General features: G+C 70.2%; 53 protein-coding genes (1 of these 53 cut by a window edge). 24 read left to right on the forward strand and 29 right to left on the reverse strand.

Annotated features, from left to right (window positions below):
• The 3 genes from VGT80_RS13945 to VGT80_RS13955 form a co-directional block, all read left to right on the forward strand.
• Positions 1-1,671: DNA gyrase subunit A (locus VGT80_RS13945; RefSeq protein WP_327456783.1), on the forward strand; the 1,671-nt coding region annotated here is incomplete at its 5' end.
• Between the two features lie 109 nt (positions 1,672-1,780).
• On the forward strand, positions 1,781-2,260 hold the full coding sequence (gene greA / locus VGT80_RS13950) for a transcription elongation factor GreA (RefSeq protein WP_327456785.1): 480 nt from the start codon (positions 1,781-1,783) through the stop codon (positions 2,258-2,260).
• A 97-nt stretch (positions 2,261-2,357) separates the two neighbouring features.
• Positions 2,358-2,660 carry a hypothetical protein gene (locus VGT80_RS13955; protein ID WP_327456787.1) on the forward strand — a complete coding sequence of 101 codons (303 nt, stop codon included), beginning with the start codon at positions 2,358-2,360 and terminating at the stop codon, positions 2,658-2,660.
• A gap of 152 nt (positions 2,661-2,812) precedes the next feature.
• Here the strand turns inward: VGT80_RS13955 and VGT80_RS13960 are convergent, their stop codons facing one another.
• Positions 2,813-3,772, reverse strand: coding sequence for a hypothetical protein (locus VGT80_RS13960; protein ID WP_327456789.1), 960 nt, complete (start codon positions 3,770-3,772; stop codon positions 2,813-2,815).
• A gap of 891 nt (positions 3,773-4,663) precedes the next feature.
• On the opposite strand from VGT80_RS13960, the gene VGT80_RS13965 reads away from it, so the two are divergent.
• The gene (locus VGT80_RS13965) at positions 4,664-5,596 is read left to right on the forward strand and encodes an SPFH domain-containing protein (protein WP_327456791.1); all 933 of its coding nucleotides are present in this window, start codon (positions 4,664-4,666) and stop codon (positions 5,594-5,596) included.
• Positions 5,593-5,976 carry a lysozyme inhibitor LprI family protein gene (locus tag VGT80_RS13970; RefSeq protein WP_327456793.1) on the forward strand — a complete coding sequence of 128 codons (384 nt, stop codon included), beginning with the start codon at positions 5,593-5,595 and terminating at the stop codon, positions 5,974-5,976. Before VGT80_RS13965 ends, VGT80_RS13970 begins: the two co-directional genes overlap by 4 nt.
• Before the next feature lie 58 nt (positions 5,977-6,034).
• On the opposite strand, the gene VGT80_RS13975 is transcribed toward VGT80_RS13970, so the two are convergent.
• The 4 genes from VGT80_RS13975 to VGT80_RS13990 form a co-directional block, all read right to left on the reverse strand.
• Entirely contained in the window at positions 6,035-6,733 is a 699-nt protein-coding gene (locus tag VGT80_RS13975) for a hypothetical protein (protein WP_327456795.1), read from the reverse strand.
• Positions 6,734-6,931: 198 nt separating this feature from the next.
• Entirely contained in the window at positions 6,932-7,135 is a 204-nt protein-coding gene (locus VGT80_RS13980; protein WP_327456797.1) for a TauD/TfdA family dioxygenase, read from the reverse strand.
• Complete coding sequence (locus VGT80_RS13985) at positions 7,095-7,727, reverse strand: tetratricopeptide repeat protein (RefSeq protein ID WP_327456799.1); 633 nt, start codon at positions 7,725-7,727, stop codon at positions 7,095-7,097. Before VGT80_RS13985 ends, VGT80_RS13980 begins: the two co-directional genes overlap by 41 nt.
• A 50-nt stretch (positions 7,728-7,777) precedes the next feature.
• Positions 7,778-8,659, reverse strand: a complete 882-nt coding sequence (locus VGT80_RS13990; RefSeq protein WP_327456801.1) for a TauD/TfdA family dioxygenase — start codon at positions 8,657-8,659, stop codon at positions 7,778-7,780.
• A 269-nt stretch (positions 8,660-8,928) separates the two neighbouring features.
• On the opposite strand from VGT80_RS13990, the gene VGT80_RS13995 reads away from it, so the two are divergent.
• From VGT80_RS13995 to VGT80_RS14020, 6 genes are all read left to right on the forward strand, one after another.
• Positions 8,929-9,567, forward strand: a complete 639-nt coding sequence (locus VGT80_RS13995) for a hypothetical protein (RefSeq protein ID WP_327456803.1) — start codon at positions 8,929-8,931, stop codon at positions 9,565-9,567.
• Between the two features lie 45 nt (positions 9,568-9,612).
• A complete protein-coding gene (locus VGT80_RS14000) occupies positions 9,613-10,029 on the forward strand; it encodes a hypothetical protein (protein ID WP_327456805.1) in 417 nt (138 codons plus the stop codon).
• A 119-nt stretch (positions 10,030-10,148) separates the two neighbouring features.
• Positions 10,149-10,334: a hypothetical protein gene (locus tag VGT80_RS14005; RefSeq protein ID WP_327456807.1), complete on the forward strand. Its 186-nt coding sequence runs from the start codon at positions 10,149-10,151 to the stop codon at positions 10,332-10,334.
• Positions 10,331-10,468, forward strand: a complete 138-nt coding sequence (locus VGT80_RS14010) for a hypothetical protein (protein WP_327456809.1) — start codon at positions 10,331-10,333, stop codon at positions 10,466-10,468. Before VGT80_RS14005 ends, VGT80_RS14010 begins: the two co-directional genes overlap by 4 nt.
• Before the next feature lie 14 nt (positions 10,469-10,482).
• On the forward strand, positions 10,483-10,674 hold the full coding sequence (locus VGT80_RS14015) for a hypothetical protein (RefSeq protein ID WP_327456811.1): 192 nt from the start codon (positions 10,483-10,485) through the stop codon (positions 10,672-10,674).
• Positions 10,675-10,739: 65 nt separating this feature from the next.
• Positions 10,740-11,603 (forward strand): hypothetical protein, encoded by an 864-nt coding sequence (locus tag VGT80_RS14020; protein ID WP_327456813.1) that lies wholly within the window; start codon positions 10,740-10,742, stop codon positions 11,601-11,603.
• 6 nt (positions 11,604-11,609) lie between these two features.
• On the opposite strand, the gene VGT80_RS14025 is transcribed toward VGT80_RS14020, so the two are convergent.
• Positions 11,610-12,101 carry a flavodoxin family protein gene (locus VGT80_RS14025; protein ID WP_327456815.1) on the reverse strand — a complete coding sequence of 164 codons (492 nt, stop codon included), beginning with the start codon at positions 12,099-12,101 and terminating at the stop codon, positions 11,610-11,612.
• A 111-nt stretch (positions 12,102-12,212) separates the two neighbouring features.
• On the opposite strand from VGT80_RS14025, the gene VGT80_RS14030 reads away from it, so the two are divergent.
• Complete coding sequence (locus tag VGT80_RS14030; RefSeq protein ID WP_327456817.1) at positions 12,213-13,562, forward strand: serine hydrolase domain-containing protein; 1,350 nt, start codon at positions 12,213-12,215, stop codon at positions 13,560-13,562.
• Between the two features lie 121 nt (positions 13,563-13,683).
• Positions 13,684-15,462, forward strand: a complete 1,779-nt coding sequence (gene aspS / locus VGT80_RS14035; RefSeq protein ID WP_327456819.1) for an aspartate--tRNA ligase — start codon at positions 13,684-13,686, stop codon at positions 15,460-15,462.
• On the opposite strand, the gene VGT80_RS14040 is transcribed toward aspS, so the two are convergent.
• Entirely contained in the window at positions 15,452-16,339 is an 888-nt protein-coding gene (locus VGT80_RS14040; RefSeq protein WP_327456821.1) for a pentapeptide repeat-containing protein, read from the reverse strand. The two genes, aspS and VGT80_RS14040, sit on opposite strands and share 11 nt — an antisense overlap.
• Before the next feature lie 86 nt (positions 16,340-16,425).
• On the reverse strand, positions 16,426-18,900 hold the full coding sequence (locus VGT80_RS14045) for a ribonucleotide reductase (protein WP_327456823.1): 2,475 nt from the start codon (positions 18,898-18,900) through the stop codon (positions 16,426-16,428).
• 177 nt (positions 18,901-19,077) lie between these two features.
• On the opposite strand from VGT80_RS14045, the gene VGT80_RS14050 reads away from it, so the two are divergent.
• Together VGT80_RS14050 and VGT80_RS14055 are read left to right on the forward strand one after the other, a co-directional pair.
• Positions 19,078-19,479, forward strand: a complete 402-nt coding sequence (locus VGT80_RS14050) for an NADH:ubiquinone oxidoreductase subunit NDUFA12 (RefSeq protein ID WP_327456998.1) — start codon at positions 19,078-19,080, stop codon at positions 19,477-19,479.
• An 11-nt stretch (positions 19,480-19,490) separates the two neighbouring features.
• The gene (locus tag VGT80_RS14055; RefSeq protein ID WP_327456825.1) at positions 19,491-20,138 is read left to right on the forward strand and encodes a DUF2155 domain-containing protein; all 648 of its coding nucleotides are present in this window, start codon (positions 19,491-19,493) and stop codon (positions 20,136-20,138) included.
• On the opposite strand, the gene aat is transcribed toward VGT80_RS14055, so the two are convergent.
• From aat to aroQ, 4 genes are read right to left on the reverse strand one after another with little or no spacing between them, the layout of a single operon-like run.
• Positions 20,072-20,725 carry a leucyl/phenylalanyl-tRNA--protein transferase gene (gene aat, locus VGT80_RS14060; RefSeq protein WP_327456827.1) on the reverse strand — a complete coding sequence of 218 codons (654 nt, stop codon included), beginning with the start codon at positions 20,723-20,725 and terminating at the stop codon, positions 20,072-20,074. The two genes, VGT80_RS14055 and aat, sit on opposite strands and share 67 nt — an antisense overlap.
• 10 nt (positions 20,726-20,735) lie before the next feature.
• On the reverse strand, positions 20,736-22,091 hold the full coding sequence (accC, locus tag VGT80_RS14065) for an acetyl-CoA carboxylase biotin carboxylase subunit (RefSeq protein ID WP_327456829.1): 1,356 nt from the start codon (positions 22,089-22,091) through the stop codon (positions 20,736-20,738).
• 5 nt (positions 22,092-22,096) lie between these two features.
• On the reverse strand, positions 22,097-22,582 hold the full coding sequence (gene accB, locus VGT80_RS14070; protein ID WP_327456831.1) for an acetyl-CoA carboxylase biotin carboxyl carrier protein: 486 nt from the start codon (positions 22,580-22,582) through the stop codon (positions 22,097-22,099).
• Between the two features lie 28 nt (positions 22,583-22,610).
• Positions 22,611-23,048 carry a type II 3-dehydroquinate dehydratase gene (gene aroQ, locus VGT80_RS14075; RefSeq protein ID WP_327456833.1) on the reverse strand — a complete coding sequence of 146 codons (438 nt, stop codon included), beginning with the start codon at positions 23,046-23,048 and terminating at the stop codon, positions 22,611-22,613.
• Between the two features lie 65 nt (positions 23,049-23,113).
• Between aroQ and thiS the strand changes: the two genes are divergently transcribed.
• Entirely contained in the window at positions 23,114-23,314 is a 201-nt protein-coding gene (thiS, locus tag VGT80_RS14080; protein ID WP_327456835.1) for a sulfur carrier protein ThiS, read from the forward strand.
• A gap of 1 nt (position 23,315) precedes the next feature.
• Positions 23,316-24,104, forward strand: coding sequence for a thiazole synthase (locus VGT80_RS14085; protein WP_327456837.1), 789 nt, complete (start codon positions 23,316-23,318; stop codon positions 24,102-24,104).
• On the opposite strand, the gene VGT80_RS14090 is transcribed toward VGT80_RS14085, so the two are convergent.
• From VGT80_RS14090 to VGT80_RS14100, 3 genes are read right to left on the reverse strand one after another with little or no spacing between them, the layout of a single operon-like run.
• Positions 24,101-24,829, reverse strand: coding sequence for a DsbA family protein (locus tag VGT80_RS14090; RefSeq protein ID WP_327456839.1), 729 nt, complete (start codon positions 24,827-24,829; stop codon positions 24,101-24,103). The genes VGT80_RS14085 and VGT80_RS14090 overlap by 4 nt on opposite strands.
• Before the next feature lie 37 nt (positions 24,830-24,866).
• A complete protein-coding gene (locus VGT80_RS14095) occupies positions 24,867-26,282 on the reverse strand; it encodes a M48 family metalloprotease (protein WP_327456841.1) in 1,416 nt (471 codons plus the stop codon).
• A gap of 47 nt (positions 26,283-26,329) precedes the next feature.
• Positions 26,330-29,002 (reverse strand): ribonuclease E/G, encoded by a 2,673-nt coding sequence (locus VGT80_RS14100; RefSeq protein WP_327456843.1) that lies wholly within the window; start codon positions 29,000-29,002, stop codon positions 26,330-26,332.
• Between the two features lie 441 nt (positions 29,003-29,443).
• On the opposite strand from VGT80_RS14100, the gene VGT80_RS14105 reads away from it, so the two are divergent.
• The 3 genes from VGT80_RS14105 (at position 29,444) to prfB (ending at position 34,319) form a co-directional block, all read left to right on the forward strand.
• Positions 29,444-30,667: an N-acetylmuramoyl-L-alanine amidase gene (locus VGT80_RS14105; protein ID WP_327456845.1), complete on the forward strand. Its 1,224-nt coding sequence runs from the start codon at positions 29,444-29,446 to the stop codon at positions 30,665-30,667.
• A 92-nt stretch (positions 30,668-30,759) separates the two neighbouring features.
• A complete protein-coding gene (locus VGT80_RS14110) occupies positions 30,760-33,144 on the forward strand; it encodes a penicillin-binding protein 1A (protein WP_327456847.1) in 2,385 nt (794 codons plus the stop codon).
• A gap of 49 nt (positions 33,145-33,193) precedes the next feature.
• A protein-coding gene (prfB, locus tag VGT80_RS14115; protein WP_327456849.1) for a peptide chain release factor 2 occupies positions 33,194-34,319 on the forward strand; the annotation gives its coding sequence in 2 pieces (ribosomal slippage) (positions 33,194-33,262 and positions 33,264-34,319; 1,125 coding nt in all).
• On the opposite strand, the gene VGT80_RS14120 is transcribed toward prfB, so the two are convergent.
• The 4 genes from VGT80_RS14120 to tyrS all read right to left on the reverse strand — a co-directional run bounded on the left by VGT80_RS14120 (position 34,320) and on the right by tyrS (position 37,811).
• Positions 34,320-34,682: a polymer-forming cytoskeletal protein gene (locus VGT80_RS14120; RefSeq protein ID WP_327456851.1), complete on the reverse strand. Its 363-nt coding sequence runs from the start codon at positions 34,680-34,682 to the stop codon at positions 34,320-34,322. It abuts the gene before it with no gap.
• Positions 34,683-34,710: 28 nt separating this feature from the next.
• Positions 34,711-35,868, reverse strand: coding sequence for a peptidoglycan DD-metalloendopeptidase family protein (locus VGT80_RS14125; RefSeq protein WP_327456853.1), 1,158 nt, complete (start codon positions 35,866-35,868; stop codon positions 34,711-34,713).
• 119 nt (positions 35,869-35,987) lie between these two features.
• Positions 35,988-36,449 (reverse strand): peroxiredoxin, encoded by a 462-nt coding sequence (locus VGT80_RS14130; RefSeq protein ID WP_327456855.1) that lies wholly within the window; start codon positions 36,447-36,449, stop codon positions 35,988-35,990.
• A 39-nt stretch (positions 36,450-36,488) separates the two neighbouring features.
• Positions 36,489-37,811 carry a tyrosine--tRNA ligase gene (tyrS, locus tag VGT80_RS14135; RefSeq protein ID WP_327456857.1) on the reverse strand — a complete coding sequence of 441 codons (1,323 nt, stop codon included), beginning with the start codon at positions 37,809-37,811 and terminating at the stop codon, positions 36,489-36,491.
• 293 nt (positions 37,812-38,104) lie between these two features.
• Between tyrS and VGT80_RS14140 the strand changes: the two genes are divergently transcribed.
• Complete coding sequence (locus VGT80_RS14140) at positions 38,105-38,914, forward strand: hypothetical protein (protein ID WP_327456858.1); 810 nt, start codon at positions 38,105-38,107, stop codon at positions 38,912-38,914.
• On the opposite strand, the gene VGT80_RS14145 is transcribed toward VGT80_RS14140, so the two are convergent.
• Positions 38,911-40,047 (reverse strand): serine hydrolase domain-containing protein, encoded by a 1,137-nt coding sequence (locus VGT80_RS14145; RefSeq protein ID WP_327456860.1) that lies wholly within the window; start codon positions 40,045-40,047, stop codon positions 38,911-38,913. The two genes, VGT80_RS14140 and VGT80_RS14145, sit on opposite strands and share 4 nt — an antisense overlap.
• Before the next feature lie 50 nt (positions 40,048-40,097).
• Positions 40,098-40,664 (reverse strand): elongation factor P, encoded by a 567-nt coding sequence (gene efp, locus VGT80_RS14150; protein WP_327456862.1) that lies wholly within the window; start codon positions 40,662-40,664, stop codon positions 40,098-40,100.
• A gap of 126 nt (positions 40,665-40,790) precedes the next feature.
• Here efp and epmA point away from each other — a divergent pair, with 126 nt between their 5' ends.
• Entirely contained in the window at positions 40,791-41,828 is a 1,038-nt protein-coding gene (gene epmA, locus VGT80_RS14155; RefSeq protein WP_327456864.1) for an EF-P lysine aminoacylase EpmA, read from the forward strand.
• Between the two features lie 13 nt (positions 41,829-41,841).
• Here epmA and VGT80_RS14160 read toward each other — a convergent pair whose 3' ends face one another.
• Positions 41,842-42,363, reverse strand: a complete 522-nt coding sequence (locus VGT80_RS14160; RefSeq protein ID WP_327456866.1) for a hypothetical protein — start codon at positions 42,361-42,363, stop codon at positions 41,842-41,844.
• A 123-nt stretch (positions 42,364-42,486) separates the two neighbouring features.
• Here VGT80_RS14160 and VGT80_RS14165 point away from each other — a divergent pair, with 123 nt between their 5' ends.
• Both VGT80_RS14165 and VGT80_RS14170 read left to right on the forward strand, forming a co-directional pair.
• On the forward strand, positions 42,487-43,524 hold the full coding sequence (locus VGT80_RS14165) for a lysine-2,3-aminomutase-like protein (RefSeq protein ID WP_327456868.1): 1,038 nt from the start codon (positions 42,487-42,489) through the stop codon (positions 43,522-43,524).
• A 67-nt stretch (positions 43,525-43,591) separates the two neighbouring features.
• Positions 43,592-45,430, forward strand: coding sequence for an NAD(P)/FAD-dependent oxidoreductase (locus tag VGT80_RS14170; RefSeq protein ID WP_327456870.1), 1,839 nt, complete (start codon positions 43,592-43,594; stop codon positions 45,428-45,430).
• Positions 45,431-45,454: 24 nt separating this feature from the next.
• Here VGT80_RS14170 and VGT80_RS14175 read toward each other — a convergent pair whose 3' ends face one another.
• From VGT80_RS14175 to VGT80_RS14205, 7 genes are all read right to left on the reverse strand, one after another.
• Complete coding sequence (locus tag VGT80_RS14175) at positions 45,455-46,144, reverse strand: response regulator (protein ID WP_327456872.1); 690 nt, start codon at positions 46,142-46,144, stop codon at positions 45,455-45,457.
• 91 nt (positions 46,145-46,235) lie between these two features.
• Complete coding sequence (locus VGT80_RS14180) at positions 46,236-48,902, reverse strand: sensor histidine kinase KdpD (protein WP_327456874.1); 2,667 nt, start codon at positions 48,900-48,902, stop codon at positions 46,236-46,238.
• Positions 48,899-49,486, reverse strand: a complete 588-nt coding sequence (kdpC, locus tag VGT80_RS14185) for a potassium-transporting ATPase subunit KdpC (protein ID WP_327456876.1) — start codon at positions 49,484-49,486, stop codon at positions 48,899-48,901. The genes VGT80_RS14180 and kdpC overlap by 4 nt, the downstream gene beginning before the upstream one ends.
• A gap of 8 nt (positions 49,487-49,494) precedes the next feature.
• Positions 49,495-51,564 carry a potassium-transporting ATPase subunit KdpB gene (gene kdpB, locus VGT80_RS14190; RefSeq protein WP_327456878.1) on the reverse strand — a complete coding sequence of 690 codons (2,070 nt, stop codon included), beginning with the start codon at positions 51,562-51,564 and terminating at the stop codon, positions 49,495-49,497.
• A 16-nt stretch (positions 51,565-51,580) separates the two neighbouring features.
• A complete protein-coding gene (gene kdpA / locus VGT80_RS14195; RefSeq protein ID WP_327456880.1) occupies positions 51,581-53,290 on the reverse strand; it encodes a potassium-transporting ATPase subunit KdpA in 1,710 nt (569 codons plus the stop codon).
• 275 nt (positions 53,291-53,565) lie between these two features.
• On the reverse strand, positions 53,566-54,405 hold the full coding sequence (locus VGT80_RS14200) for a DUF4118 domain-containing protein (protein ID WP_327456882.1): 840 nt from the start codon (positions 54,403-54,405) through the stop codon (positions 53,566-53,568).
• A gap of 69 nt (positions 54,406-54,474) precedes the next feature.
• Positions 54,475-55,627, reverse strand: partial view of a sensor histidine kinase gene (locus VGT80_RS14205; RefSeq protein WP_327456884.1) — the 3' portion only. It continues 167 nt past the right edge of the window; 1,153 of the gene's 1,320 nt are visible here — the last part of the coding sequence; its start codon lies beyond the right edge, outside the window — the gene reads right to left on this strand; it ends in the stop codon at positions 54,475-54,477.

Genomic DNA, 55,627 nt, shown 5'->3' on the forward strand with positions numbered 1-55,627 from the left:
ATCCCGCCGCACAACGCCGGCGAGCTGATCGAGGCCTGCCTCACCCTGCTCGACAACCGCGACGCCACCACCGCCGAGCTGATGGCGCACGTGAGGGGCCCGGACTTCCCGACCGGCGGCGTCATCGTCGAGCCGCACGCCTCTCTGCTGGAAACCTACGAGACCGGCCGCGGCGGGGTGCGGCTGCGGGCGCTCTGGGACAAGGAGGACCTCGGCAAGGGGACCTATCAGATCGTCGTCACCCAGATCCCCTATCAGGTGAAGAAGGCCGACCTGGTCGAGCAGCTGGCCGAACTGATCGAGGCCAAGCGCGCGCCCCTGCTGGGCGATGTGCGCGACGAGAGCGCCGAGGACGTGCGCCTGGTCCTCGAGCCCAAGAGCCGCAACGTCGAGCCCGAGGTGCTCATGGAGAGCCTGTTCAAGCTCTCCGACCTGGAAACCCGCTTCAGCGTCAACCTCAACGTCCTCGACGCGCGCGGCACGCCGGGCGTGGTGGGCCTGCGCCAGGCGCTGACCGCCTTCCTCGACCACCGCCGCGAGGTGCTGGTCCGCCGGGCCCGCCACCGGCTGGCCAAGATCGAGGCCCGGCTGCACATCCTCGACGGGCTGATGATCGCCTACCTCAACCTCGACGAGGTGATCCGCATCGTCCGCTACGAGGAGGAGCCCAAGCAGAAGCTGATCGAGGCCTTCACGCTCTCCGAGCTGCAGGCCGACGCCATCCTCAACACCCGCCTGCGCCAGCTGGCCAGGCTGGAGGAGATGGAGATCCGCCGCGAGCACGCCGAGCTCAGCGAAGAGCGCGACGGCATCCAGGCCATGCTGGCCTCCGACCGCGCCCAGTGGAAGCTGGTGGCCGCCGGCCTGCGCCAGGTGAAGGCCGCGCTCGGCAAGCTCAACGACCGCCGCTCGATCTTCGCGGAGGCGCCGCAGGTCGACGCCGAGGCGGCCATCGAGGCCATGATCGTGCGCGAGCCGATCACCGTCATCCTCTCCGAGCGCGGCTGGATCCGCGCCGCCAGGGGCCGGGTCGAGGACCCCTCGGAGCTGAAGTTCAAGGAAGGCGACGGCTTAAGCTTCCTGGTGGCGGCCGAGACCACCGACAAGCTGCTGATCTTCGCCTCCGACGGCCGCTTCTTCACGCTCGCCGCCGACAAGCTGCCCGGCGCGCGGGGCCACGGCGAGCCGCTGCGCCTGATGATCGACCTCGACGACCGCGTCGACATCGTCGACCTGTTCGTCCATCGCCCCGGCGCGAAGCGAGTGCTGGCGTCTCGTGAGGGGTATGGCTTCATCCTGCCGGAGGAGGAGGCCATCGCCTTCCGCCGCGCCGGCAAGCAGGTGCTGAACGGCAAGCAGGCCCTGGTCTCCCTGCCGCTGGGCGAGGCCGACCACCTGGCGGTGATCGGCGACAACGGCAAGCTGCTGGTCTTCCCGACCGCCGAACTCCCCGAGATGCCGCGCGGCAAGGGCGTCAAGCTGCAGTCCTACCGCGAGGGGGCCTTGCGCGACGCCACGACCCTGAAGGCCGACGAGGGCCTGGCCACCGTCGACGCGTCGGGCCGCACCCGCGTCTGGCCCGAATGGCGCGACTGGCTGGGCCGCCGGGCCAGCGCCGGCAAGCTCGCGCCGAAGGGCTTCCCCGCGACCAAGCGGTTTCGGCCCAGGTAACCGCCACCCACAGGGCTGTCATCCCGGTCTTCGCGTGCCGCGAAACCGGGATGACAGCCCTGCGCACCCCCCACTTCCCCTGCGCCCCGCCAATCCCTACCTCTCTCCCATGGCCGTCGCCTTCACCCGCGAGGAAGACTACGAGTCCCAGGCCGCCAACCTGCCGGACCGTCCCGTCTCGCCGCATCCGAACCTGGTGACCGCCACCGGCCTGGCCGCCATCGAGGCCGAGCTCGCCGCCGCCCGCGCCGCCTATTCCGCGGCCCAGGAGCACGGCGGCATCGCCCAGGACCGCACCGCCATGGCGCGCGCCACCCGCGACCTGCGCTACTGGGCCGCGCGCCGCGCCAACGCCCAGCTCACCGAGCCCACCGGGGATCCCGACAAGGTCCTCTTCGGCCGCACCGTGGAGTTCGAGCGCCAGGACGGCCGCCGCCAGGCCTTCCGCATCACCGGCGAGGACGAGGCCGATCCGGCCCACGGCAGCGTCTCCTACGTCTCCCCGCTCGCCGCGGCCCTCTTGGGCAAACAGGTGGGCGACGAGGCCCGCGTCAACGGCGCCGCGGTCGAGATCACCGCCGTCCGCTGAGCGGCCCCCGCATTTCAGCTCTGCAATTGAATGGACAGGACGTGCGCGAACGGCGAGGTTCGGCGTCCCTTAACCTATGATGAGAACCGGAAACCCCATGCGCATCGTGACCCTCACGGCCATCGCCGCCGCCGCCCTGGCGCTCGGCGCCTGCTCGCAGAAGACCCAGGACAGCGCCGCGGCCACCGGCAATGCGGCCGCCACCACCACCGCCTCGGCCGCCAGCGACACCGCCCACAACACCGCCGCCGCCGCCGACAAGACCGGCGCGGCCGTCAGCACGGCCGCCGACAAGACGGGCGCCGCCATGAGCACCGCCGCCGACAAGACCGGCGCCGCCGTCGCCAAGGCCGACCGCAAGGCCGACGCCGCCGCCGCCGCCGCCGCCAAGCAGAAGTAGGCGGGCGACCCGACCCTCCCCCTCTTTGGGGGAGGTGGTCCAAAGGACCGGAGGGGGCTTCCGCTCAAACCGCGCCGCTGCGCGTTCTGAGTGGAAGCCCCCTCAGTCGCTTCGCGACAGCTCCCCCAAGAGGGGAGCATCCCGGCCCGCGCCTACTTCCCCGCCGCCTCCCGTTCCCCGCGCCGCGCCCCGGCCAATATGCCGGGCAGGGAATAATTCCCCTCGTGGCAGGCGTATTCGAACAATCGCTGGTCGCTGCGCTTCAGGGCCATCTCGCCGCGCCACCGCGCGGTGTAGATCACCGGGTCCTCCACCGCGAACTCATAGAACAGCTCGTCGGGGCCGCTGCGCGTGAACCGCTCCACCACCTTGGTCGCCTCCGAGACGGCGAAGTGCAGGCCGCGCACGGTGACGCCGGCGTGCATCCCCTCGGTCTCCACCACCAGCGCATCGCCCTCCCAGCGCCCGATGCAATCGCCCAGCCACGAGCGGGGCAGGGGGCTGGGCCGCCAGGTGTCGCTCAGGCGCACGATGCGCGCGTCGTGGTACTTCTCGGTCAGGATCACCACGTCATCGCGGGTCTGCAGGATCTGCAGCAGGTTGGAATCCGGCGCCACGGCCAAGGGCGCACCGGTCGCCATGTTGGCCAGGCACCGCTCCGGCCCGTTCAGGTCCTCGGGGTCCTCCAGCTTCTCCTCGGCCCAGACGATGCCCGCGCGCCAGCGCGCCAGGCCGGCCTTGTCATAGGGGATCCGCCCGTCCGGCGGGTCGATGATCCAGGACGAGCGGATCTGCCCCTTCACCCGCGCCAGCCCGTCGCCGCGGTCCACCCACTCGTTCTCCGCCTGGCCCACCTCGCCGGGCTTCGAGGGCAGCAGCCCATGCATCGCCCGCCGCGGCGCCTCATAGGCCGCCGCCTGCGCCTCCGTCAGCACCAGCCCCTTCAGCTCCGCCGGCCGCTCCAGGTCGGTATAGCTGGCGGTGGTCCAAACCCCCTCCAGGTCCCGCCTGGGGTAGGCCGGGCGCCGAGCTCCCGCCCGGGACGCGCCCCGCGCCGCCCCGGCCGCCACCGCCGCCAGCCCAAAGCCCAACACCCCCCGCCTGCCAATCATCCGCCCCACTCCCCCGTGCGATGGCAGCGTTACGTGGAAGCGTCGGAGCGTCAACGCCCCGCCCCCCAAGTTCCTCCCCCTCCGGGGGAGGTGGCCCAAAGGGCCGGAGGGGGCTTCCACTCAAACCGCGCCGCCGCCGCACCGAGGGCCGCCCGCTACCTCCCCCGCGCCCCGCGCGGCGGGAGGGGGGACCGCCCGCCGACGCCCGCCGGGCCGAAGAGCGGGTGGTGGAGGGGGAAAGCCGGTGGGGGGGCGTCAGCGCAGCTTCATTCGGGCGGCGATGTTTTCTCGGAACGGATCTGCAGATATCTACCGAGCCCGCCGCCTAGGCCGGCGCCAATTCCCAACCCGATATCCTCGTGCCCTATGCCTCCTCCAAGGAAGAAGCCGGTCACCGCGCCGATGGCGATCAGTACGAAGGTTATCGGGTCTAGTTTCACCTCAGGAACATGGACTGCCCCCCGCACGCGCTCAAGCTCTAGCCGCGCTCGGCCGTCGACCGCCGCCTTCGACCGCGCAGGGGACCTTCCTCGCCCGCGCCTCGGACGACCACACCCGCCCCATCTTCGACCTCAAGGGCCAGACCGACCAGTACGCCCTGAAGTTTATCAAACCGCGCTAACCTCCCACGCGCCCCGCGCGGCGGGAGGGGGACCGCGAAGCGGTGGAAGGGGGCGCTGTCGCCGCACCGAGTCTGCCGCTGCGACCTCGTCTCAGGACAACCCACGGCTGAGACAATTCCCAGTCTCGCGGCCGAAGTTCCCCTTTTCTGAAGAAATGGTAAAAGCTTGGCCGTAACCTGTTGGGGACGGGATCATGAAGGACTGGTTGCTCGGAAGTCCGGGCTTGGGAAAGGGCGTCGTCGTTTGCAGCGTCGCCGCTGGGGTCGTGATGGTTCTGGCCCTACTCTTCGCGCACAGTCTGATCGGCTTTGGCGTCGGCGCGGTGATCGCCGCCTTCCTTTGGGCGGGCCTGTGGAACGCCGGCGTCACGCGGGTGCCGGTCAAGCACCGCGCCACCGTGGTCTGGCTGGGCGCACGCCAGAAGGGCGCCGAACTCGGCGAAGGCCTGCACTGGATATTTCCCGGCCTGATGACCGTCGGGGACGTCTACGACATGCGCGAGCAGACGCTGGTCGTGGCCGAGGTGCCTATCCACACCCGCGACAAGATCATCTCCAAGGTCTCGGTGAGCATCCAGTGGTCGCCGAAGCCCGGCCAGCTCTACTACCTGGGCGACATCGCCGATCCAGGCGCCGCGTTCGAGGCCGAGGTCCGGGAGATCATCCGCGCCTATAGCGTGGGCCAACAGGGCATTGACCGGCTGATCGACATGGACGTGGCCGAGACCCTGAAGGTGACGATCCGCGAATATCTCCAGCGCCGCTGCGCGGGCAAGGCCAGCAAGGTTAAGTTCAACACCAACGGCGAGGTGGAATACCCGCTGGATAACGACACCCAGCCCTGGGGCATGGATATCCGCAGTGTCGCGGTCACCAGCTTCGGCCTCGACCAGACCGTCACCACCTCCGCCGCGCGGACGGAGGTCGCCCGCGCCGAGCGCGCGGCGGCCGACATTCTTCGCCTGGGCGTCCTGGAGACCGTCGCGGCGCTTCGCCAGCAAGGGCTCGACCCGGTCATCGCCCTGGAGGAGGGCAACCTCCTGCTGTTGCCGGACCGCGCCTCGCCGCCGGTTCGGCGGTGGTCGGTCACCGGCCTAGACGGAACCATCGGTAGTCTGGTCAACGGCGTCCTCACTGCCATGGGCAAGGGGCCGTTGCCGCTCAATGTGACCCCGGGCCCGGCGAAGGCCGACGCGTCATGACGGGAGAGGTTTCCGGCCGCATCAGTATGTGGATTCCGACCGGATTCGCCGTGTTGGTGGGCGCGGGGCTGATCGCCTTGCAGGCGCCGAAGTTGCTGCATCCGTCCACGGCGTTGGCCATGACGGCGCGGGCGCCTCAACCGTCATTCTCGTGCGGCAAGGCCACGGTGCCGGCGGCTGTCGCCATCTGCGGCAACCCCGATCTCGCCGCCCTCGACGCCAAGATGGGCGATCTCTACGCGCCGCTGGTGAAAGCCCGCCCCGGCCTCCGCGCCGAGCAACGCGCCTGGATTCGCCGCCGCAACGCCCAATGCGGCGGCGATGTCGACTGCCTGCGCAAATCCCTGTCCGTGCGCGTCGATCAGCTCAAGGCCGATTAGGCATCCAGCTGAACCGCATTGTCGCGCCCCGCCCTAGCGATACTTTGGGAGGGGCAGACTACTGCGCTGTAGTTGGAAAGGTCGAAAGCACCCGATAGGAAAGGTGCGTGTTGGTCGCGTCCAGCACTTCCACTCGCACACCCTTAAACCCGATAATCTTGCTATCCTTCAGGTCGTATTGGACATCCTGGGAAAAGGGCGGCCTCGCGAGATCGCCGGCGAATTCGCGGTAGAGGAACTTGATCGTGTCGCCGGAGCGGCCGTTGTAGATCAACTCCTGCCTGAAGCCGGGGGTGTCGACGTCGGTCACTCGCGTATGTTCGACGATGGGTTTGGGCGTCATGTTCATTGTGCAGACACCGGGCCGAATGAAGCCTTTCACAATCGTCGTATCGCCTTCCTTCGCGCACAGACCGCCGGGATAGGGAAAAGTCCCAAGCAGCGCGTCATGAGAAGTCATTCTGCTTGAATAATAGTAGATGAAGTTTGCGTCTCGCTCTTGAGCCCTTAGTTTTCCGGGCGGGATCACGAACTTTTTCAGGATCACGCCATCGCCCCATTCAAGCTGGTTCTTGAGAAGCAGCGCGTCGTAAGTGGTCAGCTTGCCCTTCTCCACAATGGTGTCGCCCAGTTCCGCCTCAGCCACGGAGTTCAGGGTGGGCCGATCAATAATGTCGGAGCGTGGAGAGATCGCCTGGGTGCTGGCACAGGCGGCTACGCTGGCTGCCAACAGAGTTATTCCTATGATCTTCGACATAAGTCCCCCGTCGATTTTCTGTAGGTAAACAGAGCACTCCCATAACTGGCAATCGAAATTCGAATCGACCGGAGGATCAACGATCGCACCGGCTCCAGTGCCTTGAGCCGACAGCGGGCGCGGTTGATGAGTTCGGGGAAGTTCTAGTCACGTGGTCGGACCATCACGGCGATGTGCATGTAGTTTGTAGCCGCCCCCTCACACCCCCTCCGTCGCCACATCCCCCGCCACCCGCGAGTGCCACATCACCCGCGGGTCGCTCATGTCCCACGGCATGGCCCGGTGCAGCAGGCAGCGGTTGTCCCAGAGCACCGCGTCGCCGGCCGTCCAGCGGTGCTTCCAGATGCGCAGCGCCAGCCAACTAGGGTTCGATCCCACGCCGGCTGTAGTTGCCCGCGACATCTGGTTGTCGCTTCAGCGCTGCCGCTAGGTCGGCCTTGCCCTCGTCGATCCTGCCGAGGCGGATCTTTGCGATGCCGCGCCCGTAGAGGGGGCTCGCCACGCGGGAATAGGAGAGCGCAGCGTCGTAATCCGCCAGGGCAGCGGCGTAGTCCGCGCGGCGCAGATTCAGGAAGCCACGCGAATCCAGGGTAGCAAGGTCAGCGCGCCTGCCTACCGCCGCATCGCAATAGGTCTTCGCCCGATCGAGCTCGATATTGGCGACGGCACGGGAGAAGCACGCGTTGCCCAGCGCCCCGGGATTATCTGGAGCGACCAGCAGGACGGCATCGTGATCCTCGACGGCGTGCTTGTAGTCGCCCAGCTCAAGGTATGCGAAGCCGCGGTTTGTGAGCGCCAGCGGGTCGCCGGGATGTTCCTTCAGCGCCTGGTTGGCTTCGCGGATTGCGCCCTCGTAGTCCTTATTCATAAGGCGTCGCCTCGCCTCGTAGTCGGACACGCTCTGGTGAAATCGCCCTCGTTGTTCCGCAGCGGCATCGCCAACCGTCAGCGTGACCGCAACGAGAACGGCGAAAACCCGCAGCCGCCAATACATGCCGTTTCCCCCTCGCATCCGGTCATTCTGCGACAGCTGTGGGCTTTGATCTACCCCTGCGCGAGCACCCCCTCCGTCCCCACATCCCCCGCCACCCGCGAGTGCCACATCACCCGCGGCTCGCACATGTCCCACGGCATGGCCCGGTGCAGCAGGCAGCGGTTGTCCCACAGCACCGCGTCGCCGGCCGTCCAGCGGTGATGCCAGACGCGCGGCGGCTGGCAGGCGGCCTCGACCAGCTCGGCCAGCAGCCGCTCGCTCTCCGCCGCGTCCATCCCCGGAATGCCGTAGGCGTGGCGCCCGATGGCCAGCGTCTTGCGCCCGGTCTCCGGGTGGGTCTTCACGAGCGGCCTGAGCGGCGCCTCGCCGACGTCGAAGCCATAGCCGGAATAGGCGCTGCCCGCCTGGTGCGCGTGGCCGAGCTTGGCCTGGCTGTAGGCCAGGCTGTGGTGGGCGGAGAGGCCCGCCACCCGCGCCCGCACGCCCTCGTCCAGGGCGTCATAGGCTGCGCGCATGTCGGCGAAGCCGGTCTCGCCGCCCCCAAACTTGCTTGGCCGCGCCGCCACCTGGCAGGTGAACACCGCCCCCTTGGCCTGCACCGGCATGTAGGTGGAATCCTGGTGCCAGCCCATGTTGCCCTTGAGGATCTTGACCACGTCGTCGGACGCATCGTCGGGGCGCAGCGTGCCGTCGGAGCGGACGTTGGAGATCGGCGCCAGCTCGAACTCCAGCGGCCCGATGCGCCGGGCGAAGGCGATCTGGTCCTCCCGGCTCAGGTGCTGGCCCGGGAAGATCAAGAGCGCGTGGTCCAGCCAGGCGGCGTGGAGCGCGGCGAACCCGGCGTCGTCCAGCTCGGCCAGCCGCAGCCCGGTGACCACCGCGCCAAAGCTCGCGGGTAATTCCTCGATCTCGAAGGGCAGGGCGCTCGCCATGGCGCCAAGCTCGCGCCGCACGGCCCGCTTGGCAACCGGGGGGCGCCGACCTCTCCAGGTCCGTCATCCCCGGCCTTGTGCCGGGGACCCATAAACGCAGGCGGTTCCGAGAGGACGGCGTCGGCGCCGCGCCTTCCCGGCCGCCTCGGTGTCTATGGGTGGCCGGGACAAGCCGGCCATGACGGTCGGATGAGATAGGGCGGCGGCCAAAAAATTTGACTCCACGCCGCCCATATGTTCTACTTTTGTTCATGGTCGACCCCGCCCCCATGGCTGAGCGGCACGCGCTCGCCCTGGCTGAGCTCGCCGAGCTTGGCCTTGTACTGACGCGCAAGGTGCATGCGCGGGCCATGGCCGCCGAGACAGCGGAGGAGGAGCGGGCGGCCGTCCTGTGTTTCCACCGCATCACCCGCTCGCTGCGCCAGACCCTGGCGCTGGAGGCGCAGCTCGAGCGGCTGCGCAGCCGGCTGCTGCGCGAGGAGCTGGCGGCTGCCGAGGCGCGCATCGAAAAGGCGGTCGGGCGACGCAAGGCCCAGGTCAAGTCGGTGGTCGAGCGGCTGGTCTGGCGCGAGCATGAGGGCGACGAGGCCGACGCCTTGGTCGAGCACCTGGACGAACTGCTGAACGAGGACGCCCTGGCCGAGGACTTCCTGGCCACGGCGCTCGACGACCAGATCGAGCGACTGCGCGGCGACCTGGGGCTGAAGCCGGATGGCGAGGCCGGGCCGGACGAGCCCGCCGCCGTCATCCCCCGGTCGGGCGATGCGCCCGATCCGGGGGACCCAAGCGGCGCTTCCAGTCCTGAGTCTCGGCCTGGCTCCCCCGCATCCCCCTGCGGGCGCGCGGCGGATGAGGCGGGTGGAATCGCCGCCTCGCCCTGGGCCGGAACCTGGCCCGACTCCTCCTGACCGGCGGCACGTTCGGCGCCTCCGCGCGTTATCCGCGCCATGGTCATGCGTACGAAGACGTCTCTTGCCAACCACGCGGCCGCCCTGCTGGGCGCGCCGTTGATCCTGCTCGCCGTCCACCCGGCGGCGGCCTCGGTGTCGCTGTCCGACGCCTTTGGCGGGACCATCATCTCCACCTATCCCGACGGCCGCACCGCGCGGCTGTGGCTGCAGGCCTCGGGCGACTACACCGCCGAGGGCCGGCGCGGCGACCGCTCCAGCGGCCACTGGCGCCAGCAGGGCGAGCGGATGTGCCTGCGCCAGTCGCGGCCGTTCCCCTCGCCGTTCAGCTTCTGCACCCCCATGCCGTCGGGCGACAGCTGGACCGCCAAGGCCGTCACCGGCGAGCCGATCCGCGTGCAGCTGGTGCGCGGCCGCGACGGCGGCGCGCTGGCGTCGGCGGGCCGCCAAGGCTCGCGCTAGGCCGCGGTAATCGCCGACGGCGCGGTGACGCGCCTCGCTATTGCCCCTCGGAAGGCCTATATCTCCAGCCGTGCGCCGTCGGGCGAGTGCCGCCAGCGAAGCGGTCGATCGGACCCGGCATGGCGTCGCGACCCCACGGACGCGTCAGCGTGCCGATCCTCATGCAATATGTCGGCGTCGCCTCGGTCATCGTGCCGGTGCTGCTGGTCGCCGGCCTGCTCGCCCTGTCCTCGCGCCGTCGCGCGCGGGAGCCCTTCGTCCCCGATCCGCCCCTCGTCCTCGATCCGAAAGAGCCCGTCCCATGACCAGCTACAACCCGCGCGAACAGCAGCCGGTGCGCCGCGACCTGACCGATCCGCGCTCCTGCGCCGGGCCGTCGCCGCAGCTGCGCCGCACCATCCTCAACGACATCCGCAGCACCCGCGGCCGTCCGGCCTAGGGGGCGCCGCCGCCATGGGCCTCTTCGACTGGTTCTCATCGCTCGCTCCCAGCGCCGCGGAGGTCCGCGCCGAGGTCTGGAAGCTGGGCGTCCGCCACCGTGGCGAGCCCCTCGAGGGCGCGCTCGCCGAGCTCAGGGACAGCGCCAACCCGCCGGCCCGCGTCGCCCTGCTGCGCGCCTGCGTGCACCAGCTTCGCCAGGCCTGATCGCCTCAGAACTTTTCCCGCCACGCCAGAGTTAGGCAGTGGGGAAAACTGAGGGAGACGATCCTATGACGAAGACTATCGCGCTCGCCGCTGCGCTCGCGATCTCCGCGACCGCGGCGGCGGCCCAGACGCCGAGCGCGCCCAGCACCTCGCGACTGCCGAGCATCCCGAGCCTGGTGACGGTGGACCTGCGCAACGTGCTCAACAACCTGGCGGTCAACCTCAACATCGACCGCGCCAACGTGCCCATCACCGCCCAGATCCCGATCAACCTGGCGGCCAATGTCTGCGGCGTGTCGGTCAACGTGCTGTCGGTCTCCACCGGCGGCCAGGCCAACTGCACGGCCAAGTCCGCGCCGCAGGAACTGACCCAGGCGGTGCAGCAGCAGATGGCGGCTGGCGGCTCGGTGGGCGGCGGCGCCCAGTCCTCGCAGACCGCCTCGCGCGGCACGGCCTCGGCCGGCACCGCGGCGGGCGGCGCTTCGGGGACCAGCGCCAACTCTTCCGGCGCCAACACCGCCCCGGCGCGTGTCGCCTCCGCCGCCCCGCCCGCGGCCCCGGCCGGGACCGGCGCTGCGCCGGCTCCCGCCGCGGCCCCGGCTCCTGCGGCGCCCGCCCAGGCTCCGGCCCAGGCCCAGGCCCAGGCTCCGGCTCCGGCTCCGGCTCCGGCTCAAGCCCAGGCCCAGGCCCAGGCCCCGGCCCCGGCTCAGGCTCCCGCCACCTCGAGGGGCGTCGCCACGGCTCCGGCCGCGCGCGCGCCGACCGGCGCGGCGGCCAACACGGCCGCGGTGGCCCAGCCCAACCCGAACGCCGCCGCGCCCTACGCGCCCGGCCACACCAAGCGCCACAAGGTCAAGCATCGCGCGCACCAGCGCACCGAGCGGCGTGACGACGACGATCGGCGCGGAGACTCCGACGACCGCCGCTAGGGCGTCCTAGAACACGCCCAGCGCCAATCCCGAGGCCAGCGCCGCGCCCAGCTCCGTGCAGGGCGCGAGCTGCGCCTCGGTGAGGGTCTTGGCCGCCAGGATCGCCTCGGGCGTCTGGGCCTGGGTGCCGACGATCAGCGGCTCGGCGATGGCCTTCAGCCGCCAGCCCGCAGCGATGCGCGCCAGCTGCCGGGCGGCCCCCGTCCCGTCGCTGCCGGCCGCGATCATGGCCGCGTAGGGCCGCCCGTTCAGCCGCTCCAGGCAGGGGTAGTAGGTGCGGTCGAAGAAGGCCTTCATCTCCCCGGACATGGAGGCCAGGTTCTCGGGACAGGCGAACAGGTAGCCGTCGGCGGCCAGCAGGTCGGCCGCGTCGGCCTCCTGCGCCGGCCGCAGCCGCACCGCCACCTCGCGCTCGCTCGCGGCGCCGGCGACCGCGGCCTGCGCCATCCGCCGCGCCGCCCCGGTCCGCGAATGCCAGACGATCAGCAGGGTCTTCATGGCCCCAACCTCTAGCATTGCGCCCCCCATTGCACCGCTGAAACGCACCCGGGCTTGCTTGCCCTAGGGGCGGCGAGGCAAGCTTCGCCCAACGACTTGGGGGGATATCGAATGACCCATCGCGCCAGCTTCCTGGCGGCCATCGCGGCCGTCTCGCTCGTCACCGCGCCCGCGGCCCAGGCTGCGCCCGCCGCCCACGCCGCGGCCGCCTCCGCCCGCGACCTGTCGCAGACCGCCACGCCCGAGGCCGTGGGCTTCGACAGCGCCCGCCTGAAGCGCCTCGACGACTACATGGCCGGCGTGGTCGCCAGCGGCCGCGTCGCCGGCATGACCACGCTTCTCGCCCGCCACGGCAAGGTGGTGGAGTTCAAGACCTACGGGAAGACGAGCCTCGCCACCGGCCAGGCCATGCCGAAGGACGAGATCTTCCGCATCTACTCCATGTCCAAGCCGCTCACCGGCGTGGCCATGATGATCCTCTTCGAGGAGGGCAAGTGGCGCCTCGACGACCCGGTCACCCGCTACGTGCCGGAGTTCAAGAACCTCAAGGTGATGGTCAGCGCCGACAAGGACGGCAAGATCACCGCCGTCGAGGACATGAAGCGCCCGCCGACCATGCGCGAGATCATGAGCCATACCGCGGGCTTCGGGTACGGCCTGGGCGACAAGCACCCGGTCGACAAGCTCTATCGTGAGAAGAAGGTGCTCTCGGCGACCAGCATGCACGACATGATCGAGCGCACGGCGGGCATTCCCCTGATGTACCAGCCGGGGACCGACTGGTCCTATTCCTCCGCCGTCGATATCCAGGGCTACATCGTCGAGAAGCTCTCGGGCGAGCCGTTCGGCAAGTTCCTGCACGACCGGGTGTTCGCGCCGCTGAAGATGAACGACACCGGCTTCTACACCGGGGCCGCCAAGGCGAACCGGCTGGCCGCCCTCTATGCGACCGATCAGAAGACCCACCAGATGGTCGTGGCCGACGACCTCTTCGGCAACACGCCGCCCGACTACACCAGGCCGCCGGTGTGGGAATCCGGCGGCGGCGGCATGGTCTCCACCACCAGCGACTACGCCCGCTTCTGCCAGATGATGCTGAACGGCGGCATTCTCGACGGCGTGCGCATCCTCTCGCCGGCCTCGATCGAGCTGATGGACACCAACGTGATCCCGCACAACGTGCTGGTGAACTCCAACGGCACCAGCGTCGTGCGCTTCAACGAGGCGGTGGGCTTCGGCCTCGACTTCCAGGTGGACAAGGACCCGCGCGCCGCCGGCTCGCTGGAGGGCAAGAACACCATGAGCTGGGGCGGCGCGGCCGGCACCTGGTTCTGGATCGATCCCACCAACGACATGTTCATGGTGGGCATGATCCAGCGGCTGGGCGGCAGCGGCGGCGACGACCTCGGGACCATGGCCCGCACGCTCACCTACCAGGCCCTGCTGCACCCGGAGAAATAACCAGGCCGTCATCCCCCAGATCAGCTTGCCGCTGACCGGGGGATGACGCCGCATTGCTTGACTTTCCGCTCCCTGCGTGCGCCCTTCCGCGCCTCGTAAATCACCTGTTTTCCCGGAAGAAATGCACGCCTACCGCACCCATACCTGCGGCGCGCTTCGCGCCGCCGACACCGGCAAGACGGTCCGGCTTTCCGGCTGGATCCATCGCAAGCGGGATCACGGCGGACTGATCTTCGTCGACCTGCGCGACCACTATGGCCTGACCCAGCTGGTGCTGCACCCCGGCTCGCCGGGCTTCGCGACGGTCGAGCACCTGCGCGCCGAAAGCGTCATCCGCGTGGACGGCGAGGTGGTGGCCCGCTCGCCCGAGACCGTGAACCCCAACCTGCCGACCGGCGAGGTCGAGGTGCGGGTGGCTGACCTGGCCGTGCTGTCGGCCGCCGCCGAGCTGCCGCTGCCGGTGTTCGGCGAGCCGGACTATCCGGAAGACATCCGGCTGAAGAACCGCCACCTCGACCTGCGGCGCGAGACCCTGCACCGCAACATCGTGCTGCGCAGCCAGGTGATCCAGTCGATCCGCCGCCGGATGATCGAGCAGGGGTTCCTGGAGTTCCAGACCCCGATCCTGACCGCCTCGTCGCCGGAAGGCGCGCGCGACTTCCTGGTCCCCTCGCGCCTCCACCCGACCAAGTTCTACGCCCTGCCGCAGGCGCCGCAGCAGTTCAAGCAGCTGCTGATGGTCTCGGGCTTCGATCGCTACTTCCAGATCGCGCCGTGCTTCCGCGACGAGGACATGCGCGCCGACCGCTCCCTCGAGTTCTACCAGCTCGACGTGGAGATGAGCTTCGTCACCCAGGAGGACGTGTTCGCGGCCATCGAGCCGGTCATGCACGGCGTCTTCGAGGAGTTCGCGGGCGGCAAGCCGGTGACCGCCTATCCCTTCCCGCGCGTCCCCTACCGCGAGGCGATCGCCAAGTACGGCACCGACAAGCCGGACCTGCGCAACCCGATCGTCATGCAGGATGTCTCCGAGCGCTTCCGCGGCGGCGGCTTCGGCCTCTTCGCCCGCATCCTGGAGGACGCGAAGAACGCGGTCTGGGCCATTCCCGCGCCGAAGGGGGGCTCGAGGGCCTTCTGCGACCGCATGAACAGCTGGGCGCAGGGCGAGGGCCAGCCGGGCCTCGGCTACATCTTCTGGAGCGAGGACCAGGGCGGCTGGGGCGGGCCGATCGCCAAGAACCTGGGGCCCGAGGCCACCGAAGCCCTGATGGGCCAGATCGGCATGGGGCAGGGCGACGCCGCCTTCTTCGTGGCCGGGGACCCCAAGGTGTTCCACAAGTTCGCAGGCGCCGCGCGCACCAAGGTCGGGACCGACCTGAAGCTCGTGGACGAGGATCGCTTCGAATTCGTCTGGATCGTCGACTTCCCGATGTTCGAGATGAACGAGGAGACCCACCGCGTGGACTTCTCGCACAACCCCTTCTCCATGCCGCAGGGCGAGCTGGAGGCGCTGACCGCCAAGGACCCCTTGGACATCCTCGCCTACCAGTACGACATCGTCTGCAACGGCTACGAGCTGTGCTCCGGGGCGATCCGGAACCACCTGCCGGACATCATGCTCAAGGCGTTCGAGATCGCCGGCTATGGCCCCAACGTGGTCGAGGCGCAGTTCGGCGGCATGCTCAACGCCTTCCGCCACGGCGCGCCGCCGCACGGCGGGCTCGCGCCCGGTATCGACCGCATCGTCATGCTGCTGGCCGGCGAGACCGCCATCCGCGAGGTGATTGCCTTCCCGCTGAACCAGCAGGGCGAAGACCTGATGATGAACGCGCCCTCAGAAGTTTCGGACAAGCAGCTGAAAGAGCTGCATATCCGGCTCAACCCGCCGATCAAGGGTTAGAGCGGATCTCGATCAGGTAGCGCGGCGGCGCGGGAACCGCCGGCACGGCGGGCGGGATGGGCGGCGTCGGGATCACGATCGTCCGCCCGTGGATCGAGATGTGCACGCCGGCGCAGCCCTTGACGCTCAGGCCCGATGGCAGGCGCGTGCGGCTGTCGCCGCAGGCCTCGTCCAGCTGATCCTGCGTCAGGCCGCGGGCGTGCGACAGGTCGGCGCCGCCGATCTGGCTGCGGCGCATGCTGGCGTCATGGAAGTCGGCGCCCTCGAAATTGCCGCCCATCAGCACCGCGGCGTCGAGCACCGCGTCGCGGAACGAGGCCTTCTCGAAGCGGCCCCAGGCCAGCACGGCGCCGCGCAGGGTGGCGTCGCGGAAATCGGCGCCGCGGGCGATCACCCGCGTCATGTTGGCCGCGGTCAGGTCCGCCGAGCGGAAGACGGCGTTGGTCAGGGTGGCCTCGTTGAAGTTCGATCCCTGGGCGGCTGAATCGCTGAGGTCGGCGCCGGCGAGGTTGGCCTCGGAGAAGATGCTGCCGCTGGCCTGGGTGTCGCGCAGCTTGGCGTTCGACAGGTTCGCGCCGGTGAAGTTGGCGCCCAGGATCTGCGAGTCCGTCAGGTCGGCGCGGGTGAGATTGGCGTCATTGAAGCGCGACGCCAGGAAGTGCGCCTCGCGCAGGTCCGAGCCCACGAACGAAGCGCCGGTAAAGTCGGCGGCCATGAAGTGGGCGCCGCGCAGCCGGCGGCCGGACAGCTCGCACCGGGGGCAGGAGCCGCCGAAGGTGGTCACCTTGGGGACTTCCTTGTCGCCCGCATGGGCCACGGCCGGCGCGGCCGCGGCGAGGGCGATCAGGGCCAGCAGGGTGTGGGTCGCTCGGCGCATGGGACGGGAGTTGATCTCCGGATTTCATTGTCCCTTTGCCCCGCGGGGCGCGAACACGCCACTTAATTCGCGGTAATCGTTGGGGATTAGCCGCCCTGATCTTCGCCCAGGCGGCCCGCACGCGCGCCGCAGGTCTCGCAGATCAGCGCCGCGCCCTTGCGCACCACCGCCACGTCGCCGCAGGCCGCGCAGACGTCCGCTGCGTCGAGGGCGCCGGCCCCCGCCGGGCGACTGGCGACGGGCAGGAACACCAGGTTGTCCGGCGCGGCTCCGCGCGAGAATCCGCGGGAGATGAACCGCGACGCCGGCTGCGGCTCCACCGTCGATGGCGGGCCGCTCTTTCCGTGACCCAGGCCATCGGCGTTCAGCTCGCCCGGATCGGCGCTCGCGAGGTCGTGGCGGCCCAGGTAGGAGATGCCGAGTTCGCGGAAGATGTAGTCGAGGATCGAGGTCGCCGATTTCACCGTGTCGTTGCCGGTGACCGGACCGGCCGGTTCGAAGCGGGTGAACACGAAGGCGTCCACGAACTCGTCCAGCGGCACGCCGTACTGCAGGCCGATCGAGACCGCGATGGCGAAATTGTTCATCAGCGAGCGGAAGGCGGCGCCTTCCTTGTGCATGTCGAGGAACACCTCGCCGAGTTCGCCGTCGTCGTATTCGCCGGTGTGCAGATAGACCTTGTGGCCGCCCACCGTGGCCTTCTGGATATAGCCCTTGCGGCGATCCGGCAGCTTGCGGCGGCTGCGCTCGCGCTCGACCACCCGCTCGACGATCCGCTCTTCGGGCTCCGGCGCCGCCTCGCGAACCGAACGGGGCTCGGTCATGGCGGGCAGGTCGAGGACGACCTCGGCTCCGGCGGCTTCGCGCGTCACGAGCACCGATACCGGGGCGATGGCCAGCAGCATCTCGATCTCCGCGTGGGAGGCGCGCCAGGGCAGCCGGATCTCCGCCATCGGCGGGATCGCCAGGGCTGGGGCGATCGCCTCCAGCATGGCCAGCTGCGCCGTCGCGCCGACCTCGGCTTCGGTCCGGAACACCTGCTGCTGCTCCGGCGTCAGGAACGGCGCGTCGGCCAGGCTGGCGTGGCCGAGCGCATACGCCTCGGCGACGGCGACGTCGGCCCGGGCGAACCCGGCGAGCGCCAGGACGTCGAGGTCGGGGTCCGCGAGCTGGGCGGCCGAGGCCCCCAGCACGTCGCGCACGAAGCCGTCGCCGATCACCTGCGGCCGGAACGCCTCGGAAAGGCGGCTCACGAAGGGCAGGGCGGCCTCAATGGCGGCCACCTCGTGGTCGGTGAAGCCGCGGCCGATCAGGGCGGCGCGGCCGACGCCCGGGGCGTCAGCGAGGTCGCCGTGGCCCAGCAGCCGGCGGTGCGCCGCCTGGCGGTCGGCGCCGACCGCGTCGAGGCCGCGCTGGGCGGCCGGCGAGACGACGCGCAGCAGTTCCCCGTCCGCCGCCTCCGCTCGGGCCGTGGGTCCCGGCCAGGCTCGCGCGCCGAAATCGGCGGCGCCTAGCCGCAGCGCCAGCTCCGGATCGGCGAAGATGGCCATGCCGCCGAGCAGGTCGCCCGCCCGCGCGGCGGCCTCGGCGGCGGTGCGATAGAGTTCGTGCGCCGTCTCGCGCGCCGCGTCGCCGGCGTAATCGAGCCCGTGGCTCACCAGCCAGTCGCCGAGCCCGGCCAGGCCAATCAGGACCGCGCCGTCGTCCAGCGCCAGCAGCGCGCGCGCCGCCAGCTCGACGGCGGCCTCGAAGGCCGCCACGTCGAAGGCGTCGCCCGACCAGAAGGCCATCAGGTTCACGCCGGCCCGCAGCGCCGGTTCGGGCGCCGCGATCGCCTCGGCGACCTCGAGGCTGGGCGCGAGCGCCACCGCCCCCGTCGCCCAGGCGGCTTTCGCAAGCCCGGCCAGGTCGGCGGGCGCGCCGCCGACCACCAGCTCCAGCATCGGCGCGGCCGGCGGCTCGGCGGCGGTCCAGGCGTCGTCGCCGGCGCGGGCCAGCGCGATGGCCTCCAGGATCAGGGGGTCGGTCGCCCCGACGGTGCGCGCCGCCTCTGCCGCGCGCGCCAGGCTGACATTCTGCCGCGGGTCGGCGCAGGCCTCCGCGTCGCCCTCGCAGCGCAGCACAGCGTCCATCACCGCCTGCATCCGCCGCGCCAGTTCCGCCGACGCCAGGCGCGCGGCCTGACGGCCCCGCGAGGCCGCGCAAGCCGTCTCGAGCGCGGCGGGCAGCGCCGGATCCTCGGCGCCCAGCACCCTGGCCGCCGGCGTCCGTGGGCCCTGGGCGAAGGCGATCGCGCCGCTCAGCAGCGCCTCGATCAGGCTGTCGCGGAATCGGGTGCGGGCGCGGACGTCCTTGAGGAGGCCTTTGGCCTGGGCCCGGGCGGTGAGCTCTTCCACATGGTCGGCGATCGCGGCTGCGAGATCGCTCGCCCCGCCCGACCAGTCGATCCAGGCTTCCACCTGGGCGCACGTCCAGTGCGCCGGAGCCTCGACCTCGATCAGCCGATCGGCGAGCTCCAGGATGCGTCCCTCGATCGCGGTCTTGCGCGCTTCACCGCCCATGAACCGACTCCCTTGTCCGAGGTTAGGCGGCGCTGAGCTCACCGAGCAATAGATGTTGCGGTCGCAGCTTGGTTCATCCCCAACATCTTGCTGTCGGGCGGCGCTGGACGCTCCCCGGGGCCCCGCCTATAGTCCGCCCGCGAACCGGCCTCATCCGAACCTCAGCGAGCCTCAGTGATCAGCCTCCTGAAGACCCTCTTCACCTGGTGGAACGGCGCCACCACCGGCATACGTTTCACGATCGCGCGGCGCGGCGTGTTCATCGGCCAGGACGAAACCGGCAACCGCTACTACGAGGCCAAGGACACCCGCGACAGCTATGACGGCCGCAAGCGCCGCTGGGTGATCTTCAACGGCTACGCCGAGGCCTCCAAGGTCTCGCCGGACTGGCACGGCTGGCTGCACCACACCTTCGTCGAACCGCCGACCGTGGAGCCGCTGCTGCGCCGGTCGTGGGAGAAGGACCACCTGCCGAACCTCTCGGGCACCATCTACGCCTACAAGCCGAGGGGCTCGATCGCCCGCGGGGGCGAGCGCCAGCCCGCCACCGGCGACTACGAGGCCTGGACGCCGAAGTAAGGCTTGAGCCCATGTCCCGCCGCTTTTCTCGCACCCTGGCCCTGAAGCGCGGCCTCTGGCTGGCTGCGGTGAGCGGCCTGGCCCTGGCCGGCGCGGTCGCCGCCCAGCCCGCGCCGCCGCAAGCGCCGCCCGCCCCCACGGCAGCCCCCGCGCCCGCGCCCGCCGCCGAGGAGGCGCCGCCAGTCAATGTGGCGACCCCGCAGCCGGTGGTCGTGCCGTCGATCACCGACAAGGACGTCGCCCCGGCGCCGCCCGAGCACGCCGAGACCGCCCAGACCAAGGCGCCCGATGTCCCGCAACGCCGACCCCGCTACGACATCGCGGTCATCCAGGCGCTCGACAAGGTCACCGCCGAGACCCTGCGGTTCGAGGCCGCGGTCGGCCGGCCGGTGCGCTACAAGACGCTGATCTTCACGGTGCGGGCCTGTGAGCACTCCGCCCCTGACGAGCCCACGGAGGACGCCGCGGCCTATGTCGAGGTGCTGTCCCAGCCGCGCGCCGAGCCCGGCCGCCCGGTGCTGCCGCCGAAACAGGCGTTCAAGGGCTGGATGTACGCCTCCTCGCCCAGCCTCAACCCGCTGGAGCACCCGGTCTACGACGCCTGGCTGATCACCTGCAGGGCCTCGGCGCCGCTGCCGGGCGCGGCCCCCGCGCACTGAAAATCGGCGTCGACGGCCAGCGCCCGTCCGAGTCGGTCTTGGTATTCGCGCCGGCCGATCTCGACCGCGCCGAACTGGGCCAGGTGATCGGTCATGAACTGGGCGTCGAGCAGGCGGTAGCCGCCGGCGATCAGGCGCGCCACGAGCTGGGTCAGGGCGACCTTCGAGGCGTCCCGGGCGCGCGAGAACATGCTCTCCCCGAAGAAGGCGCCCTTCAGCGCCACGCCGTAGAGCCCGCCCGCCAGCGCGCCGTCGCGCCAGCACTCCACGCTGTGCGCGAAACCCATCTCGTGGAGCTGCAGGTAGAGCCCCTCGATGGGCCGGTTGATCCAGGTCTCGGCCCGCCCTGGCGAGGGCTCCGCGCAGGCCAGCACCACCTGGTGAAAGGCGGTGTCCACGCGCACCTCGAAGGGATCGCCGCGCACCGTGCGCGCCAGCCGCGCCGAGACGTGGAAATGCTCCAGCGGGATCACGCCCCGCCGCTCCGGATCGATCAGGAAGACGCGGGCGTCCTCCCGCGCGTCGGCCATGGGGAAGACGCCCCGCGCATAGCAGGCCAGGAGATCGCGGGCGGAGAAGGTCTCCATGCGCCGGAGCCTACACCGCGGGCGGGGCCTGGGATTTGATCCAGTTCTCGAGCCAGTGGATGTTGTAGTCGCCGCGGATGATGTCCGGGTTGGCCATCAGCTCCTGGAACAGCGGAATGTTGGTGTCGATGCCGGCCACCACGATCTCCGACAGACAGCGGCAGAGGCGGGCGATGCATTCCTGGCGGTCGCGGCCATGGACGATCAGCTTGCCCACCAGGCTGTCGTAGTAGGGCGGTATCGTGTAGCCGGCGTAGAGCGCCGAATCGAGGCGCACGCCCAGCCCGCCCGGCGCGTGGAAATCGGTGACCAGCCCGGGCGAGGGCGCGAAGGTCCGCGGGTTCTCCGCATTGATCCGGCACTCGATGGCGTGGCCCTCGAAGACGATGTCCTCCTGGCGGAAGGACAGCGGCTCGCCCGCGGCGATGCGGATCTGTTCGCGCACCAGGTCGATGTCGGTGATCGCCTCGGTGACCGGATGCTCCACCTGCAGGCGGGTGTTCATCTCGATGAAGAAGAACTCACCGTTCTCGTAGAGGAACTCGATGGTGCCGACGCCGAGGTAGCCGATGGCCTTGATGGCGTCGACCACCACCTTGCCGATCTTGGCCCGCGTCGCCGCGTCGATGACCGGAGAGGGCGCTTCTTCGAGCACCTTCTGGTGGCGGCGCTGCAATGAGCAGTCGCGTTCGCCCAGGTGGACCACATTGCCGTAGCTGTCGGCGATCACCTGCAGCTCGATGTGGCGCGGCGTCTGCAGGTAGCGCTCCATATAGACCGCGTCGTCGCCGAACGCCGCCTTGGCTTCCGCCCGCGCGGTGGCGACCGCCTCGGCCAGGTCGTCTTCGGTCTGGGCGACCTTCATGCCACGCCCGCCGCCCCCGGCCGCGGCCTTGATCAGGACCGGGAAGCCGATCGTCTTCGCCGCCGCGAACGCCTCCGCCTCGGTGGTCACCGCCCCGGCCGAACCCGGCACCACGGGGATGCCGGCCTCCATCACCGCCTGCTTGGCTGTGATCTTGTCGCCCATCATCTTGATGTGCTCGGGCTTGGGCCCGATGAAGGTGAAGCCGTGGGCGCCGACGATCTCGGCGAAACGCGCGTTTTCCGAAAGGAATCCGTAGCCTGGGTGGATCGCCTGAGCCCCGGTGATCTCCGCAGCGGCGATGATCGAGGGGATGTTCAGGTAGCTCTTGGCGGCCGGTGGCGGGCCGATGCAGACGCTTTCGTCGGCCAGCCTCACCCACATGGAGCCGGTGTCGGCCTCGGAGTGCACGGCGACGGTGGCGATGCCCATTTCCTTGCAGGCGCGGTGGATTCGCAGCGCGATCTCGCCCCGGTTGGCGATCAGGATCTTCTCGAACATGGCGGCTACTCGATCACGACGAGCGGCTCGCCGAACTCCACGGGCTGGGCGTCCTCCACCACGATCTCCACGATCTTGCCGCCCTTGGGCGCCGGGATCGGGTTCATGGTCTTCATGGCCTCGATGATCATCAGGGTCTGGCCGGCGGTCACTGTGTCGCCCACCTTGATGAAGGCCGGCGCCTCGGGGGAGGGCTGCATATAGACCGTGCCGACCATCGGCGACTTCACGACGTCGCCCGAGCGGGTGATGGCCGGCTCCGCGGCGGCAGGCGCCGAGGCGGCCGCAGCCGCCGGAGGCGCGGCGGCAGGCGCCGGCGCAGGCGCGGCATAGTGCACGGCCGCGGCGGTCAGCTGCTTGGCCACGCGGATCTTCAGCCCGCCGTGCTCCACCTCGATCTCCGACAGGCCGGTGTCGGTGAGAATGTCGGCCAGTTTGCGCACCAGGCGCGCGTCGATCGGATCGGCGGGAGCCTTGGGACTGCTAGCCATGGAAATCAAATCCTCGTTTCTGGTGAGGCTAACGGGCGAGGCCCGCAGCGGCCTCGACAGCCAGTTCATAGCTCGCGGCGCCGAAGCCGGACACGACTCCCGTCGCCGCCAGGGACACAAAGGTGTTGCGGCGGAACGCCTCGCGCGCCGCCGGGTTCGTCAGGTGGCACTCCACCACGGGCACGCCCACCGCCCTGAGGGCGTCCAGGATCGCGACGGAGCTATGGCCGTAGCCGGCCGGATTGATCACGAGCGCTGAGGCCTTGTCGCGCGCCTCCTGGATCCAGTCGATCAGCTCGCCCTCATGGTTGGATTGCCGAAACACGACCTCGAACCCCAGCGACGCGGCGCGAGCTTCGCAGAGCTTGCGCACGTCCTCGAGGGTCTGATGGCCATAAATCTCCGGCTCGCGGGTTCCCAGCAGGTTGAGGTTGGGACCGCTAAGCACATAGATCGGTTTCGGCATTCGGCTCCGCCGTCGATTCCGGGCGTCTTGTAACGGTCGAGGCTAAGGGTCACAAGCAAGCGTTCATGAACCTGACCGTCAATGGAGAGCCCCGCCGCCTCGACGGCGTCGCCGACGTGGCCGCGCTGGTCGCCGCGTTAGGCCTCGATGGGCGCAAGGTGGCCGTCGAGCGCAATCTGGAGATCGTGCCGCGCTCGGCCTATGGTCGCACCGCGCTCGCCGAGGGGGACCGGATCGAGATCGTGCACTTCATCGGAGGCGGCTGAGATGGATGGATCGCAACCGGGCGCCGATAGCTGGTCGGTCGCCGGCCGCACATTCACCTCGCGGCTGATCGTCGGCACCGGCAAGTACAAGGACTATGCCCAGAACGCCGCCGCCGCCGAGGCCGCGGGCGCCGAGATCGTCACGGTGGCGCTCAGGCGCGTGAACCTCTCCGATCCCAGCCAGCCCATGCTGGTCGATCACGTGAAGCCCGACCGCTTCACTTTCCTGCCCAACACGGCCGGTTGCTACACGGGCGAGGAGGCGGTGCGGCTCCTGCGCCTGGCCCGCGAGGCCGGCGGCTGGGACCTCGTCAAGCTGGAGGTGCTCTCCAACACCAAGCACCTGCTGCCGGACATGGAAGAGACGCTCAGGGCGCTCAAGATGCTGGTCGCCGAGAACTTCCAGGTGATGGTCTACTGCTCGGACGACCCGGTCTATGCGAAGAAGCTGGAGGAGGCTGGCGCCGCGGCCGTGATGCCGGCCGCGGCCCCCATCGGCTCGGGCCGCGGCATCCAGAACCAGCTCAACCTCGCCCTGATCCTCGAACAGGCGACGGTTCCCGTGCTGGTCGATGCCGGCGTGGGCACCGCGTCCGACGCGGTGGTCGCCATGGAGCTCGGCTGCGACGCCGTCCTGATGAACACCGCCATCGCCGAGGCCAAGGACCCGATCCGCATGGCGAGCGCCATGAAGCACGCCGTCATCGCCGGCCGTGAAGCCTATCTCGCCGGCCGCATGGCCAAGCGGATGTACGCCGACCCGTCCTCGCCGCTGAGCGGACTGATCTAGCCGAGCTTCTTCAGCCCGCCGTCCTTGGCGACGCTGATCGCGGCCTTCAGCGCCGGGATGTCGGCGCCCGGGATCAGGGTGTCGCCGACCACGAAGGCCGGCGTGCCCTCGATCCTCAGCGAGGTGGCCAGCGCCCGGGTGTCGAGGATCTGGCGGGCGATGGCCGGATCGTTCGACGCCTTGCGGACCTGGACCGGGTCCAGGCCGGCGGCCGTCAGGTCGTGGTCGAGGAGGGTGTCGTCCAAGGCCTTCTCGGCCATCCAGCTCTTGTAGAGCTCGAGCCCCTTGGGCTTGGCGGCGGCGGTCAGGGCGGCCTTGGCGGCGGTGTCGGACACCTCGCCGAAGATCGGGAACTGCTTGAAGACGAAGCGGATGTCGCGATTCTGCTCGATCAGCTTCACCACCTCCGGCGCCGCCAGCTTGCAGTAGCCGCAGCGGTAGTCGAAGAACTCCACCACCGTCAGCTTGCCGTTCGGATTGACCACGATGTCGCGCGGGTCGCGCTCGAGTTGGTCGCGGAACTTGGCGATGGCCTGGGTGGAGGCCTTGGCGGCGGCCGCCTGCTCGTTTTCCTGCAGCTTCTGGGCAGCCTCCCGGATCACCTCGGGGTGGGCCATCAGATAGGCGTGCACGCGCTGTCCGAAGACGGCGTCGTCGGCCTTCTGGCATCCGGCGAGGGAGAGGGCGGCGAGGGCGGCCGCGGCGACGCTGAGAACGGGTTTCATGGCTTGCAGATAGTGGACCCTGTGGGGATGTCGAGGTTCAGCGGTTCTGGCCGCGACCAATCGACCCTTCGCTCGCCAGGTCCTTCAGGTCGTCCTTGCTCGGCTTGGAGACCAGCACGATGTCGGTGGCGCGGCGCCACTCGGGGGTGTTGCGGTCCAGCTTCTCCCGCGCCCGCATGGCGAAGACCCGGGCGTCCTTCAGATTCCCGATATTGTAGTTGAACTCGGCGGTGGCGAGGCGGGCGAGACCGTCCTTGCCTTCCTTGTCATAGGCCTCGGCCAGCATCCGCCAGGCCTCGGCGTTGTCGTCTTCCTTGAGCAGCGCCTTCTGCAGCTCGCCGACGCCTTCCTCGATCTTGGCCTTGTCGTCGAGGGCGATCAGCGTCTGGCCGAGATTGATGCGCAGCAAGGGCGCATCGGGCTTCAGCTGCACGGACTTGCGCTGCGGCGCCTCGGCTTCCTTGCCGCGGCCGTACTCGAAGAGGATCTGGCCCTTCAGCTCCCAGAGGTAGGGGTTGTCCGGCTGGTCGATCAGGAGGGCGTCGATCAGCTTGAGCGCCCTGTCCGGCTCCTTCATCTGGTAGTAGGCGATCGCCCGGGCGTAGCGCGCCGGATAGGACTTGTCGGTCTCGCCGAACTTCACCAGCGCCGTCTGCGGCTCCATGAAACCGATCAGCTTGGCCTTCATGATCTCATGCTCGGCGATCGCCTCGGGACTGTCCTTCTGGCCGTAGTGCGGCATGGCCGCGACGCGGGCCGCCAGGCTGTCGATGCGGTCCGAGGAGAGCGGGTGATCGATGAAATACTTGTAGCGGCGCGCCTCGGAGAACACCTCCTGGTAGCGGAAGTTGTCGAAGAACTCCGCCAGGCCGCGGCCCGAGAGGCCCGCCTTCTCCAGGATGGTGGCGCCCGCCTGGTCGGCGCGGCCCTCCTGCTCGCGGCTGTAGCCGATGGCGCCCAGCGCCCCGAAATAGCTGGCGCTGCCCACCAGCCCCGCCGCGGCGTCGCCGGAGCCGGCCAGCGCCGCCAGCAGGCCCAGACCCATGGTCAGCAGGAACGGCCGCATGCCGGCGTGCATCATCTCGTCCGAGCGGGCCGAGTGGCCGCCGGCCAGGTGGCCGACCTCGTGGGCCATGACGCCCTGCAGCTCGTTGGGGACCTTGGTCTGCAGGATCAGCGCGGTGTTGACCCCCATCACGCCGGGGCCTGCGAAGGCGTTGATGTCGTCGCGGCGCGATCCGATGATCAGGATGTGGATGTTGGTGGCGTTGAGTCCGGCCGCCTGGAACAGCGGCGTGGCGTCCTTGCGCAGGATCTCCTCGATCTCGGTGTCGCGGATCAGGGTCTCGCCGCTGGGCTCCTGGGCGGCGGCCGCCATCGGGCGCAGCAACAGGCTGGCCGAGAGCGTGATCGCGAAGGCGATGCGGGTGACCGAGCGGGCAGGGGCGACCATCGTGAACTCTTGTTTGCCGCCCCCGCGTCTCATCGGACTGTAACGCCTCAGCCGCGCCGCCACCAGCCTCTGCGGGGTGCGGCGGGCGGCGCCGAGATCTCCGCGGGATCCGGCTCCCTGGGCTCAGGCGCCGCCTTGGGTTCCGGCGCGGGCGCGGCGGCGACCGGCTGCGGGACGGCCTCCGCCATGGGTTCGGCGACCGCTTCGGGCGCCGGCGCCTTCTTGCGGCTCCGCGTCTTCTTCGGCGCGGGCTCGGCCTCGGCGGCGACGGGCTCGGGCCGAGACTCGGGCTCGGGCGCCGGCGGCGCCTGGGCCTCGATCTCGGCAGGCGCAGCGGCGACCTCGGCGGCCGCGGCTGGGCCGGCGTCGGCCTCGGATCCGCGGCGGCCTCTGCCGCGCGGGCGTCGGCCGCGCTTGGGCCGGTCCTCTTCGGCCGGCAGTTCGACCCACATGTCGTCGCCGTGCTCGGGCGGCCGGCGCGAGACGGCCGGGGCCGGCTGCGCGGCTTCCGCCGCGGCGGGACGCTGGGCGTCGCGCTCGTCGTTGGCCGGCTGCGGCGCGGTGGCGGTCTTCACGTCGTCGGCGGGATCGTACCAGACGAAGGGATCGTCGCCGTAGGGCACCCACGGACGGGTCCAGGCGAAGGCTTCGGTCGGACGGTTGTCGTCGCGCATGCGACGTCCGCCGCGGCGGCCGCGGCGGCGGCGGCGGCCGTGACCGCCGTCCTCGTCGTCGCGCGGCGCATCGGCCGGGCGCGGAGCCTGCGGTTCACGGGCCTCGCGCGGAGCGTGGGCTTCGCCCGCAGCTTCACGCGGCTCGTCGCCGCGGCGTCCACGCCGCCGGCGACGGCGACCGCGACGGCCTTCGCCGCCGTCCTCGTCGCGGCCCTCGTCGTCGCGATGGCGCTCGCGCTCGGGCCGGCCGCCCTCGGAGACCTCGGCCTCGGCCTCGGCCTCGATCTCTTCCTCGTCCTCGTCTTCTTCCTCGTCGTCGTAGTCGTCGAACTCCGGCTCCGGCAGGGCCTCGTAGCCCACGGCCGGGGCCAGGGGCGCCGGGGTGTGGTCGGGCCGGGTCTCGCTGGAGGTCCGCTCGATCTGGTGCTCGGCGTGGGCCATGGCGTCGTCGACGACCACCGTCACGAACAGGCCGAGCGACTGGTGCAGCCGGGCCAGGTGCGCGCGCTTCTCGTTCAGTACGTAGAGGGCCACCGCGCGGGGCAGGGTGAGGGTGGCTTCGCCGCCGCCCTTCAGCGCCTCGATCTCCAGCGCCCGCAGGGCTGCGAGCGAGCTCGACTCCACAGACCGGACCCGGCCGGTGCCGCCGCAGTGTTCGCAGACGTGGGTGGTGCCCTCCAGCACGCCGGTGCGGCGGCGCTGGCGGGAAATCTCCATCAGGCCGAAGGCCGAGATCTTGCCCATCTGCACGCGGGCGCGGTCGTCCTTCAGGCAGTCCTTCAGCTTCTTCTCGACGGCCCGGTTGTTCTTCGATTCATCCATGTCGATGAAGTCGATGACGATCAGGCCCGCCAGGTCGCGCAGCCGCAGCTGCCGGGCGGTCTCCTCGGCCGCTTCCATATTGGTCTTCAGCGCCGTGGCCTCGATGTTCCGCTCGCGCGTCGAGCGGCCGGAGTTCACGTCGACGGCGACCAGGGCCTCGGTCTGGTTGATCACCAGATACCCCCCCGAACGCAGGGGCACGACCGGGGTGTAGATCTGGCTGAGGTGGTCCTCGATCTTGTATTTCACGTAGAGCGGCGTCGGCTCGCGGTAGAGCTGCACCTTCTTGGCCTGGCTGGGCATCAGCATGCGCATGAAGTCGCGCGCTTCCTTGAAGCCGCCTTCGCCTTCGACCTGAACGCTGTCGATGTCCTTGTCGTAGAGGTCGCGGATCGCCCGCTTGACCAGGTCCTCCTCCTCGTAGATCAGCGCCGGGGCGATCGAGTGCAGGGTGGTCTCGCGGATGTTCTCCCACAGCCGCAGCAGGTAGTCGTAGTCGCGCTTCAGCTCAGCCTTGGTGCGCTTGGCGCCGGCGGTGCGCACGATGAGGCCCATGCCCTGCGGCACGTCCAGGCTCTGGACGACGGTCTTCAGCCGCTTGCGGTCGGTGGCGGTGGTGATCTTGCGGCTAATGCCGCCGCCGCGGGCCGTATTGGGCATCAAGACGCCGTAGCGGCCGGCCAGCGAGAGATAGGTGGTGAGCGCCGCGCCCTTGTTGCCGCGCTCTTCCTTGACGACCTGCACCAGCATGATCTGCCGCCGGCGGATCACCTCCTGGATCTTGTACTTGCGCATCAGCCGCCGGCGACGCCGGGCGACCTCTTCCTCCATGACGTCGTCGTCGTCCTCGGCCGCCGTGGCTGCGTCGTCGTCGTCGTCATCCTCCGAGGACGCATGGCCGGCGCCGCGGCCGCGCTGGTCGTGGTGGTCGTCCTCTTCCTCGGCCTCTTCGCGCAGCAGGGCTTCGCGGTCGGCGACCGGAATCTGGTAATAGTCGGGGTGAATTTCGTTGAAGGCCAGGAAGCCGTGGCGGTTGCCGCCGTACTCGACGAAGGCCGCCTGCAGCGACGGCTCTACGCGAGTGATCTTGGCGAGATAGATATTGCCGCGAAGCTGCTTGCGGTTCTGGCTCTCGAAATCGAATTCTTCAACGCGGTTTCCGTCGAGCACCACCACACGCGTCTCTTCGGCGTGGGCAGCGTCGATCAACATGGTCTTTGTCATTAAGTGAATCTCCGCGGCGCGCGGCGGGTCTTTGGCCCGGGCGCTGCCAGCTCATGGGAAGGGCGCGCGCGGGACCCCCGACGCCGAATACGGCGCCTGGATCGGCCTTGGGCCGGTAAGGGGCGTGAGCTGCGCAGCCCATCGGGTGTTTCCTAGGCGCGCCGCCAGGAACCATTCCTGGAGGTGCGGATCGGACGGTGCGCCGTCGCCGAAGGATTCGGGCGAAGCCGACGCGGGCTTGTGGTTTGCGCGTGCCGTAGAGCCTGCGGCGCAGGAGCGGCTATGACGCGCGGGCGGACTTTGCAACACTGCACCGGAAAAGGAAAGCCGGACGGCGGCGCAAGCCGGTGGAAAGACCTGGTTAACCCTTTGTCCATCGGCCTGCCGACTAAATGGGCCTTCCGGGTTAGGATTGCGAGTTGTCGAGGACGGGCTGACGACGTGACGCCAGGGGCAGGGGGCATTTTCCGGACGATCCGCGGACGCGCCGCCCTGGCGTGCGCCATCGCCGCGGCCGGCCTGGCCGCCGTCGCCGCCTCCCACGCCGCCACCGCCAGCGGCGGCATTCTGAAGGTCCGGATCGGCGGCGACACGGCCCAGACCCGCATCGTCATCGACCTCGATCACGCCACCACCGGCAAGCTGGTGGCCGACGGCGCCGCGGACGGCCGGGCGGTGCTGCTGCTGGGCGACGTCTCGGCCGCCGAGGGCCAGCAGGGCGTGGCCCAGGGCCTGGTCAAGCGCTGGGCGGTGGACCAGTCCGGCGGCGCGGCGCGCCTGCAGATGGACCTGGCTCGGGACTCGAAGATCAAGCGACGCTTCCTGCTGCCGCCGGCGGACGGCGTCGATCACTACCGCTATGTGGTCGACGTGGCTCCGGTCGCGCCCGGAGACCCGCGGGGCGCGGTCAAGCTCGCCAGGGCCGCCGCGGCGGCCCCGATCGCGCTGCGCACCAATTTCCTGCCGGCCAAGGCGCCGATGCTGTCCATGAAGCGCACGGTGGTCATCGACGCCGGCCATGGCGGCCACGATCCCGGCGCCCACGGCGCCGAGCTGTTCGAGAAGGACATCAACCTCGCCGCCGCCCTGGCGCTGAAGGCGCGGCTGGAGCGCACCGGGCGCTACCGCGTGGTGCTGACCCGCGAGGCCGACGTCTATATCCCGCTCGCCGACCGGGTGCGGATCGCCCAGCGCTCGGGGGCGGACCTGTTCATCTCGCTGCACTCGGATTCGGGGCCGACGCCGGACCTCCATGGCGCCAGCGTCTACACCCTCTCCGACAAGGCCGCGATGCGCGCCACCAAGTTCGTCAGCCGCGAGGACTGGTTCATGAAGGCCAGCCTCACCGGCGACCGCGGGGTGCGCGACATCCTCTTCGACCTGACCCAGCGCGCCACCAAGAACCGCTCCGCCGCCTTCGCCGAGGCCCTGGTCGGCCATATCGACGGCCGCGCCGCCCTGCTGCGCCGCAGCCACCGCGACGCGGGCTTCGAGGTGCTGCTGGCCCCGGAGGTCCCCGCCGTGCTGCTGGAGATGGGCTTCGTCTCCAATCCCGCCGACGAGGCCATGCTGCGCGATCCCACGCGGCGCGGCCGGCTGATGAACGCGGTGGGCGATTCCATCGACGACTACTTCGCCGAGACCACCCGGCTTGCGGCGCGCTGACGCGGGCTGAGGCCCCGGCCGTTGGCGCCCGGCTCGACGCAGGCTAGACGAGACGCCAGGGAGGCGGGCGTCTCCCCGGAGGTCTGCGTAAGTTGAAACCCCCCGCCAGATGGGTCGTGGTCACCGGCGTCGCCGTGCTCAGCCTGATTGCCGTGGCGGGCTTCGCGACGGCGATCTGGGCGGCCTGGCTGTTCCACGACATGCCCGACGCCTCGGACCTGGCGGACTATCACCCGCCCACCGCCACCCGCGCCTACGCCTGGGACGGCACCCTGATCGGCGAATTCTCCCGCGAGCGGCGCATCTTCGTGCCCTACGACAACATCCCGCCCAGGCTGGCCCAGGCCTTCCTGGCGGCCGAGGACCACAACTTCTTCCAGCACGGGGGCGTGGACTACGGCGGCATCGTGCGCGCCGGCGCCAAGGACATCGTCAACCTGGCCCAGGGCCGCCGGCTGGAGAGCGGCTCGACCATCACCCAGCAAGTGGCCAAGAACATCCTGCTCACCAACGACGCCACCCTCGGCCGCAAGCTGAAGGAGGCGCTGATCGCTCGCCAGCTGGAGAAGACCCTCTCCAAGGAGCGGATCCTCGAGCTCTACCTGAACGAGATCTGGCTGGGCTACCGGTCCTATGGCGTCGGCGCGGCGGCCTACAACTACTTCGGCAAGTCGATCTCCGACCTGGACATCGCCGAATGCGCCTATCTGGCCTCGCTCCCCAAGGGGCCGGACAACTACCACCCGATCCGCCACAAGGCCGCCGCCATCGGCCGGCGCAACTTCGTCATCGACCAGATGGCCGACCTGGGCTGGATCAGCCGCCAGCAGGCCGAGCAGGCCAAGGCCGAGGACCTCAAGGTCCAGCCGGAGCCCTCGCGGGCCAAGTACCGCGACGCCGACTATTTCGTGGAGGAGGTCCGCCGCCGCGGCCTGGCCACCCTCGGCGACCGCATCAACGAGGGCGGCTACTACATGCGCACCACCCTCGATGCGCGCCTGCAGAGCGCGGCGCGCACGGCCCTGATGGACGGCCTCGAGCGGTACGACCGCCGCCACGGCTGGCGCGGCGCCTGGGGCCATGTGACCACGCTCACCGGCTGGGAGGACGTCGCCAAGCACAGCGCCCGGCCCGCCGAGCGCCGCACCTGGCGCGCGGCGGTGGTCACCGACGTCGGCGGCGGCGCGGCCCGCATTCGCACCGTCGAGGGCCTGACCGGCACGCTCGCCGCCGAGGACGTCGCCTGGGCCCGCGCCGGCAAGGGCATCGGCTCCGGCGACCTGATCTGGGTGGACCCGGCCGCCAGCGGCCCCGGCTTTCGCCTCAAGCAGATTCCCATCGTCAATGGCGCGCTGGTCGCCATGGAGCCCGATAGCGGCCGGGTGCTGGCCATGGTCGGCGGCTATTCCTTCTCACTGTCCAGCTTCAACCGCGCCACCCAGGCGCTGCGCCAGCCGGGCTCGGCCTTCAAGCCGGTGGTCTATGCCTCGGCGCTGGAGGGCGGCTACACCCCGGCCAGCGTGATCATGGACGCGCCGATCACCCTGCCGGGCGCCAACGGCCAGGCGTGGACGCCGGAGAACTACGAGGGCAAGTACTATGGCGCCCTGCAGTTGCGCCGCGGCCTGGAGCTGTCGCGCAACACCATGACCGTGCGCCTGGCCCAGGGCGTCGGCATGAACCGCATCTCCGACATGGCCATCCGGCTGGGCGTCACCGACCACATGGACAAGGTGCTCTCCATGGCGCTGGGCGCGGGCGAGACCACGGTGTTCAAGCTGGCCGGCGCCTACGCCTCCTTCGTCAACGGCGGGCGCAAGATCGAGCCGCACCTGATCGAGATGGTCCAGGACCGCGAGGGCAAGACCATCTTCCGGGCCGACGGCCGCGACTGCCCGCGCTGCAGCGGCGGCTTCAACGGCGACGAGAGCCCGCGCATCCCCGAGGCCGGCGCCCAGCTGATGGACCCGATCACCGCCTACCAGATCACCTCCATGCTGCAGGGCGTGGTGCAGCGCGGCACCGCGACGGCGGCGCTGGCGATCGGCCGCCCGGTGGGGGGCAAGACGGGCACCACCAACGACTACCGTTCGGCCTGGTTCATGGGCTTCTCGCCGAAGCTGGTGGTGGGCATCTTCGTGGGCTTCGACGACAACCGCAGCCTTGGCGAGGGCGAGACCGGCGCCGTCGCCGCCGTGCCGATCTTCGTCTCCTTCATGCAGGAGGCCCTGAAGGGCTATCCGCCGGACGACTTCCCCGCGCCGAAGAACGCCAAGTACGCCATGGTGCGCGGCATCCGCGAGGCGTTCCGGCCGGGCACCGAGCCCAAGGTCGCCGTTGCCCCGGAAGGCGCCAATCCGATCGGCCCGATCCCCTACAACCAGCTGCCCTTGCAGGGCGTCCCGGGCCAGCCGCCGGCCGTGGTCGCCCCGCCCAAGGCCAAGAAGCCGACCGACGACGTCAACGGATTGTATTGACGCCTGCTAAGGCCTATCTCGGCCCCCCGAATTTGGTGTGGAGCTTTCCATGAGATTGGATGTCGAGGCCGCCAAGGCCGACATCGAGCAGTCGATCGAACTGCTCAGGAGGCGTCTTTGACTGGGACCCTGCGCTCCGCAAGCTCGATGAGCTGAACGCCCGGGTCGAGGACCCGACGCTCTGGGACGACGCCGCGGCCGCCCAGGCCCTCATGCGCGAACGCACCCGGCTGGCCAGCCAGGTGGGCGCGGTGCAATCGCTCGAACGCGAGCTCGCCGACGCGGTGGGCTATGCCGAACTGGCCGACGAGGAGGGTGACGAGGCCTCCCTCGACGAGGCCCGCACCCAGCTGAAGGGCCTCAAGGACCGCGCCGCCCGCGCCGAGCTGGAGGCGCTGCTCTCCGGCGAGGCCGACGGCAACGACGCCTATATGGAGATCAACTCCGGGGCCGGCGGCACCGAGTCCAACGACTGGGCCAACATCCTCTTGCGCATGTACACGCGCTGGGCCCAGGCGCACGGCATGACCGTGGAGTTCGTGGAGGAGACGCCGGGCGAACAGGCGGGCGTCAAGTCGGTCACCCTGATCATCAAGGGCGATAACGCCTATGGCTGGCTGAAGACCGAGGCGGGCGTCCACCGCCTGGTGCGCATCTCGCCGTTCGACTCCTCGGCCCGCCGCCACACCTCCTTTGCGTCGGTCTGGGTCTATCCGGTGGTCGACGACACCATCGAGATCGACATCAACCCCGCCGACGTGCGCACCGACACCTACCGCGCTTCAGGCGCCGGCGGGCAACACGTCAACAAGACCGACTCGGCCGTGCGCCTGACGCACATCCCGACCAATATCGTCGTCGCCTGCCAGAACCAGCGCTCGCAGCACCAGAACCGCGACCAGGCCTGGAAGATGCTGAAGGCGCGCCTCTACGAACTGGAGCTGGAGAAGCGCGAGGCGGCCCAGGCCGCGATCGAGGAGCAGAAGACCGACATCGGCTGGGGCCACCAGATCCGCAGCTACGTCCTGCAGCCCTACCAGATGGTCAAGGACCTGAGGACCGACGTGGAAACCTCTGACACGCAAGGGGTTCTCGACGGCGACCTCGACGCCTTCATGGGCGCCTCTCTGGCGCAGAGGGTCGGGGCCACCCGGGACTCGACGATGGAGGGCTAGTTACTCGGCGGCGGTCACGACGCTCAGCGCCTGCGGGGCGGCCTCCAGCCGCAGGCTGCGGCCCACGAAGCGGGCGCCCGCCTCGACGATCAGCTCTGTATGCGTGACGTCGCCCTCGACGTCCGCCGTGCCCAGCAGCCGCACCGAGCGCGCCGTGATCTGGCCCCGCACCCGGCCGCGGATCTCCACGCTGTCGCCGGTGATGGAGCCCTCGACCGAGCCGGTCTCGCCCAGCGTCAGCCGGTCGACGCGCGCCTCCCCCTGCAGGGCGCCGTCCAGCTGCACGTCCCCGTCGCTGATGAGCTCGCCGACCAGCCGGACGTTGCCGGCGATGAAGGACGCCGGCAGCGGCTTGCGCGCCATCTCGCCGGGCGCCGGGCGCTCTGAGGAATTAGCCGGCTTGGCGAACATAGGCCCCGGCCTTCAGGTAGCGTTCCGGGTTCATCGGCCGGCCGTTCAACCACACCTCATAGTGCAGGTGGGTGCCTGTGGAGCGGCCCGTCGAGCCCATGCCGCCCAGCCGCTGGCCGACGGCGACCCGCTCGCCCACATGCACCGCGATGATCGCCAGGTGCCCATAGCGGGTCTTCAGGCCCCCGCCATGATCCACTTCGACGGTGTTGCCATAGCCCGAGCGCTGGCCCGTGAACGCGACGACGCCGGGGCCGCTGGCCGTCACCGGGGTCATCCGCGCCGCCGGGAAATCCAGGCCCGAGTGGAACGCCGGCCGGTGGGTGAACGGATCGATCCGCACGCCGTAGCTGGAACTCTCCTCAGCCACATTGGCCGGCCGGGCGAAGGGCAGCCGGTCGGCCGCCTGGCTGAGGCTGTCGGCCTCGGAGAGGTCGGTGGCCGCCCGCTGCACGCGCTCGGCGAAGGCCGGCTCGACGTCCAGCACCGCGGCCAGGGCGCGGGGATCCTTGCTCTCGATCAGCGGCCCGCCCAGCGCGCCGTTCTTCGGCAAATAGGCCGAGGGCGTCAGCCCGGCCAGCCGGAAGGCCAGCCGCAGCCGGTCGGCGCGGCTCTTGGCGTAGGTGTCGGCGGCGTCGAGAAGTTGGTCCTGGCTGAGCTGCACCATCTCGATGCGGCCGACGGGATTGGCATTGCCCGGGCTCAGGGCCTTGGCGATGGCCGGGCTCAGCGCCTGGGCCACGCCGGGCGCGCCCTTCATCTGGGTCAGCAGCATGGCCAGCGCCGCGTGCCGCTTCTCGACCGCGGCGGCCAGTTGCTGGGTGTTGCCGCCGGCGGCATTGAGCTGGGCCACCGCCGAGTTCAGCCGCGCCTGGCGATCGGCGATCCAGCGCTCGTACTTGGCCTGGGTGCGGGCGATCTCGCGGTCGGCCTTGGTGGCCGAGAGCGCGTTGACCAGCATGGCCGCGGTGCAGACGCCCATCCACAGGGCCGCCGCGGCGATCCCGCCGGCCGCCAGCATCTGCTTGTTGGAGGTGAGCACATAGCCCCGCATCGCGCCGCCGGAGCGGACATAGAGATGGCGTTCCGGAAACAGCTCGCGCAGCGAGCGGCGCAAACGCGCCAGATGGCCCTGCATGATGTCGTTGTCCCCCGACCCCCTCGGACGACAGCGATATGCGATGAGATTTCCGGTGCGCGCAAGACGGTTAACGTCGCACCCAACCAAGCACTGTCGGTTGAGTCGGGAAATCCCGCCTAGAGGGCCTGGACGGCGGCCAGCACGGTCTCCGCGTGGCCGGGCGTCTTGACCTTGCGCCAGAGCTTACGGATGACGCCGTCCTCGATCACGAAGGTCGAGCGGTCGATGCCCATGTAGCGGCGGCCGTAGAGGCTCTTCTCGACCCAGGATCCATAGCGCTCCACGACCGCGCCGGTCGGATCGGAGCCCAGCTTCACTCCGAGATCGTGCTTGGCCGCGAACTTCCTGTGCGAGGCGATGCTGTCCTTGGAGACGCCCAGCACGGTCGCGCCGGCCTTGGCGAACTGAGGCCCAAGCGCCGTGAACGCCTTGGCCTCGTTGGTGCAGCCGGTGGTGTCGTCCTTCGGATAGAAATAGAGCACCAGCGTCTGGCCCGCGAAGTCGGCGAGCTTCACAGGCCCGTCGGGGGTTTCGAGTTCGAAATCGGGCGCCTTGGCCCCTTCCTCGATATTCGTCATCAGCACTCCTTTTCCCTCCCGTGAAGGTCAGGGAAAACGCTACACAGGCCTCACCAGGACGATCTTCTTCTTCCCGGCCGCCAGCTTGATCACGCCCCCCACCAGATCGGCGGACGTCACGTTGCGATTGGCGTCCATCTCGGCCTTGTCGTTGACGCGCAAGCCGCCGCCCTGCGCCAGCCGTCGGGCCTCGCCGCGCGAGCCCGCCAGGCCGGCATCCTGGGCCAGCGCCGCCAGCATGATCCCGGCCTCCAGGTCGGCGGTCTTGATCTCGATGGTCGGCAGGTCATCGGAGAGGCCGCCCTGCTCGAACGCGGCCTCGGCGGCCTTGGCGGCGCTCTGCGCGGCCGCCTCGCCGTGCAGCATCCGCGTCGTCTCGTTGGCCAGCACCTTCTTGGCCTCGTTGATCTCCGCGCCGGGCAGGGCCTCCAGCCGCTCGATCTCGGCCAGCGGCAGGTCGGTGAACAGCCGCAGGAACCGTCCCACGTCGGCGTCCTCGGTGTTGCGCCAGAACTGCCAGTAGTCGTACGGGCTCCTGAGGTCGGCGTTCAGCCACACCGCGCCGGCCACCGTCTTACCCATCTTGGCGCCGGAGGCGGTCGCCAGCAGCGGCGTGGTCAGGCCGAACGCGGGCTTCTGATCCACGCGCCGGATCAGCTCCACGCCGTTCAGGATATTGCCCCACTGGTCCGAGCCGCCCATCTGCAGGTTGCAGCCGAGCCGCCGTTCCAGCTCCAGGAAATCCACCGCCTGCATCAGCATGTAGTTGAACTCGAGGAAGGTCATCGGCTGCTCGCGCTCCAGGCGCAGCTTGACGCTCTCGAAGCTCAGCATCCGGTTGACCGTGAAATGCACCCCGAACTCGCGCAGGAACTCCACATAGCCCAGCGCATCCAGCCACTCGGCGTTGTCGACCATCACCGCGTCGGCCGGCCCGTCGCCGAAGCTCAGGAACTTGGCGAACACCGTCTTGATGGAGGCGATATTGGCCTGGATCTGCTCGGTGGTGAGCAGCGGGCGCGAGGAATCGCGGTCGGTGGGATCGCCGACCTTGGTCGTGCCGCCGCCCATCAGCACGATCGGCTTGTGGCCGGCCTGCTGCAGCCGGCGCAGCATCATGATCTGCAACAGGCTGCCCACGTGGAGGGAGGCCGCCGTGGCGTCGAAGCCGATGTAGGCGATCACCCGTCCGTTCGCGGCGGCCTCGTCCAGCTCCACCGGATGGGTGATGGAGTGGATGTAGCCGCGGTCGCGCATGGTGCGCAGGAACTCGGACTTGAATTTGGGCTCGGCGGTCATCGTGGGCTCGGGACTTCGGTGGCCGGGCTCTAGCACGGCGGGGCCGGCGATTTCGAGGGACATGGCGAAGGCTCCTTCAGAGGGGGAGGCCGGCGCGATGTGGTTTCGGATGATCTGCGCCGGCCGGGAGGGGCAGGCGCGAGGGATCGGGCGCCTGCGTCAGGGCAGGCGGTAATAGCGGCCGGAAAGGCGGGCGCGTCCGATCATGGACGGCTGGGTACGGCGAGCCACCCTGGCGGTCAAGTCGCATGAGGCCGAGGCCATCGCGGACCTCGCGGGCCGAGCCCGATGACTGGCGACGAGACCGTCGAGCCCCTCGGGTTGTGAGCCTAGGCGCGCGCGCCTAGGCTCCGAAGATGCGTCTCTTGATGGCCTTGGCCGCGTTGTTGACCACTGTCCTCGCAGCGCCAGTGCTGGCGCAGCCCGCCGCCCCGACACAGGCCCCGGCGATTCGCGAGTTCGACATCGCCACCATCGAGCGGCTCGGCCGGACGATCTACCGTCAGGACAGCGCCGCTTGGCGGGCGACGGACGCCTTGCAGGCGCAGCTCAAAGATATCCATGGCGCCGGCGTGAAGGGCTGGATCGTCGAGGGCGAGGGCGATGTGCAGCGCGTGCGCTTCCTGCGCGATGTCGGCCATGGTCTCGAGGCCGGCTATGACGTCGAAGTCGGGCCGAAGGGCGAGACGCGCGTGTCCGAGCCTGCGGAGCGCAGCCTTGCCCCTGAGGAACGCGCCGCATTCGCCGCCCGTCAGACAGCTGTCGCCCATCTGACGCAGGTCTGTCGCGCTGGATACAACTCCGTTGTCCTGAAAGATCCGGGTGGGGATGGCTGGCTGGTCTGGCTGCTCGCCCCGATGGTCAAGGCGGGCGAGGTGCCGATCGGTGGGCACTACCGCTTCACGATCTCTGCCGACGGCGCGACCGTCGTCAGGATGGACGCCCTATCGCGAAGCTGCCTCGTAATGACGGCGCCAGCCCCAGCCAGCGGCATCAAGCCTGTCGCCATCTTCGTGACCCACGTCGTCTCTCCGACGCCGGTCGAGACCCATGTCTTTCTGCAGATGCAGGCTGGCCAGCCGATGTACGTGATGGCCGGCGGCCAGGTCTGGAAGATCGACGGAGGCCATATCGCCCCGCCGCGACCTCTAGACGGGAAGCCCTAGCCCAGCGCCTGCCACATGGCCATGACCAGGCTGAGCGCGCGCAGGTCGCCCGTGGTGGTCGGCGCCATCCGGTTCATGGCGTAGCCGAAGGTCGTGCGGGCATCCATGTCGATGATCGCCAGCGATCCGCCATAGCCGCCCCAGAACAGGCTGTTGGGGTGGGGCAGGGGCACGATGCCGCCCGCCAGGCCAAACCCCAGGCCGAACCGCGCGGGTGCGTTCAGGATCAGGTCCTGCCCCTCGATCTGCAGTTCGAGCGCCTTGCGGCAGCCGGCCTCCGACATGAAGCGCTTGCCCTGGGCGACGCCGCCGTTGGCGAGGATCGCATGCACCTGGGCGATCGAGCGCGCGTTGCCGGTTCCGCCGGCCGCCGGGATCTCCGCGCCGCGCCAGGCGCGCGTGCGGGTCTCGGCGACGTCGATGCCGGGATTGTGGCTCATGTTGGCCTGCAGCTCGGTCTGCTGGCCGTCGCCGACCGCCGAGCCCGGCGGCGGCGGGATCAGCTCGGCCACCCGGTCGTCCTCGGAGGCGGGCAGGCCGATGTGGAAATCCGCGCCCAGCGGCTCGGCGATCTCCTCGCGGAACACGGTGCCGATCGACTTGCCGGTGATCCGCCGCACCACCTCGCCCACCAGGTAGCCTTGGGTCAGGGCGTGATAGCCGCACGCGGCGCCCGGCTCCCAGTAGGGCGCCTGCGCCGCCAGGAGGCTGGTCGCCTTGTCCCAGTCGTAGAGGTCCTGCTTGGTGATCGGCTCCTTCCAGCCCGAGAGCCCGGCGGAATGGCTCATCAGGTGGCTGACCTTGACGCCCGCCTTCCCGTTGGCGGCGAACTCGGGCCAGTAGCGGGCGACCGGGGCGTCGAAATCGAGCTCGCCGCGGTCGGCCAGCAGCAGCGCCGTCAGCGCCGTCATGGTCTTGGTCGTGGAATAGACGTTGACGATGGTGTCGCGGGTCCAGGGCCGGGTCCGCGCCGGATCGGCGAAGCCGCCCCAGAGGTCGACGACGATCTCGCCCTCCAGGGTCGCGCAGAACGAGGCGCCGACATCGGCGCCGCTCGCCAGATTGGCCTCGAACCCTTCGCGCACGGCCGCAAAGCGGTCCTGCACGAAGCCGTCCGCTATGTCCCGCGCCATGCCGTTTCTCCGCCGTTCGGCGGCAGCCTAGGACCTCCGGAGTCCGGAGCCTAGTCCTTGGCGCGTTCCTGGTAGGAGCCGTCCTCGGTCAGCACGACGATCCGGGTGCCGACGGCGATGTAGGGTGGGACCATGGTCCGCAGCCCGTTGGAGAGCACCGCCGGCTTGTACGACGACGAGGCCGTCTGGTTCTTCACCGCCGGTTCGGTGTCGACCACCTCGAAGGTGGCCAGGCGCGGCAGGTCGATGGCGATCGGCACGCCGTCGTGGGTCGACAGGTTCACGTTCATGCCGTCCTGCAGATAGTAGTGCGCCTCGCCGATCACCTCGGGCGTGGCGATCAGCTGGTCGTAGGTCTCGGGGTTCATGAAGTGGAACCCTTCGCCGTCCGAATAGAGGAAGGTGTAGCTGCGGTCGTCCACCGTGGCCCGCTCCACCGTCTCGGTGGTGCGGTAGCGCTCGGAGATCTTCACCCCGTCGGAGATGCGACGCATGTCCAGCTGGGTGACCGGCGTGCCCTTGCCGGGGTGGATGTTCTGGGCCTGCAGGACCACGTAGAGCTTGCCTTGCAGGTCCACGACATTGCCCTTGCGGAGCGAGCTTGCGGAGACTTTCACGTAAGATCTTCCTCGATGCGCGCGGGGCTCGCGCCCTCGTGGCGCGCGATTCCGCTAATCAAACGGTTGGTGCGCCCCTATAGCGATCTTCCCTGAAATCGCCAGCCCCACGCCGGTCGCACCCCTTTGAAAGCGCCTCAAGCCTCCTCCTGGTGGAGCCCGGACCGCCACGCCGACCGCAGACCCTTTCTGCTGGCCCGTAACCGCGTCGCGGCCGCGATCCGCCGCGGGTTCGAGGACCAGGGGTTCGTGGAGACCGCCGTGGCCGCGCTCGCCATCTCGCCGGGCAATGAGGCGCACCTGCACGCCTTCGAGACCCGGGCGATAGGGCCGGACGGGCAGGGGGCCGGGCTCTACCTGCACACCTCGCCGGAGTTCGCCGCCAAGAAGCTGCTGGCGGCCGGCGAGACCAAGCTGTTCGAGATGGCCCGCGTCTGGCGCAACCGCGAACGCGGGCCGCTGCACCATCCCGAGTTCACGCTGCTGGAGTGGTACCGGGCGAACGCGCCCTATGAGGCGATCATGGCCGATTGCGCGGCCCTGCTGCGGCTGGCGGCCGACGCCGCCGGCTCCAGGCAGTTGAGCTTTCGCGGCCAAATCGTTGATCCAACAGCCGAACCCGAACGCTTGACGGTCGCCGCAGCCTTCGACCGCTACGCCGGCCTCGACCTGTTCGCGTCCGACCTCGCCGCCGCCGCCCGCGCCACGGGCATTCGCGTCGCTGACGACGATGCGTGGGCCGACGTGTTCAGCCGCGTGCTCGTCGAAAAGGTCGAGCCGAACCTCGGGATCGGCCGGGCCACCATCCTTTGCGACTACCCGGTCTCCGAGGCCGCGCTCGCCCGGCCCCAGCCCTCCGACCCCCGCGTCGCCGAGCGGTTCGAGCTCTATGCCTGCGGCGTCGAGCTCGCCAACTGCTTCGGCGAGCTCACCGATCCCGCCGAACAGCGCCGCCGCTTCGAGGCGGAGATGGCGGAGAAACAGCGCCTCTATGGCGAGCGCTACCCCATCGACGAGGATTTCCTGGCCGCGCTCGCGCACATGCCGCCGGCCAGCGGCGGGGCGCTCGGCTTCGACCGGCTGGTCATGCTGGCGACCGGCGCGAGCCGCATCGACCAGGTGCTCTGGAGTCCGGTCCCGGATCTTCCGCCGCCTCGCCTCTAAGGCAGGCCAATCTCTAAGGCAGGATCGTCAGGCCCGCGACGAAGCGGTCGGTTTCCGACAGCGGCGCGGTCGCCCCCGGCGCGGTGATCGTCTGCATCTGGTACATGCGGGCGCCCATCACGATCAGCCGCTCCTTGAAGAGCCGACCCCCGGTGTGCAGGCTGATGTCCCGTCCCGCCGCGCCCTGGAAACTGATGGGGGTGATCGAGACCTGCGTCGCGTCGGGCGCCGCGGCCACCACGCCGCGCGCGGCGGCGTCCACGTCGGCCTGCAGGCCCAGGCCGGTGAAGTCCATCACCATGACCTGCAGGCCCGCGTCGCCGTATTGGGGCAGGAGGAAGGCGATGATGGTGGCCGGCACCTGCTTGCCCGCCGCCGGGATGGTTTCGTGCGAGATCTTCGGGGCGATGTCCGCCGGGGCGGAGAGGGTCATGTGGAGGTCCGGATAGCTCAGGGTCTTCCAGGCGGCGGTCTGCGAGAGCGCCATGGTCGGCGCGAGCAGCGCCAGGGCGAGCGCGAGAATTGCAGTCCGCATCGATGTCCCCCAATGCAGCCAAGGCCAAGCTAGGCCCGGTTCGGCCCGGCGCCTAGCCGGATCGCCGGCCCCCGACCGGCGCATCGTTGCCGAGCGGGCGAGCGGGCGCCATACCGCCGGCCCATGACCGTCCAGACCCTTCGCAGCCCCCAGGCGCTGGCCGACGCCGGCCTGATCGACCCCGCCGACCTCGCCGGCTTGGAGCGGGTCGCCGGGCAATACGCCGTGGCCATCACGCCCGCCATGGCCGAGCTGGTCGACGCCTTCGATCCCGCGGACCCCATCGCGCGCCAGTTCGTCCCGTCGGAGGCCGAACTTCGGCATGTCCCGGAGGAATCCGCCGATCCGATCGGCGACGCGGCCCATTCGCCCGTCGAGGGCGTCGTCCACCGCTACGCCGACCGCGTGCTGCTGAAAGCCAACCACGCCTGCGCCGTCTACTGCCGGTTCTGCTTCCGCCGCGAGATGGTCGGCCCCACCGGCCTGCGCCCGCTCAAGGCCGCCCAGCTCGACGCCGCCGTGGGCTATATCGCCGCCCATCCCGAGATCTGGGAAGTCATCATCACCGGCGGCGATCCCTTCATCCTGTCGCCGCGGCGCCTGGCCGATCTGATGACCCGCTTGGACGCGGTCGGCCACGTCAAGGTGGTGCGCTTCCACACCCGCGTGCCCGCCGTGGACCCGGGGCGCGTCACCGGCGCCCTGGTGGCGGCCCTGAAGGGGTCCTCCAAGACCGTCTATGTGGCCCTGCACGCCGACCACCCCGGCGAGCTCACGCCCGCGGCCCGCGCCGCCTGCGCCAGGCTGGTCGACGCCGGCATTCCGATGCTCGGCCAGAGCGTCCTGCTGCGCGGCGTCAACGACGATCCGGCCACGCTCACCGCCCTCATGCGCGCCATGGTCGAGACCCGCATCAAGCCCTACTACCTGCACCACGCCGACCTCGCGCCGGGCACGGGCCACTTCCGCACCTCGCTCGCCGAGGGTCAGGTTCTGATGAAGGCCATCCGCGGCGCCGTCTCCGGCCTGTGCCAGCCGACCTACGTCCTCGACATCCCCGGCGGCCACGGCAAGGTCCCGGTGGGGCCGGGCTACCTGCACGCGGGCGAGGTCGAGGATCCGGCCGGCGCCCGCCACGTCTATCCGCCGCAGACCCGCTGACGTGGCGTCAGGCTTGCGAACGCTTGTTTGAACCGGCAGGCTTGCTGGCCAACAAGAGGTACGCCAGATGGCCGATGAAGGCTCGACGATCGCCGAGCGCGACGACCTGGGATTCGACCCCGAGGCCTTGCGCGAAAAGTACCGCGCCGAGCGCGACAAGCGGCTGCGCGGCGACGCCAACGCCCAATATGTCGAGATCGCCGGCCAGTTCGCCCACTACCTGGACGACCCCTACATCGCGCCCGGGTTCACGCGGGCGCCCCTGACCGACGAGGTCGAGGTGGCGGTGATCGGCGGCGGCTTCGGCGGCCTGCTGGTCGGCGCCCGCCTGCGCGAGGCCGGGGTGAAGGACATCCGCATCATCGAGAAGGGCGGCGATTTCGGCGGCACCTGGTACTGGAACCGCTATCCCGGCGCGGCCTGCGACATCGAGAGCTACATCTACCTGCCGCTCCTCGAAGAGGTCGGCTATATGCCGGTCGAGAAATACTCCCGCGCCCCGGAGATCCTGCGCCACGCCCGGGCGATCGCCGAGAAGTTCGACCTCTATTCCAATGCCTGCTTCCAGACCGAAGTGAAGGCGCTGCGCTGGGACGAGGCCGCGAACCGCTGGATCATCGAGACCAACCGCGGCGACGCCATGAGGGCGAAGTTCGTGGTCATGGCCAACGGCCCGCTCCACCGGCCGAAGCTGCCCGGCATTCCGGGCATCGAGAGCTTCAAGGGCCATTCCTTCCACACCAGCCGCTGGGACTATGGCTACACGGGCGGAACCTCGGATGGCGGGCTCACGGGCCTGAAGGACAAGGTGGTCGGCGTCATCGGCACCGGCGCCACGGCCGTGCAGTGCGTCCCGCACCTGGGCGAGGGCGCCAAGCAGCTCTACGTCTTCCAGCGCACGCCGTCGTCCATCGACGTGCGCGCCAACCGGCCGACCGACCTGGACTGGGCCAAGGCCCTGACGCCCGGCTGGCAGCAAAAGCGGATGGACAATTTCAACACCCTGGTCTCCGGCGGCTTCGCCGAGGAAGACCTGGTCAACGACGGCTGGACCGACATCATCGGCAACATCCTGTTGCTGGCCCGCCGCAAGGCCGCGGCCGGGGAGCCGGTGGACGACCCCGCCGCCCTGATGCAGCTCGCCGACTTCAAGAAGATGGAGCAGGTCCGCGCCCGGGTGGACGCCGTCGTCGCCGACAAGCAGACCGCCGAGGCGCTGAAGCCCTACTACAACCAGTTCTGCAAGCGGCCCTGCTTCCACGACGAATATCTCGCCGCCTTCAACCGTCCGAACGTGCAGCTGGTGGACACCCAGGGCCGCGGGGTGGAGCGGATCACCGAAAAGGGCGTGGTGGTCGATGGCCACGAATACGAGCTCGACTGCCTGATCTACGCCACCGGCTTCGAGGTCGGCACCGACTACGCCCGCCGGGCCGGCTACGAGATCACCGGCAAGGACGGCCTGACGCTCACCGACAAATGGCGCGACGGGGCGGCCACCCTGCACGGCCTGCACAGCCACGGCTTCCCCAACTGCTTCATCATCTCCAACACCCAGTCCGGCTTCTCGGCCAACTTCCCGCACATGATCAACGAGCAGGCCAAGCATATCGGCTACATCCTCGGCCGCTGCCATGCCGAGGGGATCGCCGCGGTCGAGGCCGCCAAGGACGCCGAGGACGCCTGGGTCGCGACCATCGAAAAGCTCGCCCTGATGCGCCAGGGCTTCCTCGAGGAATGCACCCCCGGCTACTACAACAACGAGGGCAATGTGCGGGCCATGAGCAACCGCAACGCCTCCTATGGCGCGGGGCCGGTCGCCTTCGTGAAGGTGCTGGAGGATTGGCGCTCGACGGGCGAGATGCCGGGCCTGGAGCTCACCCGCGCCTGGCCGGCCAACGGGTAGCAAATCAAGCGGCGAGCAGGACCCTCAGCCTATCCACCGGTATCCCACGCCGGGCTCGGTGAGGATCAGCGCCGGCGCCGAGGGCTCCGGCTCGATCTTCTGGCGCAGCTGGCCGACGAAGACCCGCAGATATTGCACGTCCTGTTCGTGCGCCGGGCCCCAGACCGCGGTCAGCAGCTGGCGGTGGGTGACCACCTTGCCCGCGCCGCGCACCAGCTGGGCCAGGAGGTCGTATTCGCGCGGCGACAGCCGGATGGCCTCGCCGGCCCGGGTGACCAGCCGCTTGATCAGGTCGATGGTCAGGTCGCCGGAGGTCACCACCGGTTCGGCGCCGTCGTCGCGCAGCCGGTGGCGCAGCGCCACGCGCAGCCGCGCCAGCAGCTCGCCCACGCCGAACGGCTTCTCCACATAGTCGTCGGCGCCCATGTCCAGCGCGTCGATCTTTTCGGTCTCCCGGTCGCGCGCCGACAGGATGATGATCGGCCCCTCGTAGAAGGCCCGCGCCTTGGCGAGCGCCGCCTTGCCGTCCATGTCCGGCAGGCCGAGGTCGAGCACCACGGCGTCCGGCGCCTTGCGCGCCAGCTCCTTCAGCCCCGCCGCGGCGGTGTCGGCGCGCACCGGCTCGTAGCCCGCGGCCTCCAGCGCCGGGCCCAGGAACCGGTGGATCTGCGGCTCGTCGTCGATCACCAGGATGCGGGGCTTGTAGTCGCTCATCCTCCTACGCTCCATGCGGAGCTTCGGAGGACAGGTCCTTCGTCGGCCGGCAAGTCGCAGACCTGGCCTTCGAGGCCTTGGCGAAGAAGGCTCACAGCATGAACTCGGGGGTGACGGTTTCCTTGGCCAGGCTGATCAGGATCCGCGTGCCGCGTCCGTCGTGGATCGGCGAGGCCGCCGCGATCCGCCCGCCCATGGCCTCGACGAAGCCCTTGGAGATCGCCAGGCCCAGCCCGGCGCCCTTGCCGCGGTCGGTCGCCTCGTCCATCCGCCGGAATTTCTCGAACACGCGCTCCAGCTCCGCCGTGGGAATGCCGCGCCCCTCGTCCTCGATCGAGATGACCACATTGCGGCGGTCCTCATAGGCCGCCACCTCGATCGCCGTCTTATCGGGGCTGTAGGCGATGGCGTTCTCCAGGATGTTGACCAGAGCCTGTTCCAGCAGCGAGGCGTCGGCCATGACCAGGGTCATCTGGTCGGGGAAGTCCCAGGCCACCTTGCGGCCCTCCAGCCGGCGCTTCACCCGGCCCACCGCGGCGCGCAGCACGTCGCGCGGGTCGGTCCATTCGCGGCGGGTGACCAGGGCCCCGCCCTCCAGCCGCGTCATGTCCAGCAGGTCGCCGACGTAGCGGTTCAGCCGCTCCGCCTCCTCGCGGATGGACAGCAGCAGATCGTCGCGGACCTTCTGGGTCAGCGACTTGCCGTAGTCGATGAGGGTGGTGGCGGAGCCCAGCACCGTCGAGAGCGGGGTGCGCAGGTCGTGGCTGACCGAGTTCAGCAGGGCCGAGCGCAGGGTGTCGGTGCGGCGCAGCGCCTCGGCGTCGGCCGCCGTCGCCGCCAACTCCGCCCGCTCCAGCGCCACCGCCCCCTGGTCGAGCAGGGCCGCCACGAACCGTTCGCCGTCCTCGGTGGCGATCGCGGCCGGCTCCACGCCGACCACGCCGGCCCGCGTCTTCACCCCCTGCAGCGGCCGGAAGGTCCAGGCGGCCATCGGCAGGGTGCCGGTGCCGGCGCCGGCGGGCTCGCCCTTCTCCCAGGCCCAGCGCGCGGCCGCCATGTCGCCGGGCGAGAGGATTTCCCCGGCGGGCGAGGCGGCGGCGATGGCGATGTCTTCCCCCGCCGGCGTCAGCACCACCGCCTTGGCGCCGGTCGCCGCGGCCAGCTGTTCGGCGAGCGCGCTCGCCGCCTCCTCGGCCTTGGCCGCGCCCGACAGCCGGCGCGTCGCCGAGAGCACCGCGGCGATGCCGGACGCCCGCCGCGACGTGGCCCGGGCCTGGTCGCGCACCCGGCCGGTCAACCAGCCGGTGGCCATGGCCACCACGAAGAACACCACGAAGGTGAACACGTCGCCGGCGTGGCCGATGTAGAAGCTCAGCCGCGGCTCCAGAAAGAAAAAATTGTAAACCAGGGCCGAGGCCGCCGCGGCCGTCACCGCGGGCCATAGGCCAAAGGCCACGCCCGAGACCAGCACCCCCAGCAGATAGACCATCGCCAGGTTGGCGCTCTGCACATAGCGGTCGAGCACATAGGCCGCGCCGCTGGCCGCCAACACGCTGGCGAGCGCGGCCAGGTGGCCCATCCATGGAACCTCGACAGGCCGGCGCACCGGCGGCGCCGTCCGCTCGCCGTCGGGGCTCTCGGTGATCACGTGCAGCGCCGCGCCCACCGCCTCGTCGAGCAGGGCGTGGATCAGGTTGCGACGGAAGGGATTGCGCCGGCGCGCGGTCTTGCCGACCACGATCTGGGTCAGGTTGTTACGCCGCGCATAGTCGAGGACGCTGGTCACCAGGTCGTCGCCGGTCAGGGTCACGGTCGAACCGCCGAGCTGTTCGGCGAGCTTCAGGGCCTCGCGCAGTTTCTGCGCGGCGGCCGGATCGGGGGCGGGCCCGTTGGGCCGCTCCACATGGGCGACCGTCCAGGGTGCGTCCATCATCATATCCGACAGCCGCCGCCCGGCCCGCACCAGCGAGCCCGCCATGGCGTCTGGGCCGATCAGCACCAGGATCCGCTCGCCGGCCGCCCACGGCCCCTCGACGCCAGCCCGCTTCATGGCGCCGATCAGCTGGTCGTCCACGGCCTGGGCCGCGCGGCGCAGGGCCAGCTCCCGCAGCGCCGTGAGGTTCTCCACCTTGAAGAAACGGTCGGCGGCCAGCCTGGCGGTGTCGGCCAGATAGACCTTGCCCTGCGCCATCCGCTCGCGGAGTTCGGCTGGGGTGATGTCGATCAGCTCGATCTCGTCGGCGTGGGAGAGCGCCACGTCCGGCACCGTCTCGCGCTGGCGTATGCCGGTGATCTTCCAGACCACGTCCACCAGGCTTTCCAAGTGTTGGACGTTGAGCGTCGTCCAGACGTCGATGCCGGCGGCCAGCAGCTCCTCCACGTCCTGCCAGCGCTTGGGGTGGCGTGAGCCGGGCGCGTTGGAGTGGGCGTATTCGTCGACCAGGAGCAGGCCCGGCCTGCGCGCCAGGGCTCCGTCCAGGTCGAATTCCAGCAGGGTGCGGGCCCGATAGTCGATGGGCTTGCGGGCCAGCACCTCCAGGCCGCGCAGCAGGCTCTGGGTCTCTTTGCGGCCGTGGGTCTCCACGACGCCGACCAGCACATCGCCGCCCTCGGCCTTACGCTTGCGGGCGGCGCGCAGCATCTCGTAGGTCTTGCCGACCCCCGGCGACATGCCGAGGAACACCTTCAGCCGGCCGCGGCCCGCATGGGCGGCCGCGAGCAGGGCGTCGGGATCGGGCCTGAGCGCGTCTTGCGTCATGGCCTCCTAGCTTGAGCGCGCGGCAGGGCGGCGTCGAGGGCCAGGTTGGTCTTCAAGACGTTCACATGCGGCTGGCCGAAGACGCCGAGCCAGGGCCCCTCGGTGTTGTCCGAGATCACCTTCCGAACCGTGCCCAGGGGCACGCCCCGCGCCGCGGCGACGCGGGCCGCCTGCCGCGCGGCGTTGGCGGGCGAGACGTCGGGGTCGAGCCCCGAGGCCGAGGTGGTCACGGCGTCGGCGGGGATCGCCACGCCCGGCGCCTCGGCGCGGATGCCGTCGGCCGCGGCCTTCACATGCTTGGCGAGGTCCGGGTTGAGCGGCCCGAGGTTCGTGCCGCCCGAGGACGTCGGGTCATAGCCGTTCCCCGCCGCCGAGGCGCGCGGGTGCAGGTATTCGGGCTTTGCGAAGCCCTGGGCGATCAGGGCGGAGCCGACCACCTTGCCGTTCAGCCGCACCAGGCTGCCTTCGGCCTGGGCGGGGAAGGCGACCTTGGCGATGCCGGTGACCAGCAGGGGATAGCCGACCCCCAGCAGCAGGGTGAAGAACAGGGTGGCGACAATCGCCGGGCGGATGTCGGAGAGCATGGGGATCCTCACACCAGGTGCAGGCCCGAGACCACCAGGTCCACGAGCTTGATGCCGATGAACGGGGCGACGATGCCGCCCAGGCCATAGATGAACAGGTTGCGCTGCAGCAGCCGCGCCGCGCCGATCGCCCGGTAGCGCACGCCGCGCAGGGCGAGCGGGATCAGCATGACGATGATCAGGGCGTTGAAGATCACTGCCGACAGGATCGCGCTCTTCGGGCTCGCCAGATGCATGATGTTGAGCGCGCCGAGCGCGGGCAGGGCGATCACGAAGATCGCCGGGATGATGGCGAAATACTTGGCCACGTCGTTGGCGATGGAGAAGGTGGTCAGCGCGCCGCGGGTGATCAGCATCTGCTTCCCCACCTCGACGATCTCGATGACCTTGGTCGGGTCTGAATCCAGATCGACCATGTTGCCGGCCTCGCGGGCGGCCTGGGCGCCGGTCTGCATGGCCACGCCGACATCGGCCTGGGCCAGCGCCGGGGCGTCATTGGCGCCGTCGCCGCACATGGCCACCAGCCGCCCGCGGCCCTGCTCCTCGCGCATCATGCGCAGCTTGTCCTCCGGCGTCGCCTCGGCCAGGAAATCGTCGACGCCGGCTTCGGAAGCGATGGCCGCGGCGGTCACCGGGTTGTCGCCGGTGATCATCACCGTGCGCAGACCCATCCGGCGCAGGTCGGCGAAGCGGTCCTTCACGCCGGGCTTCACCACGTCCTTCAGGTGGATCACGCCCACCAGGGCGCCATCCTCGCTGACCGCCAGCGGGGTGCCGCCGGCGCGCGCGATCCGGTCAACCGCCGCGGCCAGGTCGGCCGGCATGTCTTTGGCGGTGAGGCCAAGCGTCGCCAGCACCGCGTCCACCGCGCCCTTGCGCCAGGACTTCTGGCCGGCGTTCAGCCCCGACTGCCGCGTGGTGGCGGAGAAGGCGATGATCTCGCCGCCCTTCGGGGCCTCGGCGGTCTGACCCAGATCCTGGGCCAGCTGCACGATCGAGCGGCCTTCCGGCGTCTCGTCGCCCAGCGAGGCCATCAGCGCGGCCTGCAGCGCCCGTTCCGGCCGCACGCCCGGCGCCGGGATAACCTCGGTCGCCATGCGGTTGCCGTAGGTGATGGTGCCGGTCTTATCGAGCAGCAGGGTGTCGACGTCGCCGGCCGCCTCCACCGCCCGTCCCGAGGTCGCCAGCACATTGACCTTCAACAGCCGGTCCATGCCCGCGATGCCGACCGCGGAAAGCAGGCCGCCGATGGTCGTCGGGATCAGGCAGATGAACAGGGCGCCGAGCACCAGCGGGCTCATCACCACGCCGGAGTAGGCGCCGAGGCCCAGCAAGGTCGCCGTCGCGATCAGGAAGATCAGCGTCAGGCCGGCCAGCAGCACGGCCAGGGCGATCTCGTTGGGCGTCTTGCGGCGGTCAGCGCCCTCGACCATGGCGATCATCCGGTCGAGGAAAGTCGACCCGGCTTCCGAGGTGACGCGCACCTTGATCCAGTCGGACACCACCGTGGTGCCGCCGGTCACCGCGCTGCGGTCGCCGCCGCTCTCGCGGATCACCGGCGCGCTCTCCCCGGTGATGGCCGCCTCGTTCACCGAGGCGATGCCCTCGACGATCTCGCCGTCGGCTGGAACGACGTCGCCGGCTTCCACGAGGACGACGTCGCCGACGCCCAGCTTGTGCGCCGGCGTCAGGACGAAAGCCTCGCGGGCGGGATCTGGCAGGCGCTTGGCCTGGGTGGTCACCCGCGCGGCGCGCAGGCTGTCCGCCGCCGCCTTGCCGCGCCCCTCGGCGACGGCCTCCGCGAAATTCGCGAACAGCACGGTGGCCCAGAGCCAGATGGCGAGCTGCAGGGCGAAGCCCCAGGCGCCGCCCGACGCCATGGCCAGCCCGGTCGAGACGGTGGCCAGGATGGCGACCACCTCGGTGGCCAGGATGACCGGATTGCCGGTCAGGCAGCGGGGGTCGAGCTTGACGACCGCGTCGCGCGCGGCGCGGGCGAGGATCGGCGCCGAGAAGCTGCCGACCAGGGTGGAGGCCTGGCGGCGCGAGGCGCCCAGCGGTTCGGTGATTGTGGTCATGGGATGCCCTGATGGGTCAGCGCGCCGCCACGGCCTGGAGCACCTGGAAGTGCTCCACGATCGGGCCGAGCGCGAGCGCGGGGAAGAACTGCAGGCCGCCCATGATCAGGATCACCCCGATCAGGAGGCCGATGAACAGCGGGCCGTCCGTGGGGAAGGTCCCGGTGGTCGCGGAAAGCTTCGGCTTGGCGGCCAGCGAGCCCGCGATGGCGAACACCGGGACCACGTAGGCGAAGCGGCCGAGCAGCATGGCGATGCCCAGCGTGGTGTTCCACCAGGGCGTGTTGGCCGACAGGCCCGCGAAGGCCGAGCCGTTGTTCCCGGTCGCCGAGGAATAGGCGTAGAGGATCTCCGACAGGCCGTGCGCGCCCGGATTGCCCAGGCCCTTCAAGGCCATCGGCAGCACCGCCGCCACCGCCGAGAAGCCGAGGATCGACAGGGGCAGGATCAGCACCGCCAGCATGGCGAGCTTGACCTCGCGGGCCTCGATCTTCTTGCCCAGGTACTCCGGCGTCCGTCCGACCATCAGGCCGGCCACGAAGACCGCGATCAGCGCCATGACCACCATGCCGTAGAGGCCCGAGCCCACGCCGCCCGGCACGATCTCGCCGAGCTGGATCATGAACATCGCGACGCCACCCGCCAGCGGCATGAAGCTGTCGTGCATGGCGATCACCCCGCCGTCCGAGGCGCCGGTGGTGTTGGCGGTCCACACCGCCGTCGAGGGCCCTCCGAAGCGCACCTCCTTGCCCTCCATGTTCACCGAGGCCTCGGCGTGCGCGGCGACCAGGGCCGGAGCCGGCTGGACCTCCGCGGCGTAGATCGCGGCCGAGGCGCCCAGGATGAACAGCGCCATCACCGCGACCAGGGCGCGGGCGTCACGCCTGGCCAGCACCACGCGGCCGAAGGCCACCACGCAGGCGTAGCCCAGCACGTTCATCGAGACGATCTCGAGGAGGTTGCTGATCGCGTTCGGGTTCTCGAACGGGTGGGCCGAATTGGCGTTGAAGACGCCGCCGCCGTTGGTGCCGAGCTGCTTGATGGCCTCCTGGCTGGCGGTGGGGAACAGGGCGATGGTCTGCTTGGCGCCTTCCAGCGTGGTGGCGGCCGCGCCGGCGACGAGCGTCTGCGGCTCGCCCAGCGCCACATAGATCAGCGCCAGGACCAGGGAGATCGGCAGCAGCACATAGAGGCTGATCCGGGTCAGGTCGGCCCAGAAGTTGCCCAGCCCCTCGCCGCGATTGGCCGCGAAGGCCCGCGCTAGCGCCGCCGCCACGGCGATGCCCGCCGCCGCGGAGAGGAAGTTGTGCGAGGTCAGTCCGGCCATCTGCGAGAAGGTCGAGACCGCCTGCTCCGGCGTATAGGACTGCCAGTTGGTGTTGGTGACGAAGCTGACGGCGGTGTTGAACGCCAGGTGCGGGCTCATGCCGGCGAACCCCTGCGGGTTCAGCGGCAGGAGGTTCTGAAACCGCAGGGTCAGGTAGAGCACGACGAAGCTCGCCGCCGAGAACATCAGGAAGCTCGCCGCATAGGCGAACCAGCCCTGGCTCCGGTCGGGCTTGATCCCGCAGGCGGCGTAGGCGAGCCGCTCGACGGGCTTCAGCACCGGATCGAGCCAAGTGCTTTCACCCTGCCAGACGCGCGCCAGGAAGACGCCGAGCGGCCAGGCCAGCCCGACGGTGATGGCGATGGTGATGAGGATTTCCAGCCAGCCCTGCGGGGTCATCAGAACGTCTCCGGACGCAGGAGAGCGGCCAGCATGTAGCCGCCGATGACGAGCGCGCCGGCGCCCCAGATGAGCATTTCCAGCATGGCTAGAGACGCCGCAGCGCGGCCGCGTAGGCGACGAAGATCGCCATCACCGCAAGACCGAGCGCCAGAAAGACCAGATCGAGCATGCCCCGCTCCAGATGGGAGGATGAGGCCGCCTAGATCGCCTGTTTGGCCGTCAGGGCGCGAGACGGGGCTGGACCCCTGGGCATAAGCGCCGCGTAAGGAAGCTCAGGCCTTGGCCGGGGCCGCCGCCAGGTAGCCGCTCACCACGTCCACGAACCGCTGCGGCGTGGCCGGGCGCTCGCGCTCGCCATGGGTGAAGTCGACGCCCAGCACATAGCGCCGCCCGCCCGGCGTCTGCACCGGCCACAGGTCGAAGGGCGAGCGGTCATAGGGATAGGTCTCGGACCGGGTGGCGAGGTGCGAGCGCAGCGCGCCTTCGGCCGCCTCGGCGACGTCGCCGGTGATCGTCGCGCCGCCGGCCTTGGCCACCGCCTCCAGCCGGCCGCCCCGCTCCAGGAAGATCGCCGCGGGGGCGTGGAAGATCTGGGTCAGGGCGTCGGCCGCGGCCTGCACGATCTCGCCGGCCGGCCGCGCCTCGATGACCAGGTGGGCCAGACCCTGCAGCGCCTGGGCCTGTTCGGCGGCCCGCGCCGTTTCCAGCGCGCGCCGTCGCGCCTCGGCCGCGACCGTGCTGACGATGGCGGCGATGACCAGCAGCAGGGCCGCGGCCCAGAGGTCCGACGCGCTGGCGATGCGGAACGAATAGCGCGGCTCGGTGAAGAAGAAATCGAAGGCGAGCACGCCGCCGGCCGCGGCGACCAGGGCCGGTCCCCATCCGAAGCCGGTGGCGGCGATGATCACCGGCAGCACGAAGATCAGCGTCAGGTTCGGCGCGGCGATCAGGTTCTCGACCACGAAGGCCAGCAGGGTCGCCATGGCGACCAGGGTCAGGGCCAGCAGATAGGGCCAGCCGCGGCCGAGCCGGGCGTCGTCGGCGCCGGTCTCTGCGGCGGCAGGCGCCGCCGCGCGGGAGGTCGACGGGCGGTGGGCGAGCGGCTGGGACATCGCGGATCCTTCCCCAAGGCGCCCATCCTAGGCGGCCGCGACATAAAAGTTCGATGTGGATCGCCGCGCTCAGCCGTAGGGCAGGACCAGCCGGAACACCGCCCCGCCGCCCTTGCGCGGGCTGTGCTCCAGACGCCCGCCGTGGGCCAGCGCGATCTGCCGCGCCAGGGTCAGGCCGACGCCCGACCCGCCGGGCTTGGTGGTGAAGAAGGGCACGAACACCGCTTCGGGGTCCTCGGCCGGGATGCCGGGCCCATTGTCCTCGACGATCAGCGCCACCTGCGCGTCCTCCAGCCGCAGGCCCAACCGCACGGCGGCGCCGGGGCGGCCGCGCACCGCCTCGACCGCGTTCTTCAACAGGTTGATCAGCGCCTGTTCCAGCAGCTCGGAATCGGCCTCCAGGGTCAGCCGCCTGGGCGAGACGCTGCTGGCATAGTCGACGCCGGCCTCGGCCATGCTCGGCCCCATCAGCCGGTCGAGGCTGGCCACCAGCTCCGTGGCGCGGATCTTCGTCCGCTCCGGCGCCGGCAGGTCGGTCAGCCGCCGATAGCGTTCCACGAAATGCATCAGGCCGGCGCTGCGCCGGGCGATCACCTCCAGGTCCGCGGCGATCGCCGCCGGGTCGGAGTCTTTCGCGCGCAGCCGGCCGGCCAGGCTCTCCGACAGCGACAGGATCGGGGTCAGGGAGTTCATCATCTCGTGGGCCAGCACGCGGACCAGGTCCTGCCAGGCCTTCAGCTCCACCGCGTCCAGCTCGGCCGAAAGGCTCTGCAGGGAGATCAGGGTCAGCCGGCGGCCCTCGGCGGTGAAGCTCGCCGCCTGCGCCAGCATGGCCCGCCCGTCGGCCAGCCGCACGATCTCGCGTGCGCCGGGCGGCAGGGTGCGCAGGCGCACCGCGGTGGCGGGCGGCAGGCTGGCGATCGCGCTGATCGCGCCGGGCCCGGCGCCCAGGTTCTGCCGCGACGCGCGGTTGGCGCTGACCACCTGGCCCGTCTCGTCCACCACCAGCAGGGCGGCGGTCACATTGTCGAGCAGAGCCTCCAAGTGATCGATCCGCCGCTGCCGGTCGGCCCGCGCTGAGGCCAGCCGGTCCAGGCTCCGCTCGATGGCCCCCGCCGCCTGGCTAAGGCCCGGCTGCGGCGCCGGGCGCTCGTAGCCCTCGGCGTTCAGCCCCTCGATGAACTGGGCCAGCACCCGGTCGGCGGCCGTGGTGCTGCGCGCC

Origin of the sequence: Phenylobacterium sp., from assembly GCF_035944335.1 — a bacterium.
In the GTDB taxonomy this organism is placed as follows: Bacteria; Pseudomonadota; Alphaproteobacteria; order Caulobacterales; family Caulobacteraceae; genus Phenylobacterium.

Coding starts and splice junctions, on each gene's coding strand:
- greA (WP_327456785.1), top strand. CDS start 1,781: ATGGCCGTCGCCTTCACCCGCGAGGAAGACTACGAGTCCCAGGCCGCC.
- VGT80_RS13955 (WP_327456787.1), top strand. CDS start 2,358: ATGCGCATCGTGACCCTCACGGCCATCGCCGCCGCCGCCCTGGCGCTC.
- VGT80_RS13960 (WP_327456789.1), bottom strand. CDS start 3,772: ATGATTGGCAGGCGGGGGGTGTTGGGCTTTGGGCTGGCGGCGGTGGCG.
- VGT80_RS13965 (WP_327456791.1), top strand. CDS start 4,664: ATGGTTCTGGCCCTACTCTTCGCGCACAGTCTGATCGGCTTTGGCGTC.
- VGT80_RS13970 (WP_327456793.1), top strand. CDS start 5,593: ATGACGGGAGAGGTTTCCGGCCGCATCAGTATGTGGATTCCGACCGGA.
- VGT80_RS13975 (WP_327456795.1), bottom strand. CDS start 6,733: ATGTCGAAGATCATAGGAATAACTCTGTTGGCAGCCAGCGTAGCCGCC.
- VGT80_RS13980 (WP_327456797.1), bottom strand. CDS start 7,135: ATGTCGCGGGCAACTACAGCCGGCGTGGGATCGAACCCTAGTTGGCTG.
- VGT80_RS13985 (WP_327456799.1), bottom strand. CDS start 7,727: ATGTATTGGCGGCTGCGGGTTTTCGCCGTTCTCGTTGCGGTCACGCTG.
- VGT80_RS13990 (WP_327456801.1), bottom strand. CDS start 8,659: ATGGCGAGCGCCCTGCCCTTCGAGATCGAGGAATTACCCGCGAGCTTT.
- VGT80_RS13995 (WP_327456803.1), top strand. CDS start 8,929: ATGGCTGAGCGGCACGCGCTCGCCCTGGCTGAGCTCGCCGAGCTTGGC.
- VGT80_RS14000 (WP_327456805.1), top strand. CDS start 9,613: ATGCGTACGAAGACGTCTCTTGCCAACCACGCGGCCGCCCTGCTGGGC.
- VGT80_RS14005 (WP_327456807.1), top strand. CDS start 10,149: ATGGCGTCGCGACCCCACGGACGCGTCAGCGTGCCGATCCTCATGCAA.
- VGT80_RS14010 (WP_327456809.1), top strand. CDS start 10,331: ATGACCAGCTACAACCCGCGCGAACAGCAGCCGGTGCGCCGCGACCTG.
- VGT80_RS14015 (WP_327456811.1), top strand. CDS start 10,483: ATGGGCCTCTTCGACTGGTTCTCATCGCTCGCTCCCAGCGCCGCGGAG.
- VGT80_RS14020 (WP_327456813.1), top strand. CDS start 10,740: ATGACGAAGACTATCGCGCTCGCCGCTGCGCTCGCGATCTCCGCGACC.
- VGT80_RS14025 (WP_327456815.1), bottom strand. CDS start 12,101: ATGAAGACCCTGCTGATCGTCTGGCATTCGCGGACCGGGGCGGCGCGG.
- VGT80_RS14030 (WP_327456817.1), top strand. CDS start 12,213: ATGACCCATCGCGCCAGCTTCCTGGCGGCCATCGCGGCCGTCTCGCTC.
- aspS (WP_327456819.1), top strand. CDS start 13,684: ATGCACGCCTACCGCACCCATACCTGCGGCGCGCTTCGCGCCGCCGAC.
- VGT80_RS14040 (WP_327456821.1), bottom strand. CDS start 16,339: ATGCGCCGAGCGACCCACACCCTGCTGGCCCTGATCGCCCTCGCCGCG.
- VGT80_RS14045 (WP_327456823.1), bottom strand. CDS start 18,900: ATGGGCGGTGAAGCGCGCAAGACCGCGATCGAGGGACGCATCCTGGAG.
- VGT80_RS14055 (WP_327456825.1), top strand. CDS start 19,491: ATGTCCCGCCGCTTTTCTCGCACCCTGGCCCTGAAGCGCGGCCTCTGG.
- aat (WP_327456827.1), bottom strand. CDS start 20,725: ATGGAGACCTTCTCCGCCCGCGATCTCCTGGCCTGCTATGCGCGGGGC.
- accC (WP_327456829.1), bottom strand. CDS start 22,091: ATGTTCGAGAAGATCCTGATCGCCAACCGGGGCGAGATCGCGCTGCGA.
- accB (WP_327456831.1), bottom strand. CDS start 22,582: ATGGCTAGCAGTCCCAAGGCTCCCGCCGATCCGATCGACGCGCGCCTG.
- aroQ (WP_327456833.1), bottom strand. CDS start 23,048: ATGCCGAAACCGATCTATGTGCTTAGCGGTCCCAACCTCAACCTGCTG.
- thiS (WP_327456835.1), top strand. CDS start 23,114: ATGAACCTGACCGTCAATGGAGAGCCCCGCCGCCTCGACGGCGTCGCC.
- VGT80_RS14085 (WP_327456837.1), top strand. CDS start 23,316: ATGGATGGATCGCAACCGGGCGCCGATAGCTGGTCGGTCGCCGGCCGC.
- VGT80_RS14090 (WP_327456839.1), bottom strand. CDS start 24,829: ATGAAACCCGTTCTCAGCGTCGCCGCGGCCGCCCTCGCCGCCCTCTCC.
- VGT80_RS14095 (WP_327456841.1), bottom strand. CDS start 26,282: ATGGTCGCCCCTGCCCGCTCGGTCACCCGCATCGCCTTCGCGATCACG.
- VGT80_RS14100 (WP_327456843.1), bottom strand. CDS start 29,002: ATGACAAAGACCATGTTGATCGACGCTGCCCACGCCGAAGAGACGCGT.
- VGT80_RS14120 (WP_327456851.1), bottom strand. CDS start 34,682: ATGGCGCGCAAGCCGCTGCCGGCGTCCTTCATCGCCGGCAACGTCCGG.
- VGT80_RS14125 (WP_327456853.1), bottom strand. CDS start 35,868: ATGCAGGGCCATCTGGCGCGTTTGCGCCGCTCGCTGCGCGAGCTGTTT.
- VGT80_RS14130 (WP_327456855.1), bottom strand. CDS start 36,449: ATGACGAATATCGAGGAAGGGGCCAAGGCGCCCGATTTCGAACTCGAA.
- tyrS (WP_327456857.1), bottom strand. CDS start 37,811: ATGTCCCTCGAAATCGCCGGCCCCGCCGTGCTAGAGCCCGGCCACCGA.
- VGT80_RS14140 (WP_327456858.1), top strand. CDS start 38,105: ATGCGTCTCTTGATGGCCTTGGCCGCGTTGTTGACCACTGTCCTCGCA.
- VGT80_RS14145 (WP_327456860.1), bottom strand. CDS start 40,047: ATGGCGCGGGACATAGCGGACGGCTTCGTGCAGGACCGCTTTGCGGCC.
- VGT80_RS14160 (WP_327456866.1), bottom strand. CDS start 42,363: ATGCGGACTGCAATTCTCGCGCTCGCCCTGGCGCTGCTCGCGCCGACC.
- VGT80_RS14165 (WP_327456868.1), top strand. CDS start 42,487: ATGACCGTCCAGACCCTTCGCAGCCCCCAGGCGCTGGCCGACGCCGGC.
- VGT80_RS14170 (WP_327456870.1), top strand. CDS start 43,592: ATGGCCGATGAAGGCTCGACGATCGCCGAGCGCGACGACCTGGGATTC.
- VGT80_RS14175 (WP_327456872.1), bottom strand. CDS start 46,144: ATGAGCGACTACAAGCCCCGCATCCTGGTGATCGACGACGAGCCGCAG.
- VGT80_RS14180 (WP_327456874.1), bottom strand. CDS start 48,902: ATGACGCAAGACGCGCTCAGGCCCGATCCCGACGCCCTGCTCGCGGCC.
- kdpC (WP_327456876.1), bottom strand. CDS start 49,486: ATGCTCTCCGACATCCGCCCGGCGATTGTCGCCACCCTGTTCTTCACC.
- kdpB (WP_327456878.1), bottom strand. CDS start 51,564: ATGACCACAATCACCGAACCGCTGGGCGCCTCGCGCCGCCAGGCCTCC.
- kdpA (WP_327456880.1), bottom strand. CDS start 53,290: ATGACCCCGCAGGGCTGGCTGGAAATCCTCATCACCATCGCCATCACC.
- VGT80_RS14200 (WP_327456882.1), bottom strand. CDS start 54,405: ATGTCCCAGCCGCTCGCCCACCGCCCGTCGACCTCCCGCGCGGCGGCG.